This window comes from Lysinibacillus zambalensis (genome assembly GCF_040183165.1).
Taxonomy (GTDB): domain Bacteria; phylum Bacillota; class Bacilli; order Bacillales_A; family Planococcaceae; genus Lysinibacillus; species Lysinibacillus zambalensis.
In genome coordinates, this window is the sequence record NZ_JBEGDG010000005.1 from 114,196 (window position 1) to 171,866 (window position 57,671).

Here is a 57,671-nt window from a genome sequence, read left to right on the forward strand (position 1 = left end):
AAGCATTCAAACACACCCATTATTTTTGTCAGTGCTCGCTCTACTGATTTTGATAAATTAACGGGATTGGGTATCGGTGGAGATGATTATATTACAAAACCTTTTAATCCTTTAGAGGTAGTCGCCCGAATAAAGGTCATCCTTCGACGTCAAAAAATGTATGAGCGTTCTCAGCAACAGCAGCATACAAAATTTGATTTCGGTTACTTTGCTCTAAATCCTGAATCGGCTACATTAACCGTTAACAATCAGCTCGTGGAATGTACAGCTAAAGAGCTAGAGCTACTGCATTTCTTTTGTAAAAATCCAAATCGTATTTTCACAACTTCACAGCTTTATGAATTCGTGTGGGGAAATGATGTATATGGCGAGGAGAAAACCGTAACGATTCATATTTCAAAGCTAAGGAAAAAGCTTGGGGATGATACACGTAAGCCTAAAATAATTGTGAATTTAAGGGGCATTGGCTATAAATTTATTCCCCCGAATGAGGATACACTATGCGAATAAACACTCGATTTACGTTGCATCTTGCATTGGGGATTATTCTGTGGATGATTTTGAGTGGTATTTGTATAATTATCGGTCTCGAAGGTATTCTTCCACTCTTTAAAAAATCTGTGAGTGAGGATTATGAGAATTTACTAGTTCTATGGATTTTTGGGTTTAGCACCTTTGCTTGTATTGTCGTATTTGGTTGGTATTTTGGGGGTCCTCTTGGTTTTATAATGTCTTGGATCCATCAGCTATCACAGGAAAACTACAAACAGCCTGTTGGACTATCTAAAATTTATACACGCAAAGGAAAGCTCCATATGCGTTATATGCTATATCAAGAAGTACTTCAACACCTACAATCCTTATCAGGAAAATTAAAAGCTGCTGAAACAGAACGTGAAGAGGTTGAACAAGCAAAACAGGAATGGATTGCTGGTATTTCACATGATTTAAAAACACCATTAACGTATATTACAGGCTACTCTACTCTATTATTAAACGAACAATACGATTGGTCTAAGGATGAAGCTCGTTCTTTTATTCAAGAGATTGCAGATAAAGGCATGCATATGGAGGAGCTTATTCAAGATTTAAGTCTCGTTATTCAGCTTAATAATACAGATGGTCAGTTACCCTTGCATAAAACTAAGCAGGATATTGTGGATTTCACAAGAAGAATTGTTGCGAACATAAGCAATAATCCACAAGCAAATGACTATATATTGCACTTTAAAACTGATACATCTGTTATAAACATTGACTTTGATACGAAATTCATGCAACGCATATTACAAAACATTCTTATGAATTCCATTATCCACAATCCATCTAACACAAATATTTATACACAGATTTCCGATAGAGTTGAGCATGTAGAAATCCACATTGTGGATAACGGTGTAGGGATGTCTCAACACATGATGGAGAATATATTCCAACAATACTATCGTGGAACTACAACAGAATCTTCTTCTGAAGGTACTGGACTGGGCATGGCGATCGTTTATAAACTCGTTCAAGCTCATAATGGCACTATTTCTGTACAGAGCGAATCTTCTATTGGAACAACGTTTATTATTACGTTGCCTAAAAATAATATGGGACTTGAACACTTTTAGATTTCGCCTAAGCTGTGGATTGGTCGACTTGAGCAGTTCTTCGTTGAACCTGATCACTTCTCTGGTGAACCTGATCACTTTCGGGGTGAACCCGATCACTTTCGTAGCGGACCTGATCACTTTTGAGTCATACCCGATCACTTTTCGGGCGGACCTGATCACTTTTGGGGCGAACCCGATCACTTTCGTAGCGGACCTGATCACTTTTGAGTCATACCCGATCACTTTTCGGGCGAACCCGATCACTTTTCGAGCGGACCTGATCACTTTTCGGGCGAACCCGATCACTTTCATAGCGGACCTGATCACTTTTGAGTCATACCTGATCACTTTCGGCCAAACCGACCACTTTCGTAGCGGACCCGATCACTTTTGGGGCTTACCTGATTACTTCTTCGGTGAACCCGATCACTTTTGGGATTTACCCGATTACTTCTTCAGTGAACCCGATCAATTTGATGGCCTATCAGAATCATTCATGAAATTATATTGCGAGACATATATTTAAGCATCTTAAATCGGTTCAATAAGGAGGATTTCATGCAATCTGAAAAATTGCGACTAAGAAAGATTCAACATCTTGCTCATGAAATTACTGATGAAATGCATAAAGGTGAAGAACTTACACACTTAAAAACATTGATTCCTGTTATTGATAATTTATCTCGTGCAATTGGTGATTTAACAGATTCCTATGGAAAGTATTCATTAGATTATGTAGAGGAAAAAGTGAAAAATGCTCATGCGCTTTTATTTAACAAAGAAAAAGTGGATGTCTATTTATAGAAAGATGGAAAAAGGGTAACCATTTTGATGGTTACCCTTTAAACATTTAATGTGTTTCAGGATTAAATGTTTTGCAATCTGTTTCTTCACTATTAGATGCCTGCTGTCCTTTTTGACTTACAACATAGATTTTTTCTGCACCACATCTGTTTCCAGAGTTCCAAAATGTACAGTTATTGACTTCACAAAGAATTTCTTGTGCCATCGTTTCCACACCTCCTCTTTTGTTATCTTTAACAAAACCGAGGTATTTTAATACTTATTTATGATAGAAGGTGCAATGAGCGAAAAATATAATTTATATGGATGTAAGGCTATTACCTTCATCTAGGTAATAGCCTTTCCCTCCACGTTAATCAATAACCTTTGTTGGTGTTGCCTTTTGCACAATTATAATGCCATCATATGCCTCAGAGGGTGTCATATTAATTGTATAGAGCATCTTCATAAACTTATACCAAACGCTAAAGTCATCTCCGACATTACCCATTCTTTGTTTTTTTGCTAAGATGTTAGCTAAATCCGGAGATTCATTAGCCTTTTTAAAGTCTACATAGAATATATTTTCCTTCACTTCGCTGAAAGCATCTATTAATGCATTTCGGTGCTTAATTGTATACTCTTTTCTTACGCCAGACTCATTTTGTGCCTGAAACGTATTTTTAACAAAGTCAGTCCCAATAGCAAAGTAGGCATCTTTATATACTTCGTCTAAGTATTGGCCCATAGATTTGTACCCTGCCAGATTCGCCGAAGTTTTCTCTATATGTCCATTATGAGCAGACATCAGTACTTTATCATGACCTCGAGCACCTTCAAAATCAACGATCCATTGTAAGTTGTTTGCTAAAAATTCATCACGAAGATTCGCATAATTACTATCACTTAAAAACAATTGTGTTCGCTGTTTCATAATTTGCGCATATTGAGCAGCAAGTAAATAAGCTTCTTTCGACGATTTCTTCTCATAAGAATCTTTATTTGTTTGCAAATCCTTTATGATTGCATCCATATTTTTGTCAAGTTCCTCTAGCTGACTACTAGATAAATCTCTCATTGTTTTATTCGTCGCATCTTTTAGCTGTACCTTATATTGCTTAGCACCTTCACTATTGACCACTTCGTAATAGTCTAGTAACCCTTTTTTACTATAGTCATAGCGTTGCATATCGTTACCGTAAAAATAAATTTTATCTTTCTCATTGGCAGTCATGTTGTAATCATGCATCCACTGAACAAACTCAATCATTTGCTCTGTTTTATAAATACCATAATCCAAAGCTTTTACCGCTTCCTCAGCTGTGCCAGTACCATTTAAAATAAACTGATTAATTTGCTGAGCGCCACCAAAATCACCTTCTAACACAAAAACACGAACATTTTCATTTTTTATTAAAGCTTGAAATACATCCTTCTTTAAAGTTTGGAATTCAACGTTACCATGTGTCGCTTCTCCAAAACCAATTACTTTCACGTCATTTGGAATATCGATATTTTCAACCGCGGATGTATATTTTGAAGCATCCTTAACAGCCTCTACCTTTCCCCATCCCGCTAAAACAAACACAAGAAATATTGTTGAAATTAACAAAAAACTCCTTTTAACAAGTACCATTTAAAAAAGCCTCCCTTTATTTATAAAAAAGTTATTCCGCGTTAGCAGCACTTTATACAGCTTTTCGCTGGAAATATAAATATCCTCCAAGGAAAAACAGTAAGAAACCTCCTCCTACAACTGTTAATAATTGATCCCAAGGCACGAAGAATACATCGTCCGTATTGCCTCCAACATACATCATTGAAAATGGTTGAGCCCATGGATAGTAAGGTCCGATAGTTTTTGAATTGATTGCTAATATAGAAGGTAAAGTAAAAATTACATTAACTGCAAATGGAGCAGCGAAGCTTTTAAACATGATAGACATCCACAACTGCAAAGCTACTAATGGCAATGTCGCTACCCATCCTCCGATAATGCTCTTCCAGACAATTTCCATTGGGAGAGGGTCTGTATAGCCCTTTATCATACCTACAGCAAATATTGAACATAAATATAGTAATTGCATCGCCATCATAAGAATCATAATTAACACGTATTTTGCAGCAAACACTTTCCCTCTTGTTACCGGCAATGCTAAAAGCTGTTTCCAACCGCCAGATTGATGCTCATATCTACAAATAAGACTTGCAAGTACCCCTGCAATTAAAGGTAGAAACAATAATGCGTATGTTAAATTCATTGAAAACAAAGAAATGTACCAAGGATTCACATCAAGATCTTGCGTATTAGATTCTAAGTTTGATGTTAATCCGATAAAAAGTCCGATTATCGGCCCTGCTAAAATGATTGGCACCATTTTAGATTTTCGCAGTTTAAACCATTCAGCGCTCAGTATTGACCACATTTACTTTACATCCCTTCTAGCGAAATCTATCATTCCGATAATATACAGCAAAATACCAATGCTGATTCCAAGCATGACATTTATAACGGGCTCATCCCATTGATTCATTAAAGATGGCCATTTCCAAATCATCCAATCCGGCAATACAAAGGAGGAATACGCAAAAATCACGCCGAAAATACCTACTGTAATTGGGATCCCCTGATTATGACAAACGCTTGCAATCCAAAGTTGAAGTGCCAATATTGGCAGCGATGCAAAATATGGATAATAAGCAAATTTAGCAATCTCCATATATGGTGTACTATCGCCTAAGTCTAAAAAGACTCCGTAAGCCAGTGTCATTAGCATTAAAATCGTGGAAGACAAGAACAGCAGAATTGCTAGAACAGTGAACTTTGATAAATACACCGTTAATTTAGACACCGGTAGTGCAATTAATTGCTTCCACGCGTTCGTTTCATTTTCAATGCTCGCTATAAATGAAGTTAAAATAGCAATCCCTAAAACGATAGCAAGTGGTGTAAATGAATGAACATTTAATAAATAGTAGCCCCAATCGTCCTCACTTTGCTCTAACAAATAGTCCCTTCTTACACCGTAATTCACCATTTGTAGAGCAACAACACCTATTGGTCCTAAAGCTGTTAAAAACCATAATCCTTTGCGTTTAATTTTCAAAAAGTCAGAAGTTAACAGTTTCCCTATCATAGCGCTTGCTCTCCTGTTGTCATTTGAAGGAAAATATCCTCTAAAGATCGTTTCTCTTCCTCTACTCGGTAAACCGATATGCCTTCTTGTACAAGGATTTGTACAATATGTGCAACCTTTTCATCTGAACATTCATCAAATGAAATGAGGTCATCCTTATGTTCTGCCTTAATACCATTAGCTACTAATGAACGCCACCCCTTTTCACCGTCGCTCACTTTAATGACTACCTTTGGCTGGGCAAATCTACGCATTGCTTCAATTGAATCTTGGAAAATCATTTTTCCCTTTGTCACAATACCTACTTGCGTAGCCATTTGATCAATTTCAGATAATAGATGGCTTGAAATAATAATTGTCATTCCATACTCTGAAGGCAGTCGTTTAATCAAATTACGAATTTCGATAATACCAGATGGATCAAGACCATTCGTTGGCTCGTCTAAAATAAGTAATTCAGGATTATGTAACAACGATGCAGCTATACCTAAACGCTGTTTCATCCCAAGAGAAAAGCCCTTTACTTTTTTATTTGCGGCATCCTTTAAACGAACAATTTCTAACACTTCATCGATACGTGACTTCGGTACACCTAAAATTTTTCTTAACGCTTCTAAATTTTCATAAGCCGTTAAATGTGGATAATAAGAAGGGTTCTCTACTAATGAACCAACCTTTGATAAAATATTAATTCTTTCCTTCGTTAAATCTTTTTGGAACATTTTAATAGTCCCAGAAGATGGCTTCATTAGACCAAGAAGCATACGAATCGTCGTCGTTTTCCCCGCTCCATTCGGTCCTAAAAATCCATATATTTCACCTTTGCGTATTTTTAAATTTATATTTGATACAGCTTGCTCTTTACCAAAGCTCTTTGATAAGTTTTCTGTTTGTACGATATATTCCATTGTCCTCACCTCTGTAATTATCATAAGAAATGAAGGTTAAAAATAGGTAAGGTTCAAGGTTAAATTTTGTTTAAAAAAGACATTTATCATTACGTGGGTTGATTTCCGTTCCGGCTGGGCGCTTTGTAGCTGCCGCTTTGCTTTCGCTACAGAAAACATTTGTTGTTGCTGTCGCTTCGCTTTCGCACAGTTAAAACATTTGTTGCTGTCGCTTCGCTTTCGCACATTTAAAACATTTGCCGCTGACGCTTCGCTTTCGCGCAGAGCAGAGCTTCCTGGAGGCGTTCGATGAGCCGCTTGGGGCAACAGATGTTTTTTGCGCGAAAGCGTAGTGCTAACGTAGCGGCAGCAGCAGGATGTTGGTCACGAAGGCCTTATCACAGGATGTGATGGTTTTAGCCTTCGCTCCTCTAACGCTAATCCCCAAAGAGTCGCCCAGTCGTAACGAAGATCAACTTATTTACATAGCTTATGTTTTATCAAATGTAATTCCCGACTTTTATGATGATCATTAAAAAGAAGAGATCATATGAAAGCAATTCCCATCGCATTACTATAAGTACTACCCCACTCTGCTTTCCCACGAAGTCTGTATGGATTATGAATCAAAAAATAGCATTCCATAAGCTTTGCAAATACTATTTAAACAATCAATCTAAGTATGAAATGAAGCATGCATGCCTTAACATACTTCACGGATTATTCTACTTGTAGTGTTTAATTTTAATCTTGGTGCCGGATTCGCTTGACTCAATATCCCAGTCTAAATTCATGCCATTCACCATAATATCGACTATAGATAAGCCGATACCAGCGCCTTTAGCATCGGATTCATTTTTCATTCCGTTCCCGTGATCTTTTATGATAAATGCATCATAATGCTCCGTCGATTCAGTTTCAACGCCAATATATTTCCCGCTACTTGCATGACGTAATATATTTTGAAATAAATTATCAAATATACGTCCAAGCCAAATCGGATCCACTTGCCATTCATTTTTCTCAAATAAATGTAGTTCAATATCGATTTCAAAGCCTTCCTTTTCAAATACTGAATACCATGTAGTCATTTGCTCACGTACAAATCGAATAATGTTAATTTCTTTCGGCTCAAATTTATATTTACTAGCCATCAGCAATGTATAGGACATTAAATTTTCTATTAATGTGGCTACACTAACAATCGATGCTTCCATTGCCTTAATCGCTTGTTTCCCATCCTCTGATAATGCCTCTTTACTAATAGAATAGGATTGCGCCCGTATTTTCGTTAATGGCGTTCGTAAATCATGTGATAAATTAGCGATCAATTTACGTCTTAACTGTTCTTCCTTCTGCTCGCGATTCTTACTTTCCCTAAGCTCACATACCATGCGATTAAAGCTTTGTTCGAGCTGACCTATTTCGTCCTTCTTCTTGACCTTCGTTTCAATAGGTAACCCGTCTAAATCACGAATTTCCATTGCTTCCTGAAGATTCAATAGTCGTTTTCGAATTCCTCTGAAAAATAAAAAGGAGATGATAATGAAAAATAAAATAATCGCAACAACACCAAAAAGTACAACACTCCCATATTGCTCATGCACTTTAATAAGTGGTGGCTCAAACAATTCTTTCGGAATTTCAAAAACAATAAATCCATTGGATTCGTCATCTCCTAAAAAAGCGATGACTGTAAATGGATCACCACCATAACGCTCTTTAATAAACTTTGTAGTATAGGCTGGGGTCCATTTAGATGGAAGCTGTTCCTTCACATTCAATGTTGTGAGTAAAGCTCCGTCCTCACTTACCCAAAACATAGAAGATTTTGGATATTGCTTCTGCCAATCCTTAAAATGTTGAGTAATTACTTCTTCTGAAAAGCTTTTAATACTTTTGGCTTCCGTATGCCATTTTTGCTCCATTTCGCTTTCTACGAGAACTTCATTTGAAATACCAGTTTGTCCAAATCCAAACACAAAAAGGGCTATAGCAAAGTATGATATTTGGACAATAAAAATGGCTAACAAAATAATTAACATATACTTAACTAATAATGAACGAAAAAATTTCATTGTTTCACCCTATATCCAATACCACGAATGGTTTCAATAATTGTTGGCTTAGCTGGATTTATTTCTATTTTTTCTCTTAAGTATCGAATATGTACCATTAATGTCTTATCGCCTTCTATGTAGCTTTCTCCCCAGACACCTTCATAGAGCTGTTCCTTCGTTAAAATTTGATTTAAATGGCGAATAAAATACTGTAATAAATAGAATTGCTTACCCGTTAATTGAATTTCTTCATTAGTTTCCTTGTTGATAATCCGCATATCTTTCGTATAAATTTTTAAATGCTGAAGATCTAATACATCAACATTTTTTTGATATCTTCTTAGTAAAACCTCTACACGGGCTATAAGTTCATCTGGGTGGAATGGCTTCGTTAAATAATCGTCTGCGAAGTTAAGGCCCTCTATTTTATCCTCAACAGCAGTTCGTGCTGACAGCATTAAAATCGGGATTTCTTTATTTTCCCGCTTAATTCTTTTGCCAATTGAAAAGCCATCTAAGCCCGGCAGCATCACATCCAATATAGCGATATCTTTAAAAGCTATGTGCTGATCGACCTCTTCTCCAGATTCAAGCCATGTAACCTCATAGCCTCTTTCCGTTAAATCCTTTGTCACCCATTGACCAATCTCTTTTTCGTCTTCTACGTACAATATATTATACAAAATGGTAAACCTCCCAATCTACTATATATATTTGAAATAAATGTTATTAAAAGCATATTTGTATTATACGATCTCATAGATTTGTACTCAATCATTGTCTGTAAAGTGAGAGAGTCATTGAATAAATCACATCTAATGCTAGGGATATGTCGATAAAACTAAAAAGTTGAGCGATATACGCTAAAAGTTGGGTGATAAAACAGGCTAACTATAAAAAGACGTATTTGGATTCCCTCCAAATACGTCTTTCTTTCTTTTATTCAGTAATAATCAACATATCATGATCATCAAACTGCCACATGTCTCCGTAAGCAACTTCCCAATAGTAGCCGTTTGGGTCTTGGAAATAGCCACTATAGCCACCCCAAAATACAGTTTCTGGCTCTTTAACGATTTCCGCCCCAGCCTTTTTAGCTAAATCAAATACTTGATTAACTTCTTCTTTTGACTTTCCATTATAAGCAAGCGTAATCCCATTAAAGCCATTGCCAATCTCCGGTGGATTTGCTTCGTTTATATCTTTTACTAAACGCTCAATCGGAAACAGCGAGATCTTTGTCCCTCCATTATTAAAGAAGATAACATCTGGGTTTGTTTCCTCACCATAAACAATTACATCAAACCCTAGACCCTCTCTATAAAATCTAAGAGACTCGACCATATTTTTTACACCCAACGTGATTAAATTTAAACGATTCATCCCACTCTCTCCTTTATAAAAGATTCAATTACTTATTCTATCTTTAGCATTGAATCCCCTTCTAGCTTCTTGCAATCCTCATGTCGGCTTCTGCCCATATACTCTTTGTATAAGTTATTTTCAATCCACAACGCTCCATATTATTTTGGCTTATGAAGGCTCATTTAAACGAAGCTATATTAATGCTTGATAAACAGGCAATTAATTAGTTAATCTATGCGAGCGAAACTTCGATTAACTTAACTTTCTAAACATCTGTATTTGAGTACCTTTGTTGGAAGAAGTATAAGTCACAGTAATACCTATTTTTTCTGAAACATTATTTATAATTTTGAGACCTGTATTCTCATTTTTACGCATTTCCTGTTCAAAATCAAAACCTGATCCAAAATCTATAATAGATATACATTCGTGTACTTCCCCGTTTGAAGGTACATAATTAATTATAATTTTATCGCTATCCGATGCATGATTTATAATGTTTTGAAAGATATTATCTAAAATTCTTTCAAACCATAATTTATCGATTTTCCAAACTATTAAATGATTAATATTATTATAAATAGTTATGTTTTCTTTTTTAAATAAATAATTCCATTTCTTTAGTGATTCCAATATAATTTCTTGAATATTTTCTTCTATTAAAGGAATGTCTACATCTTCTTGTTTTATAAAAGTTTCATCATACATATGATCAATTAATTTAGTTAAATAGTTAATATTATAATTAATCTTTTGGATAGCTTGTGTAAGATTTCTTTCATTCTCAATATAATACAGTTGGGTTTTGATTACTGATAAAGGCGTTCTAATATCGTGAGATAATTGGTTCATATATTCTTTTCTTAGTTTTTCTTGTTGAGCAATCTTTAATTGATTATAGATTAATCTATCTAGTAGCCTATTTATTGCTAAGCTAAGTTTTGATATTTCATCTTCCCCTTTAACGGGAAGCTTAACGGGTATTTCAGAATTGCTGTAAATGTTATCAATTACATCTCTAATATTATTAATATCATCTGTTAACTTATCGATTACTTTTGATGATAAATAACCGTATAAAAAAACTATACATAAAAAGAGTATTATAATATATGGATATGCATCTCCAGAGTTAAACCTAGAATATTCTTTTGAAAAAAAATTACTCATTACGAATAATAAGTAAAAAAGGTAATTTGATATTAAAAACAAAAACGGCATACTTAATAAGGATAAATATAGAAATAACTTGTATTTTCTTCTAAAACTCACCTTTTCTCATTCCAATCAAGGTTAATAATTTAAACGATAACCATAACCATATATTGTTTCTATAATATTTGGGTTTTGAGGGTCAATTTCAATTTTATCTCTTAAATGCTTTATATGCACCGATAAATTTCCATAAGTACTATAATTCTCCCACAAATAAGACATAATTTGTTCTTTTGAAAGGTTAATATTTTTATTATGGATGAAATATAAAAATAGATTTAGTTGTTTATCAGTTAATGATATCTCTTCATTATTAAGTTTATTATGTAATCTTTTGGTTTGCATATTAAATAGTAAATGTTTAATTTCAATAATAGAATGATATTTTTTGTTTGCAATAGAGTTTACTCTAGCTAGTAACTCCAATGGGTCAAAGGGCTTTACAAGATAATCATCAGCCATGGTTATTCCCTTTATTTTATCGTCTATATTATTTTTTGCTGTTAAGAAAATAATGGGTAATTCCGGATTTTGTAATTTTAACCTAGAACATAAACTAAATCCATCCTCGAATGGTAACATAATGTCCAGTATCACAATATGTATATCATTAAATATTGATAAGTTACACGTTCCATCTTTAAAACAAATGACACTTTCGAAGTAATTAGAGAAAAAGTCTTGTAAAAATTCACGTATATCATCATTATCTTCAATAATTACCAAGTTTAGATGTTTTAGCACTCCGCAATCCATTTTTATCTCCCCTATCCTAAATATAGTCCACGCAAATAATATTACGAGGACTATATTTAAAAACTAATTATTGAAGTGAATATTCTTTTTCTTTTTGCAACAATCCATTATCAAGTTTATAAATATGATTTACACCTTCGATATTTTTATGTCTATGTGAAATAAATAGTATTGTTTTGTTAGTAGCAAATAAATTTTTAATTACTGCTTCCTCAGTATCAATATCTAGGTTACTTGTGCCTTCATCTATTAATAACATTTCAGGATTAGCGGCAAGCGTTCTAGCAATTGATAATCTCTGTCTTTGTCCACCCGATATTGTTGCTCCATTGTCTCCTAACACTGTATTATACCCCATTGGAAATTTAATGATTTCTTCATGGATGCATGCCATTTTGGCAGCATGTACAATATCCGAAGATGAAACATTATTATTATAGAAGCGAATATTATCTTCTATAGTCCCATTAAATAAAGATACTTCTTGAGTAATAAATCCAATATTTTTTCTAAGATCCATTATTTTTAAGTCATCATAAGGATGAACTCCATATTTTATGATTCCAATTGTTGGCTCATACAGTCCTGCAATAATCTTAAATAAAGTTGTCTTACCAACTCCGGTTGTCCCTTTAATTAAATACTTTTCCCCGGGCTTGATACATAGATTAATATTATGAAGAATATTCTTTCCACTATACCCAAAAGAAATATCTTCTAAAACAATATCTTTTTTAATTGTATCGATATGAACCTTGGGATTTAAGTTAGCTTTTTCTTCCTCTTCCTCTAATACAGAATCTATTCTCAAATATACCTCTTCCACTAATTTTATAGATTCTAAGCTCCCAATTATTGAACTAATTGGTGATAGCAAATTCATGGACATTGTAGAAAACGCTACTATTTGACCCAAAGAAAGCCCTATTTCATTTTCATATTGTAGTCCTAAAAACAATAGAGCCACAGGTAAGATTAAATTAATTGAGCTCGACAATCCACCTAGGACAGCAGATAAATTCATTCTCTTAGCAAAATTACGCAGTTGATTCTGAAATGTATCGTTTAATTTCTTTTTTATTTCAGTGTTCACGCCTATAGTTTTAATATAATTAATCGATCTAAGAACTTCAAACAAATCTGTCTGGAATGCGGCTTGACCAGCAACCTCTTGATTTGTAAAAATAGAAATTTTAGGTAACAATATTTTCACTAAAATAATTTGAATTAATACTGCAGTAAATACTACTACAGATAAAGTGACGGAATACTTGACTAATACTATACTGTAGATTACAACTAATGTTATATCTAGGAGTAAAGTAGTGGTAAGACTAGATATTATTTCTCTAATCATTGTAATATTATTAATTCTACTTGCAATATCCCCAGCAGAACTACGATCATAAAAAGAAAGTGGAAGTTTGAATAATTTATCAATAAACTTTGAAGTCATAGTAGAATTTATTACTAATTGGGTTTTTGTAATAAAAAATATTCTTAATAAATGAAGCATAAAATAAATTATAAAAATAGTTACTATACTAATTAAAAATGCTTTTATACTAATGTTAAATAATTTATTATTCGTATATGTATCTATTAAAAATTGTGTCATAAACGGAAATAATAAATTTAAAGATTGATATAAAAACGATAGAAAAATAACTATATAAATATATTTTTTGAATTCAACAACTAATTCAAATAACTTCTTGGTATAATGCTTTTCTTTTATGAATACTTCTTTATTTCTACTATTCTTTTTTAATGTCGCCACAAATCCTGAATAATTCAGCATTAATTCTTCATAACTAATTTCTGATATTCCCATTTCTGGATCGATTATTTCTGCTTTATTATTGTGTATTTTTGTAATGATAATAAAATGATTATTTTTCCAATGAATCATCATAGGCTCTATTACTTTTCTTTGCTGTATAAATTCTTTAATATTGTCTACTTTATAAACTGATAGTTCAGCATTAAATTTTTTAGAAATTCTCTTAAGCTCTAGTAAAGTTACACCATCTCTACCAGCTCTAAATTTTTCTTCAGTAAGTAACATATTTGAGGAAATTTTACTATCATCATAACTAAATAACATCGCTAGACAAGCATATCCACAATCATATTTGTTTCTCTGTAGAATTACTGGAGTTTTTTTTCTCAATTTTCTCAACCTCTTATTTTTATAGAACTTAATATGAAAAGGCCTCTGTAATTTAAAAGAGGCTGGCTCATTTTTAATTTATGTTTCTAAAATTAAAATATTTGGTACTTCATCAGATGAAAGAAATAATAAAGCATATGCTATACCTGATAAACCCACCATTAATTCTGGCGTCTCCACGTCTAATTCTAGGCCTAATCCTAATCTGTAGTCAGATGGTTCTCTGTTTTCTACAATCATTCCAGCTATTACTTTTGAAATATTCGACCAATACTCATCTTTAGTGGATTTAGAATACTCCTTTAAAATCATCGCGTTTCCTAAGTCTCCATGACATACGCTTTGATTCCTCTTGAAACCATTTTCCAAGATATCTTTTGCAATCATTTTGCTATTCACACTTAAATCTACGTTATAATCCTTTGATAAAAACAAACGACTTAATAAAATACCTGGAGAACCATGACACCAAGCGTATGGTATATGATAGTCTATATTTAAATCATGCTCTCTTAAGTCGAACCATATTAATCCTTCTCTCTGCTTTTCTTCAAAATATAAAGCTTTCTCTATTATTTGCTTTAATTCTAAATCATCATCACCCAAAAGCTGACGATACTGATCTAATGCATATACAATTCCTGCACTCCCGTGCGAAAATCCAGATAACGGGTTATTTTCAACACCGATCCAGCCAACTTCTTTATCATTAATAGTATGTACGTTCTTAATTAAATGATTTTTACATTCCATCATTAAACTTTTAACTAACTCACTAGAAGTACATTTATACAATTCTACTAAAACTAATAATATACCTGCAGAACCACTAATAATGTCATATACTTTATCTGTCTTAATTTTATCTTGGTAGTTTTCACATAAATTTAAGGCACGTTTTATATAAATCTCATCTCCAGTAACCTTATAAAAATTAATTAAAAGATAAATTACTGAATATATTCCATCAAAAGCTCCTAAGGATCTATTTACTACTATTCGATTTCGTTGATAAATATCTTCCAAAATACTTGAAGCTATATTATGATACTTTTGGTTTCCAGTTACTTTACCGAGCCATAAATAATAAAAACTCATGCCTGATAGTCCGTCATATAAACAATCATCCATAGCAGCAACATGCCATTTTTTAGACTCAACATGTTCTATTACTGTAGAGCATATCCAACTATATGTGTTTTTATATTTATCAGAAATAGAATATAAATACTTTCCAATTTCAGTAGATTTCCATATTAATTTATTATTAATATTATCTATTGAAAAATTATTTAGTTGATTTATAAACTCTTGGTCTACTTCCTGATCCTTAGAAGGTCTTTTAATTTCTTCTTTTATTAAGGACCCTTTTATTAGACTAATTTGAAATTTCATATCTTGATCGGATAAACTATTCACTTTATTTATCCAAAAATCTAAGGGAGAATTATCAAAGTAACTGTATATTTCTTTGTTATTATTTACAGATGAAGAATACATGCTCTTTTTGTGTAGGTAATAATAAAAATAAGGTACCTCTTGATTAATAAGATCTTTATATTCTTCTTTTAATACTTTTCCATCCAAGTTATCTGTAAATAATTTAGTAAAGAACATTTCTCTGTCAATCTGGTTTGTCATAAAGACTGGATGATAACTTAAATCTAAAAGATTTGAATAGTACATAGTAGGTTTAACAATATGCCTAATTTTAATTTTTAAGATATTTTCTTTGACTAGACTAATTATTAAATTCCTCTTCTCTTTAGCAAATGTATATCCTTTTATAAAACCTTGACAGACATCTTCTATATACTCTGTTTCATCTAAATATTCATCCTTATATTTTGGATGGTTTTTAGACTCACCAATATCTAAATATTCTCTAGCAATAGACATTTTAGAAGTTTTTTGATTTACTATTGTCGGTATTTTTATAAAAGACTTAGTTTCCCCTTTTCTACCAATTCCACTAATATCCGTATTATTATTATCTCCAAATACGAAAGGTAATAACCCAATTGATCTTACAGAAGCATTTAATTTAAATGTGGTGATATTCGATGCATTTTCAATAAGATTATTCTTATGAACATTAAACAAACTTTCTAAATCAATTAGAATAGGGTCCTTTCCACTTGCAATAAGATTATCTGAATGGAAATCTACTGCATTAAGAACATATAATAAAGCCATGTGAATCCCCAATTTATAATAGAATTCATTGGCTTCTGAATGAGAACCTAAAGGTGTATACGAAACTGATTGAACCCAGCAGTGATCCGCATTCGAAAGTAAATTATATGATTTTAAAAAGTTTTCTTCCCCGATAAATCTATTAAATTCTTTTAGTATATTTTGATATAATTTGTCAATTTCACCATCCCTAGGTTTAAAGTAACAGCGCAATTCATTATCAAAGTGCACGCTTATAACAGTCTGACCATTATTGTGACTATCACCTTGACCAAGTTCTAAATAGGAAATTTTAGGTGACTCAACTACATTAAGTACATTTTTCAAAGAATCTATATTCTTCAAGTATGATTCTGAAAAGAACTCTAGATAGTGCAATGTTTTAATTGCTTCTTGAATTATCAACTTGAATAATAATGGGTATCGATTATATAGCTCATAATAATATTTATCTGTGCAAACATAATCTTTTATATATTCTTCAAACTGCTCATTTTCATTTTCTGAAGAAAATAAACGTTCTAATCGTAGACGGTTAATTTCTAAAGTTAATGTCCTATATGCAATCTTCATCACTTTTCCCCGGAAATTTTCCTCTAATTTTTCTTTTAGAATATTTACATCTTTAACATATTGAGTATTAAATAAAATTTCTTTAGTTAAATTTGATGTATTACTTATAAAAAAATAAGAAAACTTTCTTGAGAAGGAATACAAATTCAAAGTAGTATCTTTGTCTTTATTAAATACTTTTGATTCTAAAATTTCTTTAATATAAAATTCTAAATTTTCGGAACCCCAATCTTTGACATAATCATCACTATTATATTTCTTTTTAATATCTTCTAAGTCAAAATTAAATTTATCTTTAAGTAAGTTGCTGAATTCTGTAATATTGCCTTTAGATAAAAGATTAATAGTTTCTTCAAATTGACTGTCTTTCTTAGTAGATTCAGAAAAATTCTTTTCAGTAATACCATATAAGGCAGCAAATTGCATATAAATTCTCCTTCTATATAAATATACAAACCTCCCTATAAAAGGGAGGTTTGTTCTATTATTTTGTTAAAACTATTAATTAATTAACAAGTAAAACAAGTTTTCGTAGGGCAAATACTACATTCCCACGTTAATGTGCACCATTTACCATCGTTTCCTTTAGATATTTTTTTAGTTTCTACTCCACCATAAATAGTTTCTAATGATGCATCCTCAAGTTCTTTGTAAATATCACCAGCAGTTTTCATAAGTTCTTTCGACATTTTTCTTCACCCTTTTTAAATTATTATTTACTTTTTTTTACAATAATGATAATCTATTACCAGAAACACCTTACGCCCATATATTATATTAAATGTAAAAAAATATCAACTAAAATCCAAATAAAGGGAGAAATAACGATGAAAAAAAACTTTAAAGCTTTTGAACCTATTACTAATGAAGAGTTAAATGAAATTGCTGGTGGATCTGAAATTCAACCTAAATGGACTCCACTTACAGTAACTGTTCCAATTTCACTGGCTGGATGTCCAACTACACAATGCGCTTCTATTGTTAAACCTTGTAAAGGCTAACAATAAGGAAACGGGAGCTTTTTGAGCCTAATTACTAATGAAGAGTTAAATGAGATAGCTGGTGGTTCAGTTTACCACCAGCTATCCTTCAATAAATAACTATTAAAAATCTGTCTAATTACAAGATATGAGAAAAAGGAGATTGAACTATGAAGAAAAATTTTAAAGCTTTTGAACCTATTACTAATGAAGAGTTAAATGAAATTGCTGGTGGATCTGAAATTCAACCTAAATGGACTCCACTTACAGTAACTGTTCCAATTTCACTGGCTGGATGTCCAACTACACAATGCGCTTCTATTGTTAAACCTTGTAAAGGCTAACAATAAGAAAACGGGAGCTTTTTGAGCCTAATTACTAATGAAGAGTTAAATGAGATAGCTGGTGGTTCAGTTTACCACCAGCGATCTTTCTATAAATAACTATTAATATCTACCAATCAAGATACGGCAAAGGAGAGATTGAACTACAATGAAGAAAAATTTTAAACCTTTTGAACCTATTACTAATGAAGAGTTAAATGAAATTGCCGGTGGATCAGCGGTACCACCTGTGTCACCTCAGATTCCAACAATAAGTGTTAGTATCTGTCTAACAACAAAATGTATGATTACAACAAAGAATTGCTAATGGTTTAGAAATTCAACCTGAAATGGACATATACTTCGCTTACTGAAGCAATACCAATTTCACCAGTAGGATGTCCAACTACAACATTCACTTCTTTTTGTAAGTTCTTATAAAGGAAATAAAAAATGAAAAAAAACTTTAAAGCTTCGAGCCTATTTCTAATGAAGGATTAAATGAAATTGCTGGTGGTTCATCGATGCTACCTGCGTCACCACCCCAGTTTCCATATACACAAATAAGTCTTACTATCTGTCGAACGATGCAAGATTGTTACACAGGTCGTTGTAATTAATTCGAAATACACAAAATTGGACTTATCCATTTCACTAGCAAGTTTTCCAACTACTAAATGTATTTCTATAAGATAAAAGGTCTATGAGAGTATTAATCTAGTAATAATATAAGTACAAAAAGGCATATATACTCAACCATTTAAGAAATATCTTATTGGACTTGGGATATATCTATGCCTTTTTTTAAAATACATATAATAAAGGAGTTATAAAATGGATAACTTATTGATAAATGGTTATTATAATAAATTTCATAGTAAGCAAGTCGAAGATTGGTTTACCAATGTTGAGATTGTCTATGATAAATATATCGATAAAGTAGCTCTTCATGATTCTATTGTTAAAATTATTAATAATAAAATATATGAAATAGGCTTTAAAAGTATTTTAATTGATTTTCATAATACTTTTGACTATCTAGATGAAGTAAATGAAAAAAAGAATTTGGAGGAGTACATTCAAGCCAGTAATCTTCAAGAAAATAAAATCATATCTTCCAAAATATTTTCAGTCATTGAAAATACACTTAATTATATTACTGAAATTATAAATCATTATATGGAAGACTATAATCAGATCAAGAATATGTTTAATATTAAAAATGATAAGATAACATCTATACTATTAAACGAAGGAGACACACATAATAATGGAAAATCCGTTGCACGAATTAATTTAAATGAAGAAATCATAATTTACAAACCAAAAGATATGGGACCTGATATTTTTTATTATAAATTGATTGAACTTTATAATGAAAAATCCAACAGGAATCTTTACATTCCAAAATGTTTAAATAAAAAAAAATACGGATGGCAAGAATTTGTTGATCATACAAAATCCACAAATATTGCAGATGTTACTAACTACTATAATGAATTAGGAATACATTCATGCTTTTTATACTTACTCCAGGCATCAGACATACATTTTGAAAACATTATTGCAATGAATAGACATCCTGTCTTGATAGATTTAGAAACCATCTTCCAATCTGAATTAAATATAGGTAATGCTTCTGAAGATGTTACAAATTATAGTTTTATTACAAATACTATTTTGGGTACTTTATTATTCGATATTGCGACTTCGCCCTTTGATGACATGGTTTTATTCATTGGTGGAACCACCAACCCAAATAGACAAACCTATAACAAAGAATTATTAGTTGATATAAATAGTGATAAAATGAGGTTAATTAATTCAATACATCGAAATACTGACGTTTCAAATATTCCTTTATTGAATAATGATTATCAAGAAATATATAATTTTATTGGTGATTATTCTAATGGTTTTGTAGAATGTTATACTTTTATTCTAAATAACAAAGATTTTTTAGAAACTTTTATTATGGACACAGAAAATTTCTCAATACGTTATGTGTTAAGGCCAACTTATATATATGCTAAATTTATTGACGCCCTAAAAGACCCCAATAGATTAATGGGTAAAAATCAAAATGATCTACATGAAATATTAAATAAAGCCAATGCCAGTCTAATTCAAAAAGATACAATACTAGAATTGGAATTTTCAGACATTCAGGAGTATGATGTTCCACTATTCAATAGTGACCTTGATTCGAAAGCTTTATTCCATTCTAAAAGTGGCGTTAAAATTGATCGATTTTTACTAAAAGAACCTCGCAATAAAGTGTTAGACAAGTTACATACATTTTCAGAGAAAGACTGTAATTATCAACTTGAATTAATAAACATGGCCATTTCTAGTTATTATGAAAATGCAGATAACGATAACAGGAGAAGTCATAATATAAGTAAAACACATCTAAAGAAATATATATCTAATAAAGAGATACTCAGTAGTAAACTATCAACGGTAAAAGATAAATTAAAGGTAAATCATGATTTTATACAAGCACTTTCCCTTAGGCACGATCAAAGAGGAAATAGTGTGTTAAGTACTATGCCTATGGGTATTTATGACGGCTTAGCTGGATTAGGATTATTATTAGCGGCCGAACAAAAAGTCCTAGGGACTAACAATGAAAAAGAAATACAAAAGCTTAATAATACTATTAATATGTTATATGATTCAGATTTAGGAGATAACATATTTTCCATATATCATGGTAAAGCTTCTTACTTTAAGTATTATTTAGAATTAAATAGAATAAACAATTTTTTCACTATCAATTTAAAAACGAAACTAATCGATTTTTGCAAAGAAATTCTTCAAAGTAATATCAGTCGAGCCCCTCTTGATTATATAGGTGGCATCGCCGGATTATTAAGCTTACTAATTGATTTTAAGGAAGAAGTTAATGATAAAATATTAGATGAATGCATTCTTTTTCTAAAGAACAGTATTTTCAGTAGATTAAAAGCAGAAGATGATCTACTTTATTGGTCTTCAGATTTTAATGATTCTATATCTTTAGCTTGCTTCTCCCATGGAATAACAGGCATAAATTATTCTCTTTCGAAAATCATTCACATCTATCCAGACTTAAAAGATGAAATTATAGATATAATCTGTAAAACTTCTTTATATGAAGATACGATATTCAATAAAGATATTAATTGCTGGATGGATAATAGAGAAATTGGGCAAAAATCTACTAATACTTGGTGTAACGGAAATTCTGGGATTCTTTTAGGAAGAAGTTTGGTTGAACAGAATACTGGATTATCATTAAATTATATTAATGAAACTGAAAGTTTAATTCTAAAGGAAAATTTCCTTTATGAAATAGATCATAGTATTTGTCATGGTTTAGCAGGGAATTTAGTTATTCTTAATAAACTAAACAATTATAATGACGCTCTTCAATTGGAAGAAATAAGAAACACTTTATATTCTGCATTAAGTACCGATTCAATACAATCAGGATATAAGTATAATACCAATACTTTAAGTTTCTTCTTAAGTAATGTTGGGGTCATCTATAGTTTATTACATGACATTGATCATACATTACCACCCATATTAATTTAACGGTTTTAATTTCACATTACTAATAGAGGCATAAAGATAGAACATTCAAAAGATCCTTTTCTGATCTTTTGAATGTTAAACTTTTTTCTATTTTTCAATAATTAATTTTCTCGAAGTGAAAAATACATATAAACAATATAAAATTAAAATGGTACTACACCAAGCTACAATTCCCACTATTGTGGCAGACATAGCATTATCAAAATAGTAATCTTTATCTATTATATACAAACCTAACCTATACGAGAATGTTGAAAAAATAGTATAAGCAAAGGGTGCAGCAATTAGAATCATTGAGAATAATGAAAATAAGATAGAAATAATGCTACATATAACAATATTCCTAGACCAGACCATTACAATTGTACTTAAAAGTAAAATAGGTATACTTAAAGAACAAGTCATAATCAAATATGAAAGTGTCATATCAATAATATTCTTAATAAAATTTTCTTCTCCCCAATCAATAGCTATCCCATAGATCAATAATAATATATAATTTAAAGCTACTAATAAAAGCAAGCAGAACGAAGCCGTAATAATTTTTGCCCAAAAAAGTTTATTTTTCGAAAAGTTATATGTTATCCAGTTTAGATAGGTGCCATTTTTGTACTCTATATAAAATACCGAACTTACTAAAATACCAACAATGATAGGGAAGAACATAAAATATTGATTATAGAAAATAAAATAAACATCTTTAATATTCGAATCTTTACTGTTAACAATATAATTTATTATATTCATCGCTATAGGTAATAGATTTAATGCCAGGAGAAACCAAATAAACTTCTCTCTTTTTAATTTTAACAACTCATTTTTAAATAATATTTTCATTTTAATAAGCTCCTTCTTAAGAACACATTATTTCCTCATATAAATCCTCTAATGTGTATTTTTCAAAAGTATAATTACCATCTTTAATCAACTTTTCATCATCTCCACTATAAATATATTTATGAAAGTTTGATTCTGACTTTAATTTAGAAAAATACGGATTTTCTAACAAATCACCGGAAATACTCTCTTTATTTTTTAAAGTAACAACATAGAATAGCTTATTATTATTGTTCTTAATTTTCGTAATAATTTTTCCCTTTTTTATAAATATTAATTCATCTGAAATTGACTCAATTTCTGTAAGATTATGACTGGAAATCAATATACAGTTATTTGGTTTTTTTAAAGAGTTTTTAATCAAATTTCTAACAGATTTAATACCGAGTGGATCTAACCCATTTGTAGGTTCATCTAATAAAATAACCGAAGGATCCCCCATAATGGCTCTAGCTATTCCTAATCGCTGTTTCATCCCTAAAGATATTTCCGAATATTTTTTATCCTTAGCTTCATAAATATCAAAATTACTAAGAATTTCCTTATAATTTATATTTTCAAGGTTTGTATATGCTCCATGAAGCTTCAAATTTTCTAAAACGGTTAAATTATTATAAAACATGGGATATTCAATTAATTTGCCAACATGTGTATATTTTATAGGTCTATTATTATATAGTATTTCCCCGTCATAATTAGTTAAACCTAATATAGATTTAAATAAAGTTGTTTTCCCCGATCCATTAGGACCTAACAAACCGTATATTTTTCCATCTTTAAAGTTAAGATTAATATCTTCTAATATTATTTGTTTTTTTGTTTGTAAATTTAAATCAATAATTGAAATCATTTAAACACGTCTCCTCTAAATATTTTTAAATAACCCATAATATGCCATAAATACCCTACAAAAAAGAAACGTCAGAATGGAAAATTAGCGTAATATAGAATTTTTCTACACGTAGCAACAGCAAACAGTATGCCACTTGAACAATTCAAAAAGAACTGTAGTGTCTCAAATACTCATCATCGGTTTACGCAATGAAATTCCCAATTTAGAAATGCTTATTTAGAGTTATAACCAATCACAAAAACAAAAAAGAAAACAACATAAACGACCAATAAAATTTTTATTATTTTGGACTCAAATACCAATTTACCACTTTTTATAAGTTCATAAAGAAAGACAACAAACGTACCAAACAGGGCACACATAGAAATAATTAAAGCGACTTTTTCCATAAAAACAACCTCCCTCTATAATGTGTTATTGGTTTTAACCATAAATTTTAAATGAGTAAATACCCTTCATTAATAAAATTACAGCACAATGTTTTTTGGGTAGAATGAGTAATCTCTCATCAAAATGTTAACTAAAGCATATCAATATCATGTTCGAAACGGATTTGGATACTTACTCAATTCGTTTATTAACAAATTGAAATGATCTTCAAATCACTATAAATACATTCATTGGAATTTTTATAAATTTTCATTTTAAAATACTCTTATTTACAGAATAAGCAATAATTATTAAAAAGTTATTAATTATCATAAGATGTATTAATTTTTTATCCTCTAAATTTAGAAGAACTGCAATTATATCTAAGTATGTAGTCTTTTTAACATCTCTTTTTACAACAAAAATGTAATAATAATTGCTGGGCATTTTCATATTACCAATCTCTGATTTTGCATAAAAACCTCTTATACCAGATTTTTCGCAGCAGCCTATCTGAAACCGAAAAATGTAATACTCCTAAGGATTAAATCCCTTTCTAACTTCTGTAACCCTCTCATTTCGCTTCTGTCCATACACTCTTTGTATAAGCCATTTTCAATCCACAACGTTCCATATTGTTTTGGCTAATGGATGCAAATTTGGCATGCCCTATTATTACACTACAATTTTGTTTGAGGGATTCGTTGATACGAAACTGTATTAACGCTTGGTGAATTCCTTGATTACGGGCAATTGGTTTCACAGCAGAGGCCGCTAAAACGGCCGTCCCATTATGTACATATAAAGAAGCAACACCAACATCCTCGTTTTGAAGAGAAGCGATATAAAATGACCAACCGGGTTTGTCATGTAACACTTGATTATTTGTCGCAACACTTTCCGCTAAAAATGCTGGCATACCAAAACCTTCAACATAGATATTTCCGTAACGGTCAAATTCGTCTTCATTGATTTGTCTTATTTTAATGCACGAATTCTTTGTTTTCCTTACCGTCTCTTCATTTAGCTCACAGTATAATATTGCATGAAAATCACTCTGAAAAAGACCAGCCTTATGTAATTTTTGTAGCGAAGTAGCATTTACATATTGAGGGGCTAAATCAAAACGAGCTGGTATTTCTCTTGTTCTATAAAAACTAAGGATTTTATCTATCGTATTCTCCGAACTCAAGCTATCACCCTTTACAACATTGTAAGAGGGACCGGGGATATTTTTAATGAAGAAAGCATAGGCACCATCAAATTGACCAATCTCAACTCCCATAGCATTGTTCTGAATTTCCTTAATTGCATTCAGCCTCGACTCAAACATCTTGATTTCCGTCATTTCAAAGTGATCTGCCAAGTTTTTCGTCATTACCACTCCTCATTCACCACCCTATAAGATTTACTTTTCTACCACTAATTGTAACCTACATAGAAGACCGAACTACATAAAGTAATAAAAATTTCTCTCTGTGAACCATTGATATCTCACAAAAGTAACCTCCACGTTTCTATGAAACTAAAAAGTGCGTACTTTTTTTTGCAATGGTATGGAAGCATAATGAGAAAGCAACGAAGCACAAACGAAAATTGGAGGACAGAAAAATGATTAATAATTTACAAGATAAAATTACATTAAATAACGGCTTACAAATGCCTGGTATGGGTCTAGGCGTATTCCTTGTACCGAATGATGTTACAGCAGAAATGGTAAAAAATGCAATTGAGGTTGGATACCGTAGTATCGATACTGCTGCTATATATGGTAATGAAGCAGGTGTTGGTGAAGGTATTCGTCAAGCACTAGCAACTACTGGTTTAAAACGCGAAGATTTATTTATTACATCTAAAGTATGGAACGATGGCTTAAGCTACGAAGAGACAATCGCAGCATACGAAGACAGCTTAAAAAAATTAGGGCTAGATTATTTAGACCTTTATCTTATTCATTGGCCAGGTAAAAATAAATTTGCAGAATCTTGGAGAGCACTTGAAGATTTATACGAACAAGGGAAAATTAAAGCTATTGGGGTATGTAACTTCCAAGTATCACACTTACAAGATCTTCTTAAAATCGCTCGTATCAAACCAGTTATTAACCAAGTGGAACTTCATCCACGATTACAACAAACTGAGGTACGTTCATTCTGTGAAGAGCACAATATCCAAATGGAAGCTTGGGCACCATTAATGCAAGGTGGACTTCTTGAAAATGAAACTATTTCTAAAATAGCTGAAAAATACGGGAAATCAAATCCTCAAGTTATCTTACGCTGGGATATTCAAAATGGTATCGTCACAATTCCAAAATCTGTGCGTAAAGAACGCATGATTCAAAACGCTGATATTTTTGATTTCACACTAACTGATGAAGAGATGGCAATCATTAACGCCATGAATCTAGATCAACGTGTTGGACCAAATCCAGATGAATTTGATTTTGTCATGTAAACGATAGCTATGTAAATGTGAAAGAGACTGTCTTATTTTCTTCTCTTAGACAGTCTCTTTCCAATCTATTTAAGATGTATGTTGTATTGCGATATCTTCATCACGTTGCATTATTAGTACATCTTCACCTTGCTCTTGCATCATTTCGATATGTTTTTCACCCCAAGTGCAGAGCACGTTCAGCACAGGGTCCATCTCTTGACCATAAGGTGTTAGCGAATATTCAACTTTTGGCGGTACTTGATTGAAAACCTCGCGATTAATTAAGCCAGACTGCTCTAATTCACGCAATTGGGTTGTTAGCATTTTTTGCGAAATGCCTGGAATCAATCGGCGAAATTCATTCGTACGAATCTTACCATGGTGGTTAAGATGACAAAGAATAACAGGTTTCCATTTACCCCCAATTACTTCAAGAGTGGCTTCAACACCAATATTAAAAACTTTTTTCATTGTGAACCCCCTGTAATATTCAAAAGTAACTAAAAGTACCCTATACAACTTTACGATATGTATGAATATTACTATATACTATAAAAAAAATCAAAGGAGATATTAATAGAATGAAAGATACAAAAGTGCCGAATGCCAAACTAACATTACTCGCACTTGCGATTAGTGCATTTGGTATCGGCTCTACAGAATTTATAAGCGTTGGACTACTTCCATTAATTACAGAAGATTTTGATATATCATTAAGTACTGCGGGTTTAACCGTATCTATATATGCACTAGGAGTAACTATTGGTGCACCGCTTTTAACAGCATTAACATCGCGCATAAGTCGCAAAAATGTATTACTGCTTGTTATGGTACTGTTTATTATCGGTAATTTACTTGCAGCAATAGCACCCTCATTCTCATTACTACTAACTGGGCGTGTTATTTCAGCATTAGCACATGGTGTGTTTATGTCTATTGCCTCTGTTATCGCTGCAGATGTTGTAGCGCCTAATAAACGAGCAAGCGCAATAGCTTTTATGTTCACAGGGCTAACATTAGCAACTGTCACTGGTGTCCCACTAGGAACTTTTATTGGACAAGTAACTGATTGGCGAATGTCGTTCATTTTCATTGTGATCATAGGTATTATTGGATTAATTAGTAATGCCATACTTGTTCCTAGTCAGTTATCGAAAAGCAATCCAATATCAATTCGCGATATCGGAAAAGTATTAGGGAATATACGAATGTTATTAATTCTCTTTATTACTGCCATCGGATATGGTGGCGCATTCGTAGTATATACGTATATTTCACCAATTTTAGAGCAGTATATGGGCTACTCACCTAAAGCAATAGTCGTGATTTTAGTTGTATACGGTATTTGCGTTGCCATCGGTAATACATTAGGTGGTCATTTTGCGAATAATAACCCTTTACATTCTATCTTTATTATCCTTATCGGCTTAGCATTATCTCTACTCGGCATCAACTTCTTTTTAGAATCATCAATCGGTGGATTAATAATGGTCTTAATTATGGGACTATTTATGTTTATGAATGTACCGGGATTACAGCTTTATGCCGTTCAGATTTCTGAAAAATATATACCATCAGCTATCTCAATGGCTTCAGCATTAAATATTTCGGCCTTTAACATTGGTATTTTCCTAGGATCATACATTGGAGGAATTATCGTTAGCCAACAATCATTAGCGCATACTCCTATATATGGATTCGGCATGGTGATGATTGCTGCAGCTACTACGTTCCTATGGTTAATCTTCGATAGAAACAAACAATAGGTCCGTTTCTTATAAATAAAAAATGTGAGGAAGGTGCTTTCTAAAATGCACCTTCCTTTTTGCTATTTATTAGATTCAAGGAAAGTATCATCAAAATATGCTTTTAAATTTGGATACAGATAGTCTAATGACGATAGAATATCGGCATCATCATCAAATAAAATTTCATGTTCAATTTCATATATGGCACAACTTTCTTCATCAGCGTTATTATTTAAATCAATACAAATTATTTTTCCATACTCTGTATCCCACGAAAATGGAAGATATCCTAAACTGCATAATGATGGATTAAACATATCTCTTACATTATTTAAAGGATCCTCAATACTTTGGTCAGGTATTACACCAAAATAATGATGATACGTTGAAATAAAAGCTTTATACCATTCGGGAAAATTAAGTCCGAACTCTTTTTCTAACGTTTGAATATCTCCCTCCGTTACGGTGGAAGGAATCATTCTCCACACAGACCACTCTGCATCGATATCAACTACCTTCATTTCTTCAGGTACATCCAGGCACATCCACCTACAAAATCCATCTTCAGACACCTGATTATAACGTTCATAGTAAACTTCAAAACCATTTTTTATGTATGCACGAATATCCATTTTAATAACTCCTTTTGAAGAAGAATAAATTGATCGGGATTTAAGCCGTTGAACTGAGGTCCTTTTCGCTCAAGCTTTTCAAAGCACGGCCATTAACACCTAAAGTCTCTGTTGTACATAAGATAATGTATCAACTATAGGATAGGAGGAATTTAGTGTATTACAATCCTTATCCGTATTTTGTCTATCCTAATTATTATCCGGCATGGGTAATGGCAAATCAACCAACTACTCAACTACCTTCTAGACATCTAGCAATGCCTGACCCAACGAATAGAGGTCCATTTCCATCCATCAATACAGTAAAATTAAAGACTTCTGCGAAACGAATCAAAGTTATTATGCAGCAAGCACAATTACTTACGGATAAAATTGATGAATCAGAGCAATTTGCACATGATCTTATGAACGCAGCACAACAATCAAATAAAACAGAAGTTGAAAAGTTAATTGCGTCAACAGGCATTACGGTAAAATTCGATACTACCTATACACCAGATGGATTTCGTATACTATTTACTGATAGCGGCTGTTGTAAGCTAACACTAATTTTGGGTTGGTGAAAAGTTGGTCCTTTGAAGAGGGCCTCTTTTTTTTGCCTTTAGCATCTTCTTTATGAATTATAACCACGTATCCCTACTGAACTTGTAAACTATATATAAATATGCTAAAGTATTCATAAATTTCATTTCTGAAAATTCTTATATTTTATTTTCTTATCAAGAGAGACGGAGGGATTGGCCCTATGAAGTCTCAGCAACCAGCCTATAGGTATGGTGCTAATTCCAAATGGCAAAATTTAGCCTTGAAGATGAGAATACTTACTGCATTTGCTTTGCACAAGAGTCCTCTTCTACAAGGAGGGCTCTTTTTTATTGTTGCATTTAAAATAATTAACAGAAAGCAGGGAACTATAATGACAAACGAACTTTTACAAGCAATACAACTATTGAAATCAAAAGAATGGGTTGATTTAACACATATATTCGGTCCAGACTCTCCTCATTTCTTTATGTTTGATGATGCAAAATTTGAAACATTATTTTCCCATGATGATGGCTTCTTTGCACAACAATTCACTTTCCCTGGGCAATACGGAACACATATCGACCCACCTATCCATTTCGTGCGAGATGCACGTTATTTAGAGGAATTGGAGCTAAAAGAACTAGTGCTACCACTAATCGTTATTGATAAATCGAAGGAAGCTGAAATTAACAACGATTACACGTTAAGCATTCAAGATATTCTTAACTTTGAAGCTGAATATGGAGAAATTGAAGAAGGTACCTTCGTTGCGCTACGTACCGATTGGAGTAAACGTTGGCCAGATAAAGAGGCTTTCAGCAACAAAGATGCTGATGGCAATAATCATATTCCTGGCTGGGGATTAGAAGCGTTGCAATTTTTATTCAACGAACGAAAAGTAAGTGCGATCGGCCACGAAACTTTTGATACGGATTCAGCAACAGATTTTCGTAAAAACGGTAAGTTAGATGGCGAATATTTTGTGCTTGAGCAAGATACTTATCAAATTGAGCTTATGACAAATTTGGATAAGCTACCTCCAAAAGGCGCCGTTATATTCAATATTGTGGCAAAGCCTGAAAAAGCATCTGGATTCCCTGTCCGCTCATTTGCTATATTGCCTTAATATAGCAACAGGTCTGATTCAATACATATTGAACCAGACCTTTCTTAATCATTTATTTAGATTTTTTTCCTTTTTAGAAACACGATCAACATAAGAGCTATGAACTTAATACGATTTTTTCCATTAAATGATTTTTAGCTCACGAAGAGCATAATCAATACCATCTTCTGTTGATTTCTTTGTTACAAAATTAGCGACATTTTTTAAAGCTTCACTACCATTACCCATCGCAATACCAAAGCCGACCTGCTCTAGCATGTCGATATCATTATCTCCATCCCCAAAAGCAAGTGCTTCTTCTGTACTCAAGTCGAAATATTCTAGTACAGCTTGAACAGCAATAGACTTAGAAATATCATGTTGCAAAATATTTGTAATGTACGGATGCCACCTTTTAAATAATAAATGAGGAAATGTAGAGGTATACTTTTTCTCAATATCCTCATCAACATATAAACACATTAAATACACCTCTTGCGTTACAATATCTTCATTGATAACGGGAAACTCCCGCAAAGATAATGTTTCTTTCATAGCTTTTAATGTTTCTTCTTCTTGGACGTTATTCATTGATAATGTTTCTGTGAAAAACGATAGACTTTGTTTATTTTCATCAGCAAAAGCCTTCACTACTTGGACCACTTCTTTGGCGACCGGTATTTTATGTATGACTTGATCTTGGTGCTTAACATATGCACCATTAGCTGTAATAAACGTCTCTATTCCTACATTTCTTAAATCCTGGCACATTGATAAAGGTCTTCCTGTAGCAGCTACAATATGAATTCCTTTATCCTTTAATTGTTGAATAGCATTCCTTGTACTTTCTTGCATACGACCATCTTCATAATTAACAAGCGTTCCATCTACGTCAAAAAATACAATTTTATAATCCATTGTTCTCTCCTTTTCATTTTGTATATTTTCACCAAGTGCATTGGTGATAAATCTATAATTAAAAGGCTAATTTTCACTACAGGCAAGCGTTGTATGACTCCTCTTATTGGTCAACATCCAATTCTATATTTTCCCAACTAATACAATTTTTATTTTACATTAAGAAACATCTTTATACCGAAATTAGTTATAGGTAATATTACATACGCAATAACTTTTTTAATTAAATATATGTACGTATTTTGACAAACTTAAAAGAATGTATAACTTGCTTTAACTACACCGATAAACACTATTACGGGTACATACCTAAATTTCAAAAAACTAAGAAAGTAATGAACATTTTTATTTTAATAATTCTAAAGGAGTATACCAAAGAACATAGAATTGTTAAAATAAGAGAAACTAAATTAAATATATTGAACGACATTGTCCTTCATATAAATAGAACAAAAGAAATATACCCACATTCATCTCACTACCGTCAGAGGTGAGAGTATTCTACATGAAATTATTATTTGGGTGGAAAGGAGTTGATTCTGATGGCATTTAACATTTACTACTATGAAAGTAGTGTGGATTGTAAGTTTTGTAAAAAGCATTTTACTACATATAAAGTACGCCCTAATCGATATAAAATTATCGAAGAACAAACAGACTTCATGCCAGTTTATGAGGGTTTAAACCCGTTATTATATGAGGTTGCCGTTTGTCCGCATTGTGGCTACGCGTACCACAAATCTATGACAAGAACGTATGGACCTTTCATGCTTCTTATAGATGAGCTTTACATTAAAGAGCTACAAAAACCAATGGATATTTGCAAAGAACGTACGATTGATGATGCCATTGTAAGCCTTAAATTAGCCTACCTTGTATCAAGAGCATCAATGGAAGAGTCACTTCTTATGGCCAATTTCGCACTAAAAATAGCATGGCTATATCGCTTAAAAGATGATCATGAATCGGAAATGCGCTACCTCTTTGCTGCAAGAGACTTTTACAGTAAATCTTTTGCATCCAATCAAGAGGGCGGAGAGAGAATTCAATATTTACATGCAGAATTAAGCCTTCGACTTGGAGATATTGCTGAGGCGAAAAAAGGATTCTCTCGATTAATTGCAGATCGACATGTTTCCAATAAATATCGAAAACTAGCACGAAATCGTTGGGAAAACTATAAATATGACGATCAACCTAACAACGTAAATGACAATATAGAAGAAGTCATCAATTAATATAAACAGGGAGAGTAATAAATATGCTGCTATTCACCAAAAGGATTGATGTGAGAGAAGAAGATATTTTTTCGGAATTACATCATTTTTTACTAAGAAAAAATAATCGCTATTTAACGAACGATGAGGTAGTTTCATTAACTGGGGTTTCATCAGACCTACTCTATAAATGGGTCAAAACAGGAAAATTAAAAAAATCGATTTTCCCTAATTTAGGTGCACCTTGTGAACGCTGTGGACAAATTACTCAGGCAAAAATCTGTGTTAGCTGCTCATCAACCATCGTTAGTACATTAAAACAAGAGGAAAAGGATCGTGCATGGTTCAATCAAATACAACGGAATCATCCTAGAGCTAGCACTTATCACTATAAATAAAATTACATCTCTACAGTGTACTTACACTTTGGAGATGTTTTTTTACCTTCCTCCGCTTAAATAATCCAAAATAATGACATTTGACCAAATTTAAATAAACTCCCCTTTTACTTTAAACTTCACTATCTATAATTGGTCTTAACATATAACGAAGGACTGATAGAGAGTGACAAAAGGTAAGTAACGTAAGGTCTTATTATCATTAAGTATCGCACTAACAAGCTTTGTAGCGTTCAACGGAGTTTCAAATGCATCCGCAGCAGTTCCAGCGATAGAAGAACGCTTAGCTTTAGATTCTTCTGATTGATAAAGTAAGTAAGCCGAATTATATAAGGTAAAACTTTAATCAGTGGGGGTCTCTTCATCCCCACTGATTATTAGTCTTTACCATTCGAGTTTTTACGGGCAGTCCTTTCTTACTTTTGAGGTGAGGTTTGCACCTGACGCTTCACTTTCGGTAAAGTAAATTACTGCACATTAATACAGGATTAAATAATATTATTAAAATAGCAAACTAGTTTGCTACTTTTCATTTAAATTCAAGTATCCATCGAAATAGTATCCCATTCTTCATTACGATGCCCTATCAACCAGAACAACCCCCTACGTCTTTCCATAACGATACTTTCATTCATCCCCGCAGGAGCTGGTCGTTCTTGTATACGACTATCTACGCAAGCCCAATGATATCTGTAGATTTTATCGGCTTCATCCAAAATCTCTTCCTGACTACGAATGCCTGCTTGAAGATAAAATTGTTCAAATGTTTCACAGTTAGAAACAACTTGAATGGCATACTCGCAATCGCATACTTCATCAGGAAAATCAAGCTCTTCAACAAAGCCAAGTGCCCAAATAAGCGTCCAATAAGCCTCGTATTGCCATGAAATATTAATGGCTTCTTGCACATCTGGTTCTAAAGCTTGTAAAAAGTCTCTTTCATTTTCAGTTAGATAGTTTTCCACTTTATATGTGCGTAACATATTAACGAAAAAGTCCCGCGATTCTTCCACATTTCCGCCTTGTGCCACATCACAAGCAAATTGAATAACAATTAACAGAGCTACAGCTCTTCTAGCAATGTCTTCTTGGGTTTTAAACTGACAATCCTCAATTGGTGGGAGCTGAGGGAGTGAAGCTGTATATGGAATAACTCTTTCCTTTAAATAAGCTATCGTGTTATTTTTTCTTTGCTCCCCTTCTTCTGATGACACCTCTTGTCCCATTACTTTGTGTGTACACGCTTGAGGTCTGAAATTGGACGGTCCTGATTTCCCGTCAGGATAAACAATAACGGCCCCTTCATCGTCTAACAAAGTGCCATTCGGTAAAAAGCCAATCCCCCCTATTTTTGATAGCAGGTCCGTAAATAACAGCAACTGGTCTTCATTTATTTCTTTTTCTGATTCGATCGCAATCACTGTATTTAAAACGGATATTTGAGTCAACACTAATTCTTTTAACGGATCTTCTTCAAAAGGAATGTTATTGTAATACCCCATCATCCCAGGAATATTATTAACGAAGTATTCTGGATTCGTATCTTCAGACATGACTCTAATGATTAATTTATGTTTTTTAAACAGCGCCTTGGACTTTAATAAATACTCGTTTTCATTTTTACCAATAGCAAAACCTTTTGCAAAAACATCTGTAATTTTAAACTCCATATCATCAATGTTGTTCTTAGATGCAAATATTGTGAAATAGTTCATTCTTCTCTCCCCTTTTATTCATCAACTATTTTTTGTACCTAGAGTGCATACTACTGATCAACAACCCTTTTTAATTTCTATCATAATTTTCGTTACATAATCCTCTTCACGATTTTTAATAACGGCGTCATAAATATATTCCTCATATACGTATTTCCCTAGTTCAAAGCCCCTTTCTCGCATGACCTTAAATAATCGCTCATATGATTCACCCAATGTAGTGGACGTCCCTACATGGTATCCAACAATAAAATCCCCTTCAATCGCTTCGAAATAAGGATGGCCCTCTCGTGGATTCGGCTGCTCTATATACAAGTAACTATAGTTATCATAATTTCCGGCTAATATTTGCTCTCTTCTTGTAATCCCTCCAATGGGATAGCCTGTGTCTAATTGCGAGCGATCTAATTCATCAATAAAGTCTGAAACAGCCTTCGTAAACTGTTCTTCCGTCGAGTCCTCGATATTTTTGCTTAAATACAACGTTGCCTCTGGCAGATGTTCAATCGTAATGCTATCAAAATCAAGGTGTAAGGCTTCTTTTGTTAAATCGATTTTGACATCAATAATGCTTTCAATCATCTCCAGCTCCTGGCGTTTTTTTGCTACAATTTCCTTTTGCTGATACATTAAGTCTAAAAAATTTTCAGGTGATTTTTCTGCCATATATTTTTGAATATCTTTTAAAGACATGCCGACCGCCTTTAATAGCTCGATTACACTAAAAAATTCATATTGTGCAACAGAATAATAACGGTAGTCTTTACCATCTTTCATAATTGGTGATAATAAACCAATTTGGTCGTAGTAAATTAACGTTTGTTTATTGACCTTACAAATTTTAGCAAACTCACCAGTTGTAAAATATTTTACATTTTTATTAAACATTTTTAAGTTTCCCTCCTTGACTATATAGTAACTATATACATTAGATTGTAGCTATTCACAATTAATTATGCCACTGCATAATTGAGTCCGGAGTCGGTTTGTGATTGCATAAAGATCCCTTTCCGATTTCCGTGACATCTGCTGAAAGAAATTAAAAATAGAAAGGTTTTGACATTATGTTCACGGAAATTCGTGACATTACAGCTTTAAACAAAGAGGAAGTATTAGCATTACGCATTGCTGATAATCAGCAAGATTTTATTGAAAGTACACAACAATGCTTAGCGGAGGCAAAAGCAGATAAACGCTTTATCCCCGTAGGATTATATAAGGAAAATAATGCAGTCGGCTTCGCTATGTATGGCGTGTTCCCAGAAAAGGACAATTCACAACGGGTTTGGTTAGATCGCTATTTCATTGATGAGCGCTACCAACACAAAGGATTGGGAAAATACTTTATACAGCAGCTTATTCAATATTTAGTAGCTAAATACAGCTGTCAAAATATATATTTAAGCGTTTATGACAACAATACAGTAGCTATTCAGTTATATAAAAAGTTTGGCTTCGTCTTTAACGGTGAGCTAGATACTAAAGGTGAAAAGGTGATGGTAAAGGAGGTATATGCTGATGACTACCATTAATCCAATTGAAACAAGGCCTCTTAGGCCCTTGTTTTTATCATACTTATTCCCGGCTATGGTTGGTATGTTGCTGATGTCAGTCAATATTTTAGTGGATGGTATTTTCGTTAGTCACGGAGTTGGACCAGCCGCTTTAGCAGGAGTAAATATCGCCGTACCAATTTTCTCAATTTTACTATCCATTTCCCTTTGGATTGGTATGGGTGGAGCAACACTATTTTCTATTTCCCTCGGTGAGGGCAATAAAAAACGAGCGCATCAGCTCTTTACATTAGCATTTACAGCAATGATCGTTGTCGTCATGACACTGATTCTAATCCTTTTATTAAATTTAAAGGAAATCTCCTATATTTTCGGGGCAAGTGACGCCACCTTCCCTTATGTTCAAGAGTATCTACATGTTATTTTGATTTTCGGTGTGTTCTATACAATTGAAAACTTACTAAGTATTTTTATTCGAAATGATGGCAATCCAAAGCTTGCGATGATGGGCTTAGTCACTACATCAGTGTTAAACATTATTTTAAACTACATCTTTATTTTCGTACTCAATTACGGCGTAACTGGCTGTGCCCTAGCTACAGCAATCTCCACAATAATCGGTATGTCGGTGCTATGCCTACACTTCTTCCGAAAGCAATCCGAATTAAAATTTGTCCGTACATTTTTCAGCATTTCTGATTTAAAGAAAATATTCGCTATTGGGCTACCAAGCTTTATCGTTGAAGCTTCCGTTGCTGTAATGGTTATTTTATACAATGTTACATTTTTACATTATTTAGGCTCAGACGGCGTTACTGCTTATGCAATGGTTAACTATATTCATACTGTACTGTTAACAGTTTTCCTTGGCATCGGTATGGCTCTACAACCACTAGTTAGTTATCACCACGGTGCGAAGTTGATTGACCGATTAACAGCATTATTGAAAATAGGTATTGCCACTGCAATTATTATAGGTTTAACGACTGTCATTATTGCTACGTTATTCCCTTCTCAGCTAATTGCATTATTTGGTGATAGCACATTTGACATTCGCAATATGGCTACACAAGGCTTTGTACATTTTGCAATTGGGTATGTATTCCTTGGAGTGAACATGGTATTTGCAGAATTCTTCCAGTCAATTGAAAAAATACGTCTTGCAACAACCATCATGTTACTTCGCAGTATTCTATTATTTATCCCTGCTCTCGTACTATTGCCTAAACTCCTTGGCCCACAAGCTATTTGGTGGACATTCCCTGTCGCAGAAGGTATTACCGCATTGCTAATTTTTATATTTATGAAGAAAAAAAAGCATACCATTTTTTCGGAAGCAAGTTCCTTAAAGGCACAATAAATGAAGTTAACCCCCTTTCAATCGACAGGGGGTTAGCTTTTTAATGTTTCTCTTCCACTTTAATGAGGACAAATTCAAAAGGGACCTTGAATTGTTCCCTTTTCTTTATTATTCATATAAATATTTGATGACAGCCATTTCTTTACCAAAGCGATCACCATAATCTTTAAATCCTAAACTTGAATATAAATTATGCGCACCTTTATTTTCTGGGTGGTAACCTACTATAACTTTTTGCGCATTTGGTAATTTAGCTATTTTTGAAATCATTAGCTTAGTAGCCGCTTTCCCGATACCCTTACCTTGAAAATGCTTATCTATCATAATTCGATAAATCCAATAGCCATCAAGCTCTTCTTTAACAGAATTAAACATTAAAAAACCAACTACGTTCTCTTCAAAATAAATAACGTATGGTTTTAATGTCGGCTCAAACTTTGCTTGCACTATTGAAATAGCGTTTGGTTCAATATAATTTCTTTGTTCTTTTGATATTTCTAATAGACAACACTCATACCAATTCTCGGCATTAACTTCTACAATCTTCACTGAATTCTTATTCATATTTTTCCCCTTCCGAAATCAGGGAAAACGCTTTATATCTTTATTAGTTTAGCGTTATCCCCCAGTATTTAAAGATAAAAAAAGTTTTGTTTGTCATAATGACCGCCCCCTTTAACAAAGATTTATTTTTATATCATATCATATTTTACCATTTACTATCACAGTTACCATAATGTGTGGTTAATGTCTGTTCCGACTGAGCACTTTCCTGGGAACGCTGGCGCGATACCACTAAAGCAAGGATCAAGACTAATAGCTCTTTTTTAATTCCATATATTCATCACGTAAAATACTCATAATAATTTCATCCGAATACTTACCGTTCATATATAAGGATTGCCTTAAAGTTCCTTCCTTTTTGAAGCCTACCTTTTCGTACGATTTTATTCCCCGAATATTATGGGAGTATACTTGTAACTCTAAGCGATTAAGCTGAAGCTCCTCGAACGAAAATTGTTGAACAAGCTGAACCGCTTCAGCCCCATATCCCTTACCGCAATCTTCTATCCTATGTAAAGCTATGCGAAATATTGCCTTTTTATCGTCTAAGTCTATTTCCATAATAGCTAAATCACCAACAACTCGGCTATTTTCTACTAAGCAAATAGCAAAATCACAGCGTGTAGAATCTTCGCTAAATCGACTCAAAGCCTCTCTAATCTGATCCTTCGTTAAAATGTTACGTGTACCTGTCATATACATAATCTCTTCATCTTGAAAACACTCGTAGATACTATCTACATCTTCTTCAGTAATTGGTCTTAAAAATACACTTTGCCCTGTAATCATAAATTAACCTCCCCCTTTAACTATATTGAACAAGATCTCTAGCGGAAAGAATATGCCTAGTTCGATTAAGAAACGTACAAGACATACAAAAAGCACTAGCAAATCAGGTGCTAGTGCTTAAACAAATTACTTTGTATATATAATTTTTTTAATCGTTTCTACAGCTAAATGATAATCCTTAGATAATTGTTCAATAGAAGCTCCATTTGTAAACGCTTCTTTTATAGACTTATTCCTATTCTCAATATATTTCTTTGAGCCTGAACGAGCACCCCACTCTAAATACGTGTTTTCTATTTTAGGAATATAAATCGTTTCACCTTGAACATATTTTTGGATTTCTATTAAAAGCTCTTTCGGTAATATAGCTGAAGCCTTCTTATAAGCCATTTATGCCAACCCCTCAATTTTATTTTGAAATGAATAAAATAAGGTAGCAAAGCTAATTTTATAAGAAATACTTCAAGGCAGGCAAATATTGAAATCTACCCCATGCAAAGTATTGCCATATCAAAATTAGGCTTTGCATGGGCTGCTTCCGTATCTAGCAACTTAACATAATTACTCACATCTATCCCCCCAAATTGTGTCATAGTTCATTTTATCATATGTATATATTTACAATTAATAAAACAAAAAGGAATCAGACACACTGATTCCTTTTTGAACGAAACTTTATTCAATTTATTTGTCCACTTGTGCTTCCATTACTTTTTGCCGTATCCTCTGAGGACGTAACGCCCAGAATATCGAGAAGGAACATGAATAATGGAATACCAATAATTAATCCCCATACACCAAAGAAATGCTCCGAGAAGAGAATGACGATGAATGTATAGAAAATTGGAAGATTTGTCTTGGCAGACATCAGCTTTGGATTTAAGAAGTATGCCTCCATAGCATGTAGTACCATAACGATCACCAAAATATAAACAATGTACATTGGTCCACCGATACTATATGCAATTATAGTGAGAGGAATCAAGGACATGATGACCCCTGCAACTGGCACTAATCCTAATATAAAGAGCATAATCCCCAATGCAATTAAATGCGGGAAGCCCATAATGTATAAAGCAATAACAGATAAAACACAGTTGACAGCGGCAATAATGAACTGCGCCTCAATAACTTTACCGAATGAACGAATGAAGATCCTCGAGAAATAATGTAGTTCATCGTATAGATGGCTCATTTTACTATCTTTAAATTTCGCTGTAAAATCTATAATCCGCTTCTTCTCAAGTAAAATAAACAAGCTTAAAATTAGTGCGATGAATATGTGCAAAATAACTTTACCAATATTCGTAAGATTTTTTAGCGTGAGGTCTACACCCTGCTCTAAATATTTACCCAGTTCAATCTTCTCAAAGGTTGGAGCTAAATACCTTGCAATCTCGTTATCATCTGGATCGAGACTAAAGCTAGCAATGAGGTCAAAGAGCTGTGTAATTTGTTGGGTTACGACAGGCAAATACTTGTAGATAATTGCAACAATACCTGCGACAAGTAAAAGATAAAGGGTAACTGTCACAGCCTTTTCGTTCATTGGTGTGTATTTTCTAATCATTTTTGTTGTCTTCGTAGTCAGTTGATTCATCAAGTAAGTAATAATGAACGTGAGAAGAATAAGATTGATCATACTTCGCATCAAATATAGTGCAATAGCGATCCCAACAAGAATTATAAAACGTTTAAATCCGTGGCTTCGAAAGAAATTACTCATGTATTCACTCCTTCTACAAAACGGCTTCGCTGCCTTTACTGCCTGGGTTTCGCTATCAAATGAACATAAGCAATTAATAAATTGATGTAAAACATTTCGTATCATCCTTATGTATATGCCCCCTTCTTTGGATTATTATTCCCATCATCACTTAGAAAAAGACTTATTTGCATGCCGCTTTATAAGTCTTATAAGAAATAAATAAATCCATGGAGCGAAAAGAATTATATGTCTTATCAAATTGTAAATTAATGATCATACTTTTGTACTTTATTGAAAGCTGTATCAGCGTTATAAGCCTTAATTCTATTATTCTATTATAACCCTTTGAACACCATCATAGCTAATGTAACTACTTTTATGAAGTGAATCAATTATGTTCCGGCATAATTGCGTTCATTCCTATTAATCAAGAACAGATTTTGGTATTGCTCCTTAGTTTCAGTATGATATTCTTATTAAAATTTTAAACTGAAAATAATAGAAAAGATGGATTTTGTGAAAGTTCCATAAACCTCGAAGGATATTCATAACCAATTGCTCCTTATGAACATCAAGTTGCAGTATCGAGTCCCTAAAATATGTGGACAAGATGGGACTGTATCTGAAGAGCCATTAGTTCAAATGAAGTTAGCATAGAAATATCCGGAAGAGTCTTGAAAGTGCATATATGGAACTTCAAGATTTAACGAAGATAGTCTTTTTATTTGTTTGGGGAAATTAATACGGCACAAGAAAAGCAAAAAATTATAAAGAGCTTTCTTGGCTATGCCTTCTGCGAAATCGATGCCTGGGCATATAAGGGAGTTTAACTTATACTATGTTGTGATTCACAAAGATGTGCGCCCGATCTGCATTAAATTTAGGTTTAGAAAAACACCTCTTTAGAACTAAAGAGGTGTTTTTCTCATTTATAGATTTTCATTATCAGAGCCCATTTTAGCATGCTTATATCCATAGCCTATGTAAATAACTAATCCTATCGCTAACCAAATCATAAAGCGCACTATAGTAAATAACGGTAGACTAAATATTAACACAATACATCCTCCAACCCCTATAGTTGCTACAAGCCATAACGCAGGTACTTTGAATATACGCGGTTGATCTGGTCGTGTATAACGAAGAACAACGACACTAACTGTTGTTAAAGCAAAAGCCGTTAAACCTCCGATGTTAGCAAATTCTGCTAATTCTCCGATTGATAAAAATCCTGATAAGAGAATACCTGTTCCAACTACAATTATAGTTGATAATACAGGTACTCCTGTTTTTTTATTTGTTTGTGCAATACGTTCTGGCAGGAGCCCATCACGACTCATTGCAAACAACACGCGCGTCGCACTAGTTGTATTTGCAATCATCGTAGCAAGCAATCCAAAAATAACCGATACTGCGATGATAGCACCTCCCCATTGAATACCAACAGATTGTAGTGCATACACTGTAGGATTTGGAACATCCAATTCAGGGAATGGTACAATACCTGTTAATACTAGCGCAACTAATGCATAAATAAGCGTTAATACACTCAGACCACCAATTAAAGCTTTTGGTATTGTTTTTTGTGGATTTTTTACTTCTTCCATAACAGTTGTTACACCATCAAATCCAGTAAAGGCAAAGAACACTAACGCCGCTCCCGCCATTACACCTGACCAGCCAAACGGTGTAAATGGGGTCCAGTTTATAGGGTTAACGTGAAAAGCCCCGATAGCAAGGAATAAAACAATCGCACCGACTTTTGCCATTGTAAATAGCATATTTGATCGACCAACATTTTTAATCCCGCTCATAGCAATCCAAGCTACGATAAGCCAACCAACCACAGCTGGTAGATTGACCACTCCACCATGAGCAATATCTTTTGTTAAGGCTCCCGGTAAGTGGATACCGACAGATTGTAAAAATGAATCGACGTAGCCACTCCAACCAACTGCGACCGTGCTAGAAATAACGATGAATTCCAGTAATAAGTCCCAACCGATCATCCAGGCAATAATTTCACCTAGTGCTATATAAGAATAGGTATAAGCGCTACCTGCAACGGGCGCCATCGCAGCGAATTCGACATAGGCTAATCCAACTGCAATTGTTACAAGACCCCCAATTAAGAAAGAAACAACGACACCTGGTCCTGCATGAAGAGCAGCTGTAGTTCCTGGTAGTACAAAAATTCCAGCTCCTATTGTAGCCCCTAGTACATACAGCAGTAACTGCAACGACCCTAATTCACGCTTTAGTTTAAAACGTTCAACTTCAGTTATTTTATTGGCTTGCTCAATTGACTTCCTTCGAAAAAAATTCGCCATAATAACCACTCCATTTCCAATAAACAGCTAACAAATATCATTTTTATGCATTTTTACTAATAATCAGTATATTATATATATTTTCAAATCGAGTCAACAATTAGATTATTATAGCAATTTATCTTTTACTAGAAAACGAGTTGATCGACACATTCTTTTATATCAAACTTTTGTAATACTATTTTACTGGAATTGTGACGTTAGCAGATGTCTCAACTTCCATATACGGTGTCTCTAAAATATGAATAATTGGTTTTCCCACATTCGTCTGATAGGATACTAGAAATTTATTTGGTCCAATTGCATGAGCATACTCTATGATTAGGCTTTCACCCGATTCCGACTTAACATCAAGAGATATTAGATTATTATTATAAGGGAAATCACTATCGACATAGAAAGACAGCGTAGCTTTCTGACCCTTATTTGTCACTTCTGTGATAACAAGATCCCCCATCTCACCTTGTGAAATTCGTTGCGGTAATGTATCAGCAAGTGGGACAATTAAATCTTTACGTTCCATATCAAACGAGGAGAAATAATAAGCTATCTTTATATCAGTAATATTTTTATTTAAAGGTTCTGTTAAGTACGTATAAGTTGTACTTTTGTCATCCCCACTTCCTGATTGGTGCAATACTTTCAGTGGAGCTCCGTTTTGGTCCATTATAGTAGCATTTAAAACCCCAGCCTCTTCCGAGAACAATTTATCCGAGGTAGCATCAAATTTCACCTTTATCTTTGTCGATGTTGTTGAAGCCTCCACACTTTCTACACCAAATGAGATGCCATTAACTTTCCCTGATTGACCAGATACTAATTTATGACTATCATTTTTTACTTTTTTTATAGGTGTAGAGAATACCCATTCCCCTTTTGTAGATCCTACTTGTAAAAATTTTAACGTTAAATCAAATTCATCGGGTAATTCTTCGTCGATAGGAAATTCCCATAAACCGCGAAATCCATCTTGATCTTCTAAAACCCGTAAACTTTCACCCGTATTGAGTTCTCTCCCATTAACATACAAAAAGCCTGGTGCGATATCCATATATTTTGGCATTGAAAAAATCACATTCAAACGTGCGCCATCATATACGATCTCCTCTACTGTAATGGCTATACCGTTACTAGTTACCGTTTTATTTAACTTCACCTTATTGTCATCAGAAAGCGCCATTTGTAGCCCTTCATCCTGTTCTACGATATTATACATAAAGCCAAAAAGCGGCATATCTGCTAGCACATTTGCCATTTGAGGAGAGATAAAACCAGAACCTAAAATCAAAACTACACTTGCTACAATAGAAACAATTGCAGTTCTCCAACCTTTTTTGCTTTTTTTCATTTCTGAGCGCATTCCTTTTTCAATAGCTTGATCAAGTTTCTCTAATGGTACGTCAATGTTATTTATAGCTTCTTTAATATTGCTCTCCATAAAGTTCACCCTCCTTGTTTAGAAATTTTTTTAGCTGCTGAATGCCTCTATGCACATTTGTTTTGACTGTCCCCTCTGGACAACCTAATAAATCTGCAATTTCTTTTATTTGCAAATCTCGATAGTATCTCAATAAGATAACGGTTTTATATTTTTCCTCTAATTGTTCAATGGCTTGCAATAAATCTAGCTTTTCATCGTTAGTTAAACTTTGCTCGTGCTCCGGCTGTTGTTCAAGCAACGGAACAATCTTTTCATTTTTTCGTAGCATCTCTAATGCTGTATTAATTAAAATTCTCATTAGCCAAGTGGCAAAATACTGCTCTTCTTTCACTGTATGGATATTGGCATACGCCCTTGTTATTGTCTCCTGCACTACATCTAATGCATCGTTTTCATTTTTCATATAAATATAGGCCATCTTATATAGCTTTAATTTTTCTTCCTGTAACAGCTCTATAAACGCTTGGTCATTCCCCTTTTTCGCCTTTGACAATAATGACTTCACTTTCAATTTTTTCACCATCCTTTCGTGTTTCTATATGTTAGATGTTGTAAATATGTAAATCGTTTCAATAAAATAAAAAACATGGGCACAAAAATTCTCCTCTAGTAAGCATATCTAAAGGAGGATTAAGATAACTGCAGTCATTTCCCAACCTAGTAAATCAATAGTAAAGATGATATTGTACAAGCTATCTAGAAGCAAGGAGAGGACAAAATGGATTCCTATGAAGTATCAACATTAAAAAAGGGCCTTTTGATTTTAGATATATTACGTCAGAAGCATTCTCTTACATTAACTGAAATTATGGAAGAATTATCAATGAATAAGACGTCTGTTTTTCGCATGCTTTATACGCTAGAAAAAATGAATTATGTTCTTAAATATAATAAGTATTATCAATTAAATCCTCATATTTTTAGGGATGAGCACTTATATTGGCACAAAGATATCCAATGGGCGTCTCTCGTAGCGCCATACCAATTAGCCCGCCAAGAAGAAATAACTACTTATATTGGTATTTTGGAAGATTGCGAGATGGTAATAAAAAATGTGATTAGTGAGCCTTTTGAACAGCCTGCTTTTCATGCGATCGATACTCGGACACCTATGCATTCAAGCGCTCTAGGAAAAGTAGTATTAGCTCATCTGTCACCTAAAAAACAACAGGAGCTATTAAATAGTATTGAACTTAACACCTTTACAACAAAAACCTTCTATGATTATGGTCTTTTGATTCCTCATTTACAGGTCATTAAAACTCAAGGATATGCTGTTGATAATGAAGAAACGAATGAAGGTAAATGTTGTATCGCCGTTCCCATTTATGTGAATGAAGAAGTCATCGGGGCAATTGCTTTCCACGGTTCAACGAATCAAATTAAGAAGACTGCCATTCGGTCGTATGCAAAAAAGTTAAGCGATGCAAGTCTGCAATTGACCGAAGAAATTCATTATCTTTTAGCATAATGTTAAGACCTTTAGTTGGTCATTTTTGCAATTAAAATGCACTTGTTTCTATATATGAAACGACAACGATGCATATTGGTTAAATATTCTTTTTTACTCTATTCTGATTACAGAACAACGAGGAGGTAGGACTATGAAACTTCATACTTTGAAAAAAACAAATATCAAGATTTCCGAAATTGGTCTTGGGACGAATGCTGTAGGTGGGCATAACTTATTTGAAAACTTAAATGAACAAGATGGGAAGGAACTAGTTTCAGCTGCACTTGACTTAGGGATAACTTTTATTGATACAGCAGACATTTACGGAAAAGGGCGTTCAGAAGAACTTGTTGGCGAAGTATTAAAAAATTTCTCTAGGGATGAGTTCGTTTTAGCAACAAAAGGAGGTAGACATTGGTTTGAGGATGGTTCAGTAAAAACAGATAATCATCCGCAATATCTACGTGGGGCATTTGAAAATAGTTTGAAACGGCTACAAATGGATTACGTAGATCTATACTACCTACACTTCCCGGATAACGAAACTCCTCTTGCGGAGTCGATTGGTGAATTGTCACGTTTAAAAGAAGAAGGAAAGATCCGAGCAATAGGCATTTCAAACGTAACATTAGAACAGCTTATAGAAGCAAATGTGCATAATGATATTTCTGTCCTACAATCTCCTTACAATATGTTAAATCGTTCAGGAGAGCAGCATTTATTGCCATACTGTATAAAAAATGAAATTTCATTTATTCCTTACGGTCCACTTGCATATGGCCTACTTGGCGGAAAGTATACAAAAGACTTTAAGCTAGGTAAAGGTGACTGGCGAACTTCAGACCCTTTATTCCAAGGCGAATTATTTGAGCAAACATTAGTAAAAGTAGAAGCATTAAAAGGAATTGCAGAGGAAAAGCAAACGACATTACCAAATTTAGCACTTGCTTGGTTATTAGCTCAAGATGGCGTTGATGCAGTTATCCCAGGCGGGAAACATAAAAAACAAGTGGCCAACAATGTGAAAGCAACGGATGTCCTATTAACAAACGAAGATTTAGTGAATATAGAGCGTATTTTAAAATAATTTTAGAACGAAAAAATGCGAAAATGCTGTTATACCAACATTTTCGCATTTTATTTTAATCAGGACGTTCTATCTCAAATATATCTCCAATTTTTGCGTAATTTGAGCCGGCAAGTCTGCTAACTGCTTTTAGTTTTCTTGGATCAATTCGACCTTCATTATAAATGGTCTCATCTATATGAAATTTTACGACTTCACCAATAAACAAATCACCTGTCTGTTCGTCTCCATTCATTAAAGGAATCGACTGTACTAAACGACATTCCATTCGAACTTTCGCCTCTTGAATACCTGGTATAGATATCAATTGGCTATCGATTAATGTAAATTGCGCTCGATCAATCTCACTTTCAGTCACAGGTAAGGACGCGGCTGTTTCATTCACCTGCTTAACATTATCCTCATCTACAATATGCACAACAAATTGTTGCTGATGATGAATATGGCGAGCAGTATCTTTTAAGCGCCCATTTGGTCTTTGAACAGCTAGAGAAATCATCGGCGGATTGGAAGACACGATATTAAAAAAACTAAAAGGCGCGCCATTGATGACCCCTTGCTCTGACTTCGTCGTAACAAAGGCAATAGGTCTCGGAATAATACTGCCAATCAATAACTTATAATTCTCGCGCTCTGTATTTTTCTTAGGATCAATTGAAATCAAACGTCCCATCTCCTTTAATCAAGTGCACGCACTTCGATTGGAATTAATGTTCTTTCCAATTGTTCACGATGCTGTTCGTATTGAGATGGTAACATTAATTGGCTTCCCATTGTCTCAGGTGTCTCATCATGAGCGAATCCTGGTGGATCTGTCGCAATTTCAAATAAAATCTCACCGGGTTCACGGAAATAAATCGCATTAAAATAATTACGATCTTTCACTTCGGTTACATGTTGTCCATGATTCATTACGTGCTCTTGCCATTCTAGGTGATCCACATTATCCTGTGCTCTCCAGGCAATATGATGAACTGTTCCAACGCCCATTTGACCGCGCATACCAGGAACAACTTTTAAATCCACTGTATTGCCAATATCTGCGCTGGATTTGTAACGAGTATACTCGCCTTCTGTTGCTACTTTTTCAAGACCCATAACTTCAGTTAATACTTTTGCTGTCTCTTCTGGGTGACTTGAATACAGTGTTGCACCGCCAAATCCTTTAATGGCAACCTCAGGAGTTACTTCACCAAATGTCCATTCATTCAATTCGCCTTCTGCACGTGCCACTAATTCAATATGAAGTCCGTGTGGATCATCAAATTGTAATACTTGTTCACCAAAGCGTTCAGCTTTTTGGAATGGAATAGTGAATTTCGCAAGACGATTAACCCAAAATGGTAGTGCTCCTTCTGGTACAACATAAGTAGTTACACCAACTTGGCCATCACCAATACGTCCTTGATAAGCATTTGCCCATGGAAAGAATGTAATAATTGTACCAGGTTTACCACCTTTGTTACCGAAGTAAAGATGGTATGTGCCAGGATCATCGAAGTTTACTGTTTGTTTAACTAAACGCAAGCCTAGTACACCAGCATAAAAATCAATATTTTCTTGTGGATGCCCTACAATAGCTGTGATATGGTGAATACCCGCAGTATGTTTTTTCATGTTAACAAGCCCCTTCATGATTAAATATATTTTCTCACCTTTACTTTACCCAATACCGTTCTACCTCAATCTTCGAACATGATTATTAACGAATTGTATATAAAGCTTTTGACCAAGGAATTAATTGATCTAACATTTGGTTAACAGAATCTATTTGCACTTCTTTTGGTTTAAAATCAGTACCATTTTCAAAGTCTGTGAATAGTGACAATGCTGGGTGTACACGGACATCTGCAATTAAAAGTTCACCCATAATACCACGTAAATGTTCAGCTGCTCGTGCACCACCTACAGAGCCATAAGAAACAATACCTGCAGCTTTGTTGTTCCATTCTTCACGTAAATAATCTAGTGCATTTTTTAGAGCACCTGTAATAGAGTGATTGTACTCTTGTACAATGAATACAAACCCATCTTGTTTTGCAATAATTTCTGACCAAGCTTGAGCACCTGAAGCATCTTGCCCTGGCTCACCTAGTAAAGGTAATTTGTAATCTGCAATATCAATAACTGTATAATTAGCATCTCCTCGTTGATCTGCGATTTCTTTTACCCATTGTGCTACTTGCGGACTTACACGACCTTCACGTGTTGATCCGATAATAATTCCGATATTTAATTCTGCCATTGTTTTTTCCTCCTCTTTTTTTGAAGCAAATAATTTATTTAAAAAACCCATTATGATTACCTCCTTATGCTGTAAAACGTTAAATTTTACTTTTTACACGGATTAAAAGGTTCGAATTCGTTTATCTTGAATTAAGTTATCTTGAATTCGAGATAATAATAACACGATGGGTTAATTTACGTCAACATGTTTGTATATAAAAAAAGCTAAGGAATAAATCTAGAATAATGCGTATCAATAAGCAAAGGTTGATTTTCACTCCGAGTTGGCGCTTTCCGCGGGCTTGGCTTCAATCTCCTCGTCACTCCGTTCCTGCGGGGCTTTCCGCCCAAGCTCATCCCGCAGGAGTCGCCACTCTCCGTGAAAAATCAACAGCTCCTCACGAATAGACAAGCTGACCTAAAATAGTAATATAGCTATAATTAACATGATAAGGATATCTATCCTAAATAGGTTTGTTTACTTTTCGCCCAATATAAGTCTCTTCTTTCTCATCATCCTTTTCAACCTATACTTTATTTTAAAAAGGTACATCATCCATCTTAATAGGAGTTGTTCTACCTAAAATCCAATCATCTTTTATTGCACCATATAGAATACTATCAGTTATAGTCCCATCTGCATTTTCCCAGGCATTTCTTAAATAGCCCTCTTTCACAAAGCTAGCTTTCGTAAAGCATTTTCTCATACCGATATTATCGACTCTCGTATATCCTTCGATACGAATCTTACCTTTTTCTCCAAACAGATAGTCTTGTAACCAAAGGAGTGTTTTTACTCCGTATCCTTTGCCTCTATAACGTGTACTTAAACGGATATCGAATAAAGGGATTGTATCTTTTATGTCATGAATTATAATAATCCCGACCTTTTCTTCATTATCAATGATCCAATACGTCTCGCGATCGCTGTAATAGTATCCTTCTGCATACCCCTTTCGAACGGATTCCTCTTTCACATTTTGTTCAGTATGATAAATCCACTTGTTTTGAGTTAATAACTCCACTAAATCTTCAACTTCATCTCCTAAAAGTTGATATTCCATTCATACCATCCTCCAATGAATAAAATAGGGCTCATTTCTATAACGTGGGGGTAGATTAAGTAGTGTACAATGATACGTTACTTTTAAATTCTATGTTTTTCGAATAGTATTCACAACAAATATCATATACTTTAAAGAAGTGTATTTTTTTGGTTACTCACCAAAAGACAGGGACGACATTTGTTAAAATGTTTATCATGTATATAAGTTGATTGGAGTGGAGACTGGGCGACTCCTCGGGGATCAGCGTCACAGATGAGACCCTGGAGCGCAGCGAAGCGGCTCATCGGACGCCCCCAGGAAAGCGCCCAGTCGGAACGGAAATCAACCACACGCTTTGGTGATGGGCTATATTTTTGTTAAATTTACTTCATGGATTAAAGTTCATGACTATGAAATTATGAAGGGAAAACTTATAAAGGAAATAGGTGAAAACGACAATGAAAACAACCCCCATATATAAAGCTATATTAGTATGTTTATTATTAATTCCGTTTAATCTATTTCTATCAGTCTCACAAATCTCCGCTGCAGAACAAGACATTAAGAGTACTATAGACAATTATGTTGAAAACTTTTTGGAAGAGCAACGAATTCCAGGAGCATCTATTGCTATCGTTCATAAAAATAATATCTTTTACTCTAAATCGTGGGGTGTAACTGGAGAATCCGAAGAAAAAATAACTGCTGAAACTCCATTTGTAACCGGCTCTATCAGTAAGTCGTTAACTGGCTTAGCCATTATGAGATTGGTTGATGCAGGCACCATTCAATTAGATGATCCCGTTCAAAAGTATATGCCCTGGTTTACACTTAAAGATAACAAGGCCGCTTCCCAAATAACGATTAAACATTTGCTTACCCAAATAAGTGGGATAAGCACTTATTCTGGCTTATCTATATCGGACAAAGAATCTAATGATTTGAGTGCTATAAAGGAAAATGTAGAAAGTTTATCGAATATTAAACTGACTGCTGCACCTGGAGAAAAGCATCAGTATAGTAATGCTAACTTTTCTATTCTTGGCGCTCTCATCGAAGAAGTGACTAATCAAACATTTTCTGAATATATGGAGGATCAAGTTTTTTCTCCATTAGGGATGAAAAATGCAGCCGCTAATAGTAACATGGCCTATGAAAATGGATACTTATCTGGTTATCAATCATGGCTTGGTCACCCTGTCAAAAGTGCAGTCACCTATGATAATGGAGGTGCACCGTATGGATATATGACGGCAAGTGCAACAGACATGGTGCAGTATATTAAACTTCTTAGTCAACATAAGCAAAACAATTTTTTAAGTAAAAATGCGATGAACCTATATATATCACCGTTTGTTCGAACTAGTAAATCTCGATATTACGGCCTTGGTGTACGAATCTCCTATCCTGAATCTAAAGAAGAAATGATATGGCATTCTGGTTCAAATCCTGACGCACGCTCAGAAGTATTTTATCTACCAGAAACCGATTGGGGCGGTGTGATTCTCACTAACAAAAGTCATATATTAGAGGAAAAGTCCCTTCTTTACTTAAAACAAGGGATTATCAATATTTTAAATGGGAAAGAGCCTGTTGACGCACCTAAATATAAACCAACATTACAAATCATAGCAATTGCTATAATCTGTTTACTTTTTGTGATGTTTATTTATCTTTTAATAAAGGTTAAAGCTAAAAACGTGAATAAAAGAGGCGTGTTGGGTATATTCGGTTTCATACTTTTAGTTTTAGCCATGATTTCAATTCCATTATTAAGCTATAGTATAGAAACACCTTGGCATACGATTAGATATTTTGCTCCTGATATTGCATTTTTGACTATAATGATGGTTACTCTTTTAACTTTGAACGGCTTATTTTCTATATATATTTCATTTAAACGACGACAAAAAAGACAACTTCTCTAAGTAGGAGTTGTCTTTTGTAGTTATACTTGTATGATCGAGGAAAAAGCTACATATCTAAAATTGATTATTCATCGCCATGTCCATATCCTGCTTCCGAGGCCTCAGCATCTGCTTTCGTAACATGTACCGTACCAAACGGATGGTTAGGAGGAGCGTATATCGAATAAAGCTTTAGTGGCACATTCCCTGTATTTGTGAGGTTATGCCATGTTCCAGCAGGTACTACTATGGCATAATTTTCATAGACCCTTCTTTCGTAGTTTAAATTGCTTTTACTAGGGCCCATTTGAGCAAGTCCCTCACCCTGTTCAATATATAAAAATTGCTCAACATTTGGGTGTACTTCCAAACCAATATTATCACCAACATTAATACTCATTAAAGTAATCTGTAAGTTCTTTCCCGTCCACAATGCCGTACGATACGTATCGTTTTGCTTTGTTGCATTTTCAAGATCGATGACAAGTGGCTGAGCTCCATAATCTTTAAATTCAATACTTCCACCATTGGAAAAACGAGAAGGTTCAGCGCTGTTCGCATACCCTACCTGATAAGGAAGTGTCCAATAAACTAGGTGATCTCCATAGTTATACATAGGCATGTTTCCGTAATAAGGAATGTAGTACATTTTCTCAATCCCCTCACACATTATAAGAACATCCTATGCAACTTGCTAAGGAATTGTACTCCATTTAACATCATCGTTAGACATAACACTTTGAACTACTGATAGCTTTAAGGAGTCCACTTGTTACAACGGGTCTATACATCAAAATTCTCTTAATGAATTAACGATGCTCTTAAAGTAGTTATTCCGTTTTCTAAATATCCCTTTAAGCAAGTTAATGTATACACCCAGCCTTCTTTTTGTTCCATCATTTTTGCTATTACATCCGGGTTTTCTTCCTTAAATCCTGATTCAACTACTTTAATAACTGTATTTGAATCCTCCCCCGTAAGTGTAATTGTAACCATCGTTCCGTTCCCATGTTCTTCTCCCCAAGTAAACGCAATAGTCCTATTTATCTCGATATCAAGCACAGTAATAACAACCTCTGCTTTATACTCATCATATTTTAAAGTAAGCTTTTTTCCCTTTTCCCATCTCTCTGAACTACTTGAGAACCAAAAGCCCCCGATTTTATTTGGAGATACAATAGCTTCAAATACTTCACTTGCAGGCTTATGGATTTTTAATTTGGTAATTACGTCAGTATTCATTATTAATCATCATCCTTTTATCAAATTATGCTCGGTACAAAAACATTTGCTGTAAGTAGTTAAACTCTTTCTAAAATTTCCCCATTTCCTTTTTTACTATTCCCACACAGTTCTTAATTCACCATATGTAAGATTATATTTTGAAAATGTAGTGTAAAGAAAGTACGATTCTCCAAAATGAAGAATAGCACTTCGAGAGGTATGTTTAATACTAGCCTTGTAAACAATCTCTCCAATTCGATATTTCCCCTGATAAAGGACATACTATCAATTATAGATTTATCAAAAATGAACATTCCAAAAAGTATATAATTTGACTAGAACTTGATATAGTATGTATTTAGGAATAATCAATTTGTTTGGTGGTGTATATATGAAGAAGTTCAGTATGGATTTTTTAATGATTACGGTCGGAGCGTTGCTTTTTGCACTAGCTGTAAACTTATTTGTTATACCTAATGATTTAGGTGAAGGTGGCGTAACAGGTGTAACAATCATTGCTTATTATTTGTTCGGATGGTCGCCTAGTATTGTAAGCCTTGTGTTAAACGCAGCTTTATTAGCAGTTGGTTATAAATTTTTAAGTAGACAAACGACTATTTATACGATTATTGCAGTATCCCTTCATTCACTCTTTTTACATTTAACAGAATCGTGGTCAATTTCTTCAAATGAAATTATCGTGAATACTATTTTTGGCGGAGTGTTCGCCGGAGTTGGCATAGGCTTAATTATAAGAGTTGGTGGAACAACAGCAGGTTCAACAATCTTAGCTAGAATGACCAATAAATATTTAGGCTGGAGTATTAGTTATGGTTTATTGTTTTTTGATTTAATCGTTGCTTTTTCATCTTATTTTATTATTGGGGCAGAAGCATTAATGCTTACTATTATTATGCTTTATGTCGGTACTAAGGTGATGGAGTTTGTTATTGAAGGTGTGAATCCAAAAAAAGCTGTTACAATCATTTCGAAAAAACCAGAAGAGATTGCCAGTCATGTAAATGGTTTTATGAATCGAGGCGTGACAGTCCTATCAGGTCATGGCTATTATACGAAGGAGCAAAAAGAAATTCTGTATATTGTCATTAGTAAACAAGAAGTTGTAAAACTGAAGAAAATCGTCAAAGAAATAGACAAGGATGCCTTTATTGCCATTCATGATGTACGAGATGTCTTTGGACATGGATTTATTGAATTATCAAAGGCTTAAAAGACAACTGAGAAAAACACCTTTTGTTGAAAATGGGTTCAATCCCCTATCAACATTAAAGGTGTTTTTTAGCCATCCATACTTCACTGAACCCTTTATTCTCTAACCTGTAAGGAAGTTTCAATAATCGTATCTAAAAGTTGTGTATAAGACATTCCTGCCGAGGATGCGCTTTTTGGCAGTAAGCTGTTTTTTGTCATTCCTGGCAATGTGTTTACCTCCATGACATATGGAATTCCATCCTTGAGCATCATATCAATTCTGGCATAAACACTACATTTTAATGCGTCATAACTGGCCTTTGCAGCGTTAGCAACTCGGTCATGTATGGCTGGCGGAAGTTCTACAACCTCCTCTATCGTTGCAGCATCTTCGTATTTCGCCTTGTAATCAAAAAATGTTGCTGTATGGCAAATCGAAATAATCGGTAAAAGCTTACCATCTATAATAGAGCATGTTATTTCTTCACCCTTTATATATTTCTCAATAATGATCTCAGCATCCCAATTGAATACTTCCTCAACTGAAGTGAGTAAAGAATCTTTATCATAAACTATTTTTACCCCTACACTGGAGCCACCCGAATTAGGCTTTACTACTAACGGATATCCCATTTTGTCTAATTCATCCCACTTAAGCTCCTCAATATTCGAAAGATGAAGCCAATTTGGAGTTTCAATTCCTTCATAACGTAAGATTTTTTTCGATATATTTTTATCCATACAAATACCGCTAGATAGCATCCCACTTCCGGTATATGGAACACCCAACGTTTCTAGCACACCTTGAATCGTTCCATCTTCTCCAAATTTTCCGTGAAGCGCTAGCAGGGCTATATCGAGGTTTTTCACCCTTTCTATAAGCTCTTTTTTATCATGTAATTCAATTGGTACAACTTCATATTTACTCTTATCTAAATGAGCAATCATTTCTTCTCCTGTCATAATCGAGACCTGCTTTTCAGAGGAAACGCCCCCCATTATCACGCCAACCTTCATATTTTCAACTCCCCATTTCATTTTTCAAGGTATCTCCAATAATCTTAATCCCACGCACAATATCCTCTTCTGTTAGCCGAGAAAATCCTAAGCGAAATGTGTTACTTCCTTCGCCATTGCTGTAAAAAACATCTCCAGGATAATAAACAACTCCCTTTTGATAGCACTTTTCCAATAATATACGTGCATTCATACATTCTTCTAGCTCAATAAAGAGATGCAATCCACCATCTCCTGTCATTCTCTTAAAGGGAATGTATTGATGGCATGCTTGACGGGCTAGTTCATATTTTTTCTTATATACGAACTTAGCCTTTTTTAAGTATTTTTCAAAATAGCCATCCTGTAAATATTGATAAAGGACAGCCTGATCCAGTGTCGATGTATGAATAGTACGGGCTCTTTTCATACTTTCCAGACAATTGATGAGCTCCTTATCTGCTAATATCCAACCAACACGTAAGCCAGGAAAAAGAATTTTAGAAAAGCTACTGATATAAATAACATTGTTGCCCTCACCGATAAAAGTCATTAACGGTGCTAAATGCGAACCTGAATAACGTAATTCTTCATTAAAGCCATCCTCTACAATTGGAATTTGATATTGTGAAAAAAGCTTAATAATTTCAGCTCTTTTTTCAGAGGATGTAACAATGCCTGTCGGGTTATGATAAGACGGGATTAAGTAGGCAAAATCAAATTCCTTTTCCGACAAGCTTCTCTCAACTTGTTCAATATCGATACCATCATCCTTCATGTCGATTCCGTGGATGTCAAATCCATGTAAGCGAAAAAGCTTTAATGCCGCATGATGAGTAGGATTTTCGCAAATAACACGTCCAGATTTTTTCGCTAAAGAAGATAATAAAATATCCAATCCCTCGGTAAAGCCATTCGTAATCAAAATATCCTTATTGGAAATATCTACGCCCTTCATTTCCATATAGTGAAGAAGGTACTCGATTAACGGTTTATAACCCTTTGCGTATCCGTAATTCAAAACGATATCTCCTTCAAGGGACATCCGAGTCAGAAAGGCTCTTTTAAAATTTTCAACATCAAAAAGCTTTTCTTCGGGGGCAACGCTATTAAAGGAAATCATGCCTTTTTCCCAGTGAATATCTTGCTTCATTAAATCTAATTCATCAGCTAATAAGGTAGCTTTATTAAGCCTTTCCTTCCATTTAAGCTCGATGGAAGGTGCTTTCAATGTTGCGACCTTCCCCACAAAGTTTCCTTTTCCTTTTATCGCATAGATAATGCCCTCTTGCTCTAAATCTGCATATGCATTCAGTACCGTATTTCTACTGACCAATAATAATTTACTTAGTTCACGGGTTGACGGAAGCTTCTGATGCTCCAGCAAGTGTCCCTTCATAATCTTTTCTTTCAAATAATCTTTTAACTGAATATAAACCGGACGATCATCGATAAGCTTAAAATCATTAAACATTTCCTTGACCTCCTTGCTTTATTTTTGCATAACCGTATCTAACTCAAAAGGTCCACAGTATATGTATTTTTCCTTCATAGTGGTATGGTTCCAACCTCAAAAGAATGCAATCCTTCAGCATGAAGAATTGCACCTATTATATGCTATTTATTATTTTTATTCTTGAACATGAATCGTTGTATATTTAATAAATTCTAATTGAACACTTCGAAAATATTCATGACTTCATATAAGATCTTAAAGCACTAATCTTACTTTTTTCCTGGGAATAAGTAATCATTTTGATATACGGTTCTTTGTTAACAGCCCTCTAAAGAATCTGCTTCACTTCTTAAAAGGAATATTTCTACATTTTTAAATGTTATATTATATTTATGGATATTTTATCTAAATCAATTACACTAAACATAAGATAAAGTGAAACTTTAATCGACGGGGGTTTTCTTCAGCCTCCACCAATTGTTACTGCCTGTTACTACGGGAAAACAGAAAGGAGTTGCAACATGAAAGAAATCTTAACGATTACAAATTTGACGAAAAGTTATGGTAGCAAGGAAATTTTAAAAGGAATCGACTTGCACGTCTCAAGAGGTGAAATCATTGGCTATATCGGCCCGAACGGTGCTGGTAAAAGTACGACTGTCAAAATCATTTTAGGAATTGAAGGTGATTACGGTGGAGAAATTAAGCTTTTCGGAGAGAATATCGGCAAAGACAGCCTTGAATATAAACGAAGAATTGGCTATGTACCGGAGATAGCCGACGTTTATGATAATTTAACGGGGTATGAGTATTTAACCTTCATCGGGCAGCTGTATGGTCTTGAATTAGAGGTGGCTGCTGATAAATCAAAATCCCTAATGGAATTGTTCGGTGTTGGAGAAGCATATCATTCAAGAATATCTTCTTATTCGAAAGGGATGCGGCAAAAGCTATTAATTATCGCTAGCCTT

58 protein-coding genes and 1 riboswitch (2 of these 59 only partly in view) are annotated in these 57,671 nt (G+C 33.8%); of the genes, 21 read left to right on the forward strand and 37 right to left on the reverse strand.

What is annotated here, in order from left to right:
- The 4 genes in view from ABNX05_RS09080 to ABNX05_RS09095 are tightly spaced (at most 43 nt apart) and all read left to right on the forward strand, a layout consistent with a single transcriptional unit that may run on beyond the window.
- A protein-coding gene (locus ABNX05_RS09080; RefSeq protein WP_349659416.1) for a response regulator transcription factor crosses the window boundary here: on the forward strand, positions 1 to 510 show its 3' portion. It extends 216 nt beyond the left edge of the window; only the last 510 of its 726 coding nucleotides appear in the window; the start codon falls outside the window, past its left edge; its stop codon occupies positions 508 to 510.
- Positions 501 to 1,616: a sensor histidine kinase gene (locus tag ABNX05_RS09085; RefSeq protein WP_349659417.1), complete on the forward strand. Its 1,116-nt coding sequence runs from the start codon at positions 501 to 503 to the stop codon at positions 1,614 to 1,616. The genes ABNX05_RS09080 and ABNX05_RS09085 overlap by 10 nt, the downstream gene beginning before the upstream one ends.
- A gap of 43 nt (positions 1,617 to 1,659) precedes the next feature.
- Positions 1,660 to 2,124, forward strand: coding sequence for a hypothetical protein (locus ABNX05_RS09090; RefSeq protein ID WP_349659418.1), 465 nt, complete (start codon positions 1,660 to 1,662; stop codon positions 2,122 to 2,124).
- A gap of 32 nt (positions 2,125 to 2,156) precedes the next feature.
- Entirely contained in the window at positions 2,157 to 2,402 is a 246-nt protein-coding gene (locus ABNX05_RS09095; RefSeq protein WP_349659419.1) for a group-specific protein, read from the forward strand.
- 46 nt (positions 2,403 to 2,448) lie between these two features.
- Here ABNX05_RS09095 and ABNX05_RS09100 read toward each other — a convergent pair whose 3' ends face one another.
- The 13 genes from ABNX05_RS09100 to ABNX05_RS09160 form a co-directional block, all read right to left on the reverse strand.
- On the reverse strand, positions 2,449 to 2,607 hold the full coding sequence (locus ABNX05_RS09100) for a DUF1540 domain-containing protein (RefSeq protein WP_082172635.1): 159 nt from the start codon (positions 2,605 to 2,607) through the stop codon (positions 2,449 to 2,451).
- Positions 2,608 to 2,754: 147 nt separating this feature from the next.
- Complete coding sequence (locus ABNX05_RS09105) at positions 2,755 to 4,017, reverse strand: erythromycin esterase family protein (RefSeq protein WP_349659420.1); 1,263 nt, start codon at positions 4,015 to 4,017, stop codon at positions 2,755 to 2,757.
- A gap of 52 nt (positions 4,018 to 4,069) precedes the next feature.
- Entirely contained in the window at positions 4,070 to 4,807 is a 738-nt protein-coding gene (locus ABNX05_RS09110) for an ABC transporter permease (RefSeq protein WP_349659421.1), read from the reverse strand.
- Entirely contained in the window at positions 4,808 to 5,518 is a 711-nt protein-coding gene (locus ABNX05_RS09115; RefSeq protein ID WP_349659422.1) for an ABC transporter permease, read from the reverse strand.
- Positions 5,515 to 6,426 (reverse strand): ABC transporter ATP-binding protein, encoded by a 912-nt coding sequence (locus tag ABNX05_RS09120; protein WP_349659423.1) that lies wholly within the window; start codon positions 6,424 to 6,426, stop codon positions 5,515 to 5,517. The genes ABNX05_RS09115 and ABNX05_RS09120 overlap by 4 nt, the downstream gene beginning before the upstream one ends.
- Before the next feature lie 704 nt (positions 6,427 to 7,130).
- Entirely contained in the window at positions 7,131 to 8,483 is a 1,353-nt protein-coding gene (locus ABNX05_RS09125) for a HAMP domain-containing sensor histidine kinase (RefSeq protein ID WP_349659424.1), read from the reverse strand.
- The gene (locus tag ABNX05_RS09130; RefSeq protein WP_349659425.1) at positions 8,480 to 9,148 is read right to left on the reverse strand and encodes a response regulator transcription factor; all 669 of its coding nucleotides are present in this window, start codon (positions 9,146 to 9,148) and stop codon (positions 8,480 to 8,482) included. Before ABNX05_RS09130 ends, ABNX05_RS09125 begins: the two co-directional genes overlap by 4 nt.
- A gap of 256 nt (positions 9,149 to 9,404) precedes the next feature.
- Entirely contained in the window at positions 9,405 to 9,848 is a 444-nt protein-coding gene (locus tag ABNX05_RS09135; RefSeq protein WP_349659426.1) for a VOC family protein, read from the reverse strand.
- Between the two features lie 234 nt (positions 9,849 to 10,082).
- Positions 10,083 to 11,000: a sensor histidine kinase gene (locus tag ABNX05_RS09140; RefSeq protein WP_349659427.1), complete on the reverse strand. Its 918-nt coding sequence runs from the start codon at positions 10,998 to 11,000 to the stop codon at positions 10,083 to 10,085.
- A gap of 123 nt (positions 11,001 to 11,123) precedes the next feature.
- Complete coding sequence (locus tag ABNX05_RS09145) at positions 11,124 to 11,801, reverse strand: response regulator transcription factor (protein ID WP_349659428.1); 678 nt, start codon at positions 11,799 to 11,801, stop codon at positions 11,124 to 11,126.
- Positions 11,802 to 11,868: 67 nt separating this feature from the next.
- Positions 11,869 to 13,974, reverse strand: coding sequence for a peptidase domain-containing ABC transporter (locus tag ABNX05_RS09150; RefSeq protein ID WP_349659429.1), 2,106 nt, complete (start codon positions 13,972 to 13,974; stop codon positions 11,869 to 11,871).
- A gap of 78 nt (positions 13,975 to 14,052) precedes the next feature.
- The gene (locus ABNX05_RS09155) at positions 14,053 to 17,169 is read right to left on the reverse strand and encodes a type 2 lanthipeptide synthetase LanM family protein (protein WP_349659430.1); all 3,117 of its coding nucleotides are present in this window, start codon (positions 17,167 to 17,169) and stop codon (positions 14,053 to 14,055) included.
- A gap of 83 nt (positions 17,170 to 17,252) precedes the next feature.
- Positions 17,253 to 17,432 (reverse strand): plantaricin C family lantibiotic, encoded by a 180-nt coding sequence (locus tag ABNX05_RS09160; protein ID WP_349659431.1) that lies wholly within the window; start codon positions 17,430 to 17,432, stop codon positions 17,253 to 17,255.
- A gap of 138 nt (positions 17,433 to 17,570) precedes the next feature.
- Between ABNX05_RS09160 and ABNX05_RS09165 the strand changes: the two genes are divergently transcribed.
- The 4 genes from ABNX05_RS09165 to lanM all read left to right on the forward strand — a co-directional run bounded on the left by ABNX05_RS09165 (position 17,571) and on the right by lanM (position 21,628).
- On the forward strand, positions 17,571 to 17,744 hold the full coding sequence (locus ABNX05_RS09165) for a class II lanthipeptide, LchA2/BrtA2 family (protein WP_349659432.1): 174 nt from the start codon (positions 17,571 to 17,573) through the stop codon (positions 17,742 to 17,744).
- Between the two features lie 149 nt (positions 17,745 to 17,893).
- Positions 17,894 to 18,067, forward strand: a complete 174-nt coding sequence (locus ABNX05_RS09170; protein WP_349659432.1) for a class II lanthipeptide, LchA2/BrtA2 family — start codon at positions 17,894 to 17,896, stop codon at positions 18,065 to 18,067.
- Between the two features lie 148 nt (positions 18,068 to 18,215).
- Positions 18,216 to 18,374, forward strand: a complete 159-nt coding sequence (locus ABNX05_RS09175; RefSeq protein ID WP_349659433.1) for a bacteriocin — start codon at positions 18,216 to 18,218, stop codon at positions 18,372 to 18,374.
- 506 nt (positions 18,375 to 18,880) lie between these two features.
- Positions 18,881 to 21,628 carry a type 2 lanthipeptide synthetase LanM gene (gene lanM / locus ABNX05_RS09180; protein WP_349659434.1) on the forward strand — a complete coding sequence of 916 codons (2,748 nt, stop codon included), beginning with the start codon at positions 18,881 to 18,883 and terminating at the stop codon, positions 21,626 to 21,628.
- Positions 21,629 to 21,715: 87 nt separating this feature from the next.
- Here the strand turns inward: lanM and ABNX05_RS09185 are convergent, their stop codons facing one another.
- The 4 genes from ABNX05_RS09185 to ABNX05_RS09200 form a co-directional block, all read right to left on the reverse strand.
- A complete protein-coding gene (locus ABNX05_RS09185) occupies positions 21,716 to 22,465 on the reverse strand; it encodes an ABC transporter permease (protein WP_349659435.1) in 750 nt (249 codons plus the stop codon).
- Between the two features lie 16 nt (positions 22,466 to 22,481).
- The gene (locus ABNX05_RS09190; RefSeq protein ID WP_349659436.1) at positions 22,482 to 23,315 is read right to left on the reverse strand and encodes an ABC transporter ATP-binding protein; all 834 of its coding nucleotides are present in this window, start codon (positions 23,313 to 23,315) and stop codon (positions 22,482 to 22,484) included.
- Between the two features lie 215 nt (positions 23,316 to 23,530).
- Entirely contained in the window at positions 23,531 to 23,707 is a 177-nt protein-coding gene (locus tag ABNX05_RS09195) for a hypothetical protein (protein ID WP_349659437.1), read from the reverse strand.
- Between the two features lie 554 nt (positions 23,708 to 24,261).
- A complete protein-coding gene (locus ABNX05_RS09200) occupies positions 24,262 to 25,065 on the reverse strand; it encodes a GNAT family N-acetyltransferase (protein WP_349659438.1) in 804 nt (267 codons plus the stop codon).
- 233 nt (positions 25,066 to 25,298) lie between these two features.
- Here ABNX05_RS09200 and ABNX05_RS09205 point away from each other — a divergent pair, with 233 nt between their 5' ends.
- Positions 25,299 to 26,144 carry an aldo/keto reductase gene (locus ABNX05_RS09205; RefSeq protein WP_349659439.1) on the forward strand — a complete coding sequence of 282 codons (846 nt, stop codon included), beginning with the start codon at positions 25,299 to 25,301 and terminating at the stop codon, positions 26,142 to 26,144.
- Positions 26,145 to 26,213: 69 nt separating this feature from the next.
- Here the strand turns inward: ABNX05_RS09205 and ABNX05_RS09210 are convergent, their stop codons facing one another.
- Positions 26,214 to 26,597 (reverse strand): winged helix-turn-helix transcriptional regulator, encoded by a 384-nt coding sequence (locus ABNX05_RS09210; RefSeq protein ID WP_349659440.1) that lies wholly within the window; start codon positions 26,595 to 26,597, stop codon positions 26,214 to 26,216.
- A gap of 110 nt (positions 26,598 to 26,707) precedes the next feature.
- Here ABNX05_RS09210 and ABNX05_RS09215 point away from each other — a divergent pair, with 110 nt between their 5' ends.
- Positions 26,708 to 27,892, forward strand: a complete 1,185-nt coding sequence (locus ABNX05_RS09215) for an MFS transporter (RefSeq protein ID WP_349659441.1) — start codon at positions 26,708 to 26,710, stop codon at positions 27,890 to 27,892.
- Between the two features lie 62 nt (positions 27,893 to 27,954).
- Here ABNX05_RS09215 and ABNX05_RS09220 read toward each other — a convergent pair whose 3' ends face one another.
- A complete protein-coding gene (locus ABNX05_RS09220; protein WP_349659442.1) occupies positions 27,955 to 28,506 on the reverse strand; it encodes an SMI1/KNR4 family protein in 552 nt (183 codons plus the stop codon).
- Between the two features lie 155 nt (positions 28,507 to 28,661).
- On the opposite strand from ABNX05_RS09220, the gene ABNX05_RS09225 reads away from it, so the two are divergent.
- Both ABNX05_RS09225 and ABNX05_RS09230 read left to right on the forward strand, forming a co-directional pair.
- Positions 28,662 to 29,069, forward strand: a complete 408-nt coding sequence (locus ABNX05_RS09225) for a YuzC family spore coat inner layer protein (RefSeq protein WP_349659443.1) — start codon at positions 28,662 to 28,664, stop codon at positions 29,067 to 29,069.
- Positions 29,070 to 29,219: 150 nt separating this feature from the next.
- A riboswitch (SAM riboswitch) is annotated at positions 29,220 to 29,324 on the forward strand.
- 98 nt (positions 29,325 to 29,422) lie between these two features.
- Positions 29,423 to 30,160, forward strand: coding sequence for a cyclase family protein (locus ABNX05_RS09230; protein WP_349659444.1), 738 nt, complete (start codon positions 29,423 to 29,425; stop codon positions 30,158 to 30,160).
- 123 nt (positions 30,161 to 30,283) lie between these two features.
- Here the strand turns inward: ABNX05_RS09230 and ABNX05_RS09235 are convergent, their stop codons facing one another.
- The gene (locus ABNX05_RS09235; RefSeq protein WP_349659445.1) at positions 30,284 to 31,057 is read right to left on the reverse strand and encodes a Cof-type HAD-IIB family hydrolase; all 774 of its coding nucleotides are present in this window, start codon (positions 31,055 to 31,057) and stop codon (positions 30,284 to 30,286) included.
- 542 nt (positions 31,058 to 31,599) lie between these two features.
- On the opposite strand from ABNX05_RS09235, the gene ABNX05_RS09240 reads away from it, so the two are divergent.
- Positions 31,600 to 32,295, forward strand: a complete 696-nt coding sequence (locus tag ABNX05_RS09240) for a DUF2225 domain-containing protein (RefSeq protein WP_349659446.1) — start codon at positions 31,600 to 31,602, stop codon at positions 32,293 to 32,295.
- A gap of 23 nt (positions 32,296 to 32,318) precedes the next feature.
- Positions 32,319 to 32,672, forward strand: coding sequence for a hypothetical protein (locus tag ABNX05_RS09245; protein ID WP_349659447.1), 354 nt, complete (start codon positions 32,319 to 32,321; stop codon positions 32,670 to 32,672).
- 539 nt (positions 32,673 to 33,211) lie between these two features.
- Here ABNX05_RS09245 and ABNX05_RS09250 read toward each other — a convergent pair.
- Together ABNX05_RS09250 and ABNX05_RS09255 are read right to left on the reverse strand one after the other, a co-directional pair.
- Complete coding sequence (locus tag ABNX05_RS09250) at positions 33,212 to 34,387, reverse strand: DUF4272 domain-containing protein (protein ID WP_349659448.1); 1,176 nt, start codon at positions 34,385 to 34,387, stop codon at positions 33,212 to 33,214.
- A 57-nt stretch (positions 34,388 to 34,444) separates the two neighbouring features.
- Complete coding sequence (locus tag ABNX05_RS09255; protein WP_349659449.1) at positions 34,445 to 35,275, reverse strand: MerR family transcriptional regulator; 831 nt, start codon at positions 35,273 to 35,275, stop codon at positions 34,445 to 34,447.
- A 176-nt stretch (positions 35,276 to 35,451) separates the two neighbouring features.
- On the opposite strand from ABNX05_RS09255, the gene ABNX05_RS09260 reads away from it, so the two are divergent.
- Entirely contained in the window at positions 35,452 to 35,919 is a 468-nt protein-coding gene (locus tag ABNX05_RS09260; protein WP_349659450.1) for a GNAT family N-acetyltransferase, read from the forward strand.
- On the forward strand, positions 35,906 to 37,261 hold the full coding sequence (locus tag ABNX05_RS09265) for an MATE family efflux transporter (RefSeq protein WP_349659451.1): 1,356 nt from the start codon (positions 35,906 to 35,908) through the stop codon (positions 37,259 to 37,261). The genes ABNX05_RS09260 and ABNX05_RS09265 overlap by 14 nt, the downstream gene beginning before the upstream one ends.
- Positions 37,262 to 37,369: 108 nt before the next feature.
- Here ABNX05_RS09265 and ABNX05_RS09270 read toward each other — a convergent pair whose 3' ends face one another.
- The 7 genes from ABNX05_RS09270 to ABNX05_RS09300 form a co-directional block, all read right to left on the reverse strand.
- A complete protein-coding gene (locus ABNX05_RS09270) occupies positions 37,370 to 37,825 on the reverse strand; it encodes a GNAT family N-acetyltransferase (RefSeq protein ID WP_349659452.1) in 456 nt (151 codons plus the stop codon).
- 249 nt (positions 37,826 to 38,074) lie between these two features.
- Positions 38,075 to 38,614 carry a GNAT family N-acetyltransferase gene (locus ABNX05_RS09275; protein ID WP_349659453.1) on the reverse strand — a complete coding sequence of 180 codons (540 nt, stop codon included), beginning with the start codon at positions 38,612 to 38,614 and terminating at the stop codon, positions 38,075 to 38,077.
- 126 nt (positions 38,615 to 38,740) lie between these two features.
- Complete coding sequence (locus tag ABNX05_RS09280; protein ID WP_349659454.1) at positions 38,741 to 39,004, reverse strand: CD3324 family protein; 264 nt, start codon at positions 39,002 to 39,004, stop codon at positions 38,741 to 38,743.
- Positions 39,005 to 39,293: 289 nt separating this feature from the next.
- On the reverse strand, positions 39,294 to 40,340 hold the full coding sequence (locus tag ABNX05_RS09285; RefSeq protein ID WP_349659455.1) for an AI-2E family transporter: 1,047 nt from the start codon (positions 40,338 to 40,340) through the stop codon (positions 39,294 to 39,296).
- 911 nt (positions 40,341 to 41,251) lie between these two features.
- Positions 41,252 to 42,652 (reverse strand): amino acid permease, encoded by a 1,401-nt coding sequence (locus ABNX05_RS09290; protein ID WP_349659456.1) that lies wholly within the window; start codon positions 42,650 to 42,652, stop codon positions 41,252 to 41,254.
- A 178-nt stretch (positions 42,653 to 42,830) separates the two neighbouring features.
- Complete coding sequence (locus ABNX05_RS09295; RefSeq protein ID WP_349659457.1) at positions 42,831 to 44,090, reverse strand: DUF4179 domain-containing protein; 1,260 nt, start codon at positions 44,088 to 44,090, stop codon at positions 42,831 to 42,833.
- Positions 44,074 to 44,598: a sigma-70 family RNA polymerase sigma factor gene (locus ABNX05_RS09300; protein WP_349659515.1), complete on the reverse strand. Its 525-nt coding sequence runs from the start codon at positions 44,596 to 44,598 to the stop codon at positions 44,074 to 44,076. The genes ABNX05_RS09295 and ABNX05_RS09300 overlap by 17 nt, the downstream gene beginning before the upstream one ends.
- A 213-nt stretch (positions 44,599 to 44,811) precedes the next feature.
- Between ABNX05_RS09300 and ABNX05_RS09305 the strand changes: the two genes are divergently transcribed.
- Both ABNX05_RS09305 and ABNX05_RS09310 read left to right on the forward strand, forming a co-directional pair.
- On the forward strand, positions 44,812 to 45,564 hold the full coding sequence (locus ABNX05_RS09305) for an IclR family transcriptional regulator (protein WP_349659458.1): 753 nt from the start codon (positions 44,812 to 44,814) through the stop codon (positions 45,562 to 45,564).
- Positions 45,565 to 45,697: 133 nt separating this feature from the next.
- Positions 45,698 to 46,633 (forward strand): aldo/keto reductase, encoded by a 936-nt coding sequence (locus ABNX05_RS09310; protein WP_349659459.1) that lies wholly within the window; start codon positions 45,698 to 45,700, stop codon positions 46,631 to 46,633.
- 55 nt (positions 46,634 to 46,688) lie between these two features.
- Here the strand turns inward: ABNX05_RS09310 and ABNX05_RS09315 are convergent, their stop codons facing one another.
- The 4 genes from ABNX05_RS09315 to ABNX05_RS09330 form a co-directional block, all read right to left on the reverse strand.
- The gene (locus tag ABNX05_RS09315) at positions 46,689 to 47,297 is read right to left on the reverse strand and encodes a flavin reductase family protein (protein ID WP_349659460.1); all 609 of its coding nucleotides are present in this window, start codon (positions 47,295 to 47,297) and stop codon (positions 46,689 to 46,691) included.
- 14 nt (positions 47,298 to 47,311) lie between these two features.
- Positions 47,312 to 48,250 carry a ring-cleaving dioxygenase gene (locus ABNX05_RS09320; RefSeq protein ID WP_349659461.1) on the reverse strand — a complete coding sequence of 313 codons (939 nt, stop codon included), beginning with the start codon at positions 48,248 to 48,250 and terminating at the stop codon, positions 47,312 to 47,314.
- 85 nt (positions 48,251 to 48,335) lie between these two features.
- Complete coding sequence (locus ABNX05_RS09325; RefSeq protein ID WP_349659462.1) at positions 48,336 to 48,929, reverse strand: NADPH-dependent FMN reductase; 594 nt, start codon at positions 48,927 to 48,929, stop codon at positions 48,336 to 48,338.
- A 469-nt stretch (positions 48,930 to 49,398) separates the two neighbouring features.
- The gene (locus ABNX05_RS09330) at positions 49,399 to 49,923 is read right to left on the reverse strand and encodes a GNAT family N-acetyltransferase (protein WP_349659463.1); all 525 of its coding nucleotides are present in this window, start codon (positions 49,921 to 49,923) and stop codon (positions 49,399 to 49,401) included.
- A gap of 440 nt (positions 49,924 to 50,363) precedes the next feature.
- Between ABNX05_RS09330 and ABNX05_RS09335 the strand changes: the two genes are divergently transcribed.
- Positions 50,364 to 51,833, forward strand: a complete 1,470-nt coding sequence (locus ABNX05_RS09335) for a serine hydrolase domain-containing protein (protein ID WP_349659464.1) — start codon at positions 50,364 to 50,366, stop codon at positions 51,831 to 51,833.
- A 64-nt stretch (positions 51,834 to 51,897) separates the two neighbouring features.
- Here ABNX05_RS09335 and ABNX05_RS09340 read toward each other — a convergent pair whose 3' ends face one another.
- Positions 51,898 to 52,482: a cupin domain-containing protein gene (locus ABNX05_RS09340; RefSeq protein WP_432760134.1), complete on the reverse strand. Its 585-nt coding sequence runs from the start codon at positions 52,480 to 52,482 to the stop codon at positions 51,898 to 51,900.
- A 131-nt stretch (positions 52,483 to 52,613) separates the two neighbouring features.
- The gene (locus tag ABNX05_RS09345; RefSeq protein ID WP_349659465.1) at positions 52,614 to 53,054 is read right to left on the reverse strand and encodes an SRPBCC domain-containing protein; all 441 of its coding nucleotides are present in this window, start codon (positions 53,052 to 53,054) and stop codon (positions 52,614 to 52,616) included.
- Between the two features lie 373 nt (positions 53,055 to 53,427).
- Between ABNX05_RS09345 and ABNX05_RS09350 the strand changes: the two genes are divergently transcribed.
- Positions 53,428 to 54,267, forward strand: a complete 840-nt coding sequence (locus ABNX05_RS09350; RefSeq protein ID WP_349659466.1) for a YitT family protein — start codon at positions 53,428 to 53,430, stop codon at positions 54,265 to 54,267.
- 95 nt (positions 54,268 to 54,362) lie between these two features.
- On the opposite strand, the gene ABNX05_RS09355 is transcribed toward ABNX05_RS09350, so the two are convergent.
- A complete protein-coding gene (locus ABNX05_RS09355) occupies positions 54,363 to 55,265 on the reverse strand; it encodes a D-alanine--D-alanine ligase (protein ID WP_349659467.1) in 903 nt (300 codons plus the stop codon).
- A gap of 4 nt (positions 55,266 to 55,269) precedes the next feature.
- Complete coding sequence (pdxR, locus tag ABNX05_RS09360) at positions 55,270 to 56,718, reverse strand: MocR-like pyridoxine biosynthesis transcription factor PdxR (protein ID WP_349659468.1); 1,449 nt, start codon at positions 56,716 to 56,718, stop codon at positions 55,270 to 55,272.
- A gap of 503 nt (positions 56,719 to 57,221) precedes the next feature.
- Between pdxR and ABNX05_RS09365 the strand changes: the two genes are divergently transcribed.
- Positions 57,222 to 57,671: the 5' portion of an ABC transporter ATP-binding protein gene (locus ABNX05_RS09365; protein ID WP_349659469.1), read on the forward strand. It continues 327 nt past the right edge of the window; only the first 450 of its 777 coding nucleotides appear in the window; it begins with the start codon at positions 57,222 to 57,224; the stop codon falls past the right edge of the window.

Bases quoted from the DNA above. Each gene is read 5' to 3' on its own strand.
- ABNX05_RS09330 (WP_349659463.1), bottom strand. From the start codon at position 49,923: ATGGAATATCAACTTTTAGGAGATGAAGTTGAAGATTTAGTGGAGTTA.
- ABNX05_RS09085 (WP_349659417.1), top strand. From the start codon at position 501: ATGCGAATAAACACTCGATTTACGTTGCATCTTGCATTGGGGATTATT.
- ABNX05_RS09345 (WP_349659465.1), bottom strand. From the start codon at position 53,054: ATGAATACTGACGTAATTACCAAATTAAAAATCCATAAGCCTGCAAGT.
- ABNX05_RS09170 (WP_349659432.1), top strand. From the start codon at position 17,894: ATGAAGAAAAATTTTAAAGCTTTTGAACCTATTACTAATGAAGAGTTA.
- ABNX05_RS09155 (WP_349659430.1), bottom strand. From the start codon at position 17,169: ATGCAATTTGCTGCCTTATATGGTATTACTGAAAAGAATTTTTCTGAA.
- ABNX05_RS09325 (WP_349659462.1), bottom strand. From the start codon at position 48,929: ATGGGTTTTTTAAATAAATTATTTGCTTCAAAAAAAGAGGAGGAAAAA.
- ABNX05_RS09215 (WP_349659441.1), top strand. From the start codon at position 26,708: ATGAAAGATACAAAAGTGCCGAATGCCAAACTAACATTACTCGCACTT.
- ABNX05_RS09095 (WP_349659419.1), top strand. From the start codon at position 2,157: ATGCAATCTGAAAAATTGCGACTAAGAAAGATTCAACATCTTGCTCAT.
- ABNX05_RS09105 (WP_349659420.1), bottom strand. From the start codon at position 4,017: ATGGTACTTGTTAAAAGGAGTTTTTTGTTAATTTCAACAATATTTCTT.
- ABNX05_RS09260 (WP_349659450.1), top strand. From the start codon at position 35,452: ATGTTCACGGAAATTCGTGACATTACAGCTTTAAACAAAGAGGAAGTA.
- ABNX05_RS09335 (WP_349659464.1), top strand. From the start codon at position 50,364: ATGAAAACAACCCCCATATATAAAGCTATATTAGTATGTTTATTATTA.
- ABNX05_RS09290 (WP_349659456.1), bottom strand. From the start codon at position 42,652: ATGGCGAATTTTTTTCGAAGGAAGTCAATTGAGCAAGCCAATAAAATA.
- ABNX05_RS09235 (WP_349659445.1), bottom strand. From the start codon at position 31,057: ATGGATTATAAAATTGTATTTTTTGACGTAGATGGAACGCTTGTTAAT.
- ABNX05_RS09205 (WP_349659439.1), top strand. From the start codon at position 25,299: ATGATTAATAATTTACAAGATAAAATTACATTAAATAACGGCTTACAA.
- lanM (WP_349659434.1), top strand. From the start codon at position 18,881: ATGGATAACTTATTGATAAATGGTTATTATAATAAATTTCATAGTAAG.
- ABNX05_RS09195 (WP_349659437.1), bottom strand. From the start codon at position 23,707: ATGGAAAAAGTCGCTTTAATTATTTCTATGTGTGCCCTGTTTGGTACG.
- ABNX05_RS09160 (WP_349659431.1), bottom strand. From the start codon at position 17,432: ATGTCGAAAGAACTTATGAAAACTGCTGGTGATATTTACAAAGAACTT.
- ABNX05_RS09210 (WP_349659440.1), bottom strand. From the start codon at position 26,597: ATGAAAAAAGTTTTTAATATTGGTGTTGAAGCCACTCTTGAAGTAATT.
- ABNX05_RS09310 (WP_349659459.1), top strand. From the start codon at position 45,698: ATGAAACTTCATACTTTGAAAAAAACAAATATCAAGATTTCCGAAATT.
- ABNX05_RS09110 (WP_349659421.1), bottom strand. From the start codon at position 4,807: ATGTGGTCAATACTGAGCGCTGAATGGTTTAAACTGCGAAAATCTAAA.
- ABNX05_RS09140 (WP_349659427.1), bottom strand. From the start codon at position 11,000: ATGAGTAATTTTTTTTCAAAAGAATATTCTAGGTTTAACTCTGGAGAT.
- ABNX05_RS09230 (WP_349659444.1), top strand. From the start codon at position 29,423: ATGACAAACGAACTTTTACAAGCAATACAACTATTGAAATCAAAAGAA.
- ABNX05_RS09115 (WP_349659422.1), bottom strand. From the start codon at position 5,518: ATGATAGGGAAACTGTTAACTTCTGACTTTTTGAAAATTAAACGCAAA.
- ABNX05_RS09175 (WP_349659433.1), top strand. From the start codon at position 18,216: ATGAAGAAAAATTTTAAACCTTTTGAACCTATTACTAATGAAGAGTTA.
- ABNX05_RS09270 (WP_349659452.1), bottom strand. From the start codon at position 37,825: ATGAATAAGAATTCAGTGAAGATTGTAGAAGTTAATGCCGAGAATTGG.
- ABNX05_RS09255 (WP_349659449.1), bottom strand. From the start codon at position 35,275: ATGTTTAATAAAAATGTAAAATATTTTACAACTGGTGAGTTTGCTAAA.
- ABNX05_RS09100 (WP_082172635.1), bottom strand. From the start codon at position 2,607: ATGGCACAAGAAATTCTTTGTGAAGTCAATAACTGTACATTTTGGAAC.
- ABNX05_RS09275 (WP_349659453.1), bottom strand. From the start codon at position 38,614: ATGATTACAGGGCAAAGTGTATTTTTAAGACCAATTACTGAAGAAGAT.
- ABNX05_RS09305 (WP_349659458.1), top strand. From the start codon at position 44,812: ATGGATTCCTATGAAGTATCAACATTAAAAAAGGGCCTTTTGATTTTA.
- ABNX05_RS09185 (WP_349659435.1), bottom strand. From the start codon at position 22,465: ATGAAAATATTATTTAAAAATGAGTTGTTAAAATTAAAAAGAGAGAAG.
- ABNX05_RS09145 (WP_349659428.1), bottom strand. From the start codon at position 11,801: ATGGATTGCGGAGTGCTAAAACATCTAAACTTGGTAATTATTGAAGAT.
- ABNX05_RS09280 (WP_349659454.1), bottom strand. From the start codon at position 39,004: ATGGCTTATAAGAAGGCTTCAGCTATATTACCGAAAGAGCTTTTAATA.
- ABNX05_RS09240 (WP_349659446.1), top strand. From the start codon at position 31,600: ATGGCATTTAACATTTACTACTATGAAAGTAGTGTGGATTGTAAGTTT.
- ABNX05_RS09285 (WP_349659455.1), bottom strand. From the start codon at position 40,340: ATGAGTAATTTCTTTCGAAGCCACGGATTTAAACGTTTTATAATTCTT.
- ABNX05_RS09190 (WP_349659436.1), bottom strand. From the start codon at position 23,315: ATGATTTCAATTATTGATTTAAATTTACAAACAAAAAAACAAATAATA.
- ABNX05_RS09355 (WP_349659467.1), bottom strand. From the start codon at position 55,265: ATGAAGGTTGGCGTGATAATGGGGGGCGTTTCCTCTGAAAAGCAGGTC.
- ABNX05_RS09295 (WP_349659457.1), bottom strand. From the start codon at position 44,090: ATGGAGAGCAATATTAAAGAAGCTATAAATAACATTGACGTACCATTA.
- ABNX05_RS09135 (WP_349659426.1), bottom strand. From the start codon at position 9,848: ATGAATCGTTTAAATTTAATCACGTTGGGTGTAAAAAATATGGTCGAG.
- ABNX05_RS09220 (WP_349659442.1), bottom strand. From the start codon at position 28,506: ATGGATATTCGTGCATACATAAAAAATGGTTTTGAAGTTTACTATGAA.
- ABNX05_RS09200 (WP_349659438.1), bottom strand. From the start codon at position 25,065: ATGACGAAAAACTTGGCAGATCACTTTGAAATGACGGAAATCAAGATG.
- ABNX05_RS09120 (WP_349659423.1), bottom strand. From the start codon at position 6,426: ATGGAATATATCGTACAAACAGAAAACTTATCAAAGAGCTTTGGTAAA.
- ABNX05_RS09165 (WP_349659432.1), top strand. From the start codon at position 17,571: ATGAAAAAAAACTTTAAAGCTTTTGAACCTATTACTAATGAAGAGTTA.
- ABNX05_RS09245 (WP_349659447.1), top strand. From the start codon at position 32,319: ATGCTGCTATTCACCAAAAGGATTGATGTGAGAGAAGAAGATATTTTT.
- ABNX05_RS09250 (WP_349659448.1), bottom strand. From the start codon at position 34,387: ATGAACTATTTCACAATATTTGCATCTAAGAACAACATTGATGATATG.
- ABNX05_RS09340 (WP_432760134.1), bottom strand. From the start codon at position 52,482: ATGTGTGAGGGGATTGAGAAAATGTACTACATTCCTTATTACGGAAAC.
- ABNX05_RS09125 (WP_349659424.1), bottom strand. From the start codon at position 8,483: ATGAAATTTTTTCGTTCATTATTAGTTAAGTATATGTTAATTATTTTG.
- ABNX05_RS09320 (WP_349659461.1), bottom strand. From the start codon at position 48,250: ATGAAAAAACATACTGCGGGTATTCACCATATCACAGCTATTGTAGGG.
- ABNX05_RS09265 (WP_349659451.1), top strand. From the start codon at position 35,906: ATGACTACCATTAATCCAATTGAAACAAGGCCTCTTAGGCCCTTGTTT.
- ABNX05_RS09350 (WP_349659466.1), top strand. From the start codon at position 53,428: ATGAAGAAGTTCAGTATGGATTTTTTAATGATTACGGTCGGAGCGTTG.
- pdxR (WP_349659468.1), bottom strand. From the start codon at position 56,718: ATGTTTAATGATTTTAAGCTTATCGATGATCGTCCGGTTTATATTCAG.